Source organism: Pseudomonas sp. RIT-562 (assembly GCF_026241895.1).
In the GTDB taxonomy this organism is placed as follows: domain Bacteria; phylum Pseudomonadota; class Gammaproteobacteria; order Pseudomonadales; family Pseudomonadaceae; genus Aquipseudomonas; species Aquipseudomonas mandelii_F.
Window position 1 is genome coordinate 1 of the sequence record NZ_JAPJIV010000004.1, and the last position, 56,046, is coordinate 56,046.

Annotated in this window: 60 protein-coding genes and 4 tRNA genes (1 of these 64 only partly in view); 56 read left to right on the forward strand and 8 right to left on the reverse strand. The window is 56.9% G+C overall.

The features are described 5' to 3' along the window. Positions 1-75: 75 nt before the first annotated feature. From birA to bfr, 50 genes are all read left to right on the forward strand, one after another. Positions 76-1,035 carry a bifunctional biotin--[acetyl-CoA-carboxylase] ligase/biotin operon repressor BirA gene (birA, locus tag ORL50_RS06920; protein WP_266011480.1) on the forward strand — a complete coding sequence of 320 codons (960 nt, stop codon included), beginning with the start codon at positions 76-78 and terminating at the stop codon, positions 1,033-1,035. Continuing rightward, positions 1,025-1,774 carry a pantothenate kinase gene (locus ORL50_RS06925; RefSeq protein WP_266011482.1) on the forward strand — a complete coding sequence of 250 codons (750 nt, stop codon included), beginning with the start codon at positions 1,025-1,027 and terminating at the stop codon, positions 1,772-1,774. Before birA ends, ORL50_RS06925 begins: the two co-directional genes overlap by 11 nt. A gap of 7 nt (positions 1,775-1,781) precedes the next feature. After that, positions 1,782-2,222 (forward strand): hypothetical protein, encoded by a 441-nt coding sequence (locus ORL50_RS06930; protein ID WP_266011484.1) that lies wholly within the window; start codon positions 1,782-1,784, stop codon positions 2,220-2,222. Between the two features lie 142 nt (positions 2,223-2,364). After that, positions 2,365-2,449, forward strand: a tRNA-Tyr gene (locus tag ORL50_RS06935). 23 nt (positions 2,450-2,472) lie between these two features. Further along, positions 2,473-2,546: transfer RNA gene (locus ORL50_RS06940), tRNA-Gly, on the forward strand. Between the two features lie 26 nt (positions 2,547-2,572). Continuing rightward, a tRNA-Thr gene (locus tag ORL50_RS06945) sits at positions 2,573-2,648 on the forward strand. An 84-nt stretch (positions 2,649-2,732) separates the two neighbouring features. Further along, positions 2,733-3,926 (forward strand): elongation factor Tu, encoded by a 1,194-nt coding sequence (gene tuf / locus ORL50_RS06950; protein WP_007896619.1) that lies wholly within the window; start codon positions 2,733-2,735, stop codon positions 3,924-3,926. Between the two features lie 53 nt (positions 3,927-3,979). Beyond that, positions 3,980-4,055: transfer RNA gene (locus ORL50_RS06955), tRNA-Trp, on the forward strand. 45 nt (positions 4,056-4,100) lie between these two features. Then, complete coding sequence (gene secE / locus ORL50_RS06960; RefSeq protein ID WP_009045851.1) at positions 4,101-4,469, forward strand: preprotein translocase subunit SecE; 369 nt, start codon at positions 4,101-4,103, stop codon at positions 4,467-4,469. Positions 4,470-4,478: 9 nt separating this feature from the next. Then, positions 4,479-5,012 (forward strand): transcription termination/antitermination protein NusG, encoded by a 534-nt coding sequence (gene nusG, locus ORL50_RS06965; RefSeq protein ID WP_007896622.1) that lies wholly within the window; start codon positions 4,479-4,481, stop codon positions 5,010-5,012. A 117-nt stretch (positions 5,013-5,129) separates the two neighbouring features. Then, positions 5,130-5,561 (forward strand): 50S ribosomal protein L11, encoded by a 432-nt coding sequence (rplK, locus tag ORL50_RS06970; RefSeq protein ID WP_008008888.1) that lies wholly within the window; start codon positions 5,130-5,132, stop codon positions 5,559-5,561. After that, entirely contained in the window at positions 5,561-6,256 is a 696-nt protein-coding gene (rplA, locus tag ORL50_RS06975) for a 50S ribosomal protein L1 (protein ID WP_003444394.1), read from the forward strand. The genes rplK and rplA overlap by 1 nt, the downstream gene beginning before the upstream one ends. Before the next feature lie 198 nt (positions 6,257-6,454). Next, on the forward strand, positions 6,455-6,955 hold the full coding sequence (gene rplJ / locus ORL50_RS06980) for a 50S ribosomal protein L10 (RefSeq protein ID WP_150582441.1): 501 nt from the start codon (positions 6,455-6,457) through the stop codon (positions 6,953-6,955). An 80-nt stretch (positions 6,956-7,035) separates the two neighbouring features. Beyond that, on the forward strand, positions 7,036-7,401 hold the full coding sequence (gene rplL / locus ORL50_RS06985) for a 50S ribosomal protein L7/L12 (RefSeq protein ID WP_007896630.1): 366 nt from the start codon (positions 7,036-7,038) through the stop codon (positions 7,399-7,401). A gap of 220 nt (positions 7,402-7,621) precedes the next feature. Beyond that, positions 7,622-11,695: a DNA-directed RNA polymerase subunit beta gene (gene rpoB / locus ORL50_RS06990; protein WP_007946139.1), complete on the forward strand. Its 4,074-nt coding sequence runs from the start codon at positions 7,622-7,624 to the stop codon at positions 11,693-11,695. A gap of 64 nt (positions 11,696-11,759) precedes the next feature. After that, positions 11,760-15,959, forward strand: a complete 4,200-nt coding sequence (rpoC, locus tag ORL50_RS06995; protein ID WP_266011506.1) for a DNA-directed RNA polymerase subunit beta' — start codon at positions 11,760-11,762, stop codon at positions 15,957-15,959. 216 nt (positions 15,960-16,175) lie between these two features. After that, entirely contained in the window at positions 16,176-16,547 is a 372-nt protein-coding gene (rpsL, locus tag ORL50_RS07000; RefSeq protein WP_002555494.1) for a 30S ribosomal protein S12, read from the forward strand. Positions 16,548-16,664: 117 nt separating this feature from the next. Then, entirely contained in the window at positions 16,665-17,135 is a 471-nt protein-coding gene (gene rpsG, locus ORL50_RS07005; protein ID WP_002555493.1) for a 30S ribosomal protein S7, read from the forward strand. Positions 17,136-17,165: 30 nt separating this feature from the next. Next, positions 17,166-19,271 (forward strand): elongation factor G, encoded by a 2,106-nt coding sequence (gene fusA, locus ORL50_RS07010; RefSeq protein WP_150582440.1) that lies wholly within the window; start codon positions 17,166-17,168, stop codon positions 19,269-19,271. A 31-nt stretch (positions 19,272-19,302) separates the two neighbouring features. Next, entirely contained in the window at positions 19,303-20,496 is a 1,194-nt protein-coding gene (gene tuf, locus ORL50_RS07015; protein ID WP_150582439.1) for an elongation factor Tu, read from the forward strand. A gap of 141 nt (positions 20,497-20,637) precedes the next feature. Beyond that, positions 20,638-20,949: a 30S ribosomal protein S10 gene (rpsJ, locus tag ORL50_RS07020; RefSeq protein WP_003186070.1), complete on the forward strand. Its 312-nt coding sequence runs from the start codon at positions 20,638-20,640 to the stop codon at positions 20,947-20,949. A gap of 80 nt (positions 20,950-21,029) precedes the next feature. After that, on the forward strand, positions 21,030-21,665 hold the full coding sequence (gene rplC, locus ORL50_RS07025) for a 50S ribosomal protein L3 (protein WP_003186059.1): 636 nt from the start codon (positions 21,030-21,032) through the stop codon (positions 21,663-21,665). Between the two features lie 12 nt (positions 21,666-21,677). Next, positions 21,678-22,280 carry a 50S ribosomal protein L4 gene (gene rplD / locus ORL50_RS07030; protein WP_266011511.1) on the forward strand — a complete coding sequence of 201 codons (603 nt, stop codon included), beginning with the start codon at positions 21,678-21,680 and terminating at the stop codon, positions 22,278-22,280. Beyond that, positions 22,277-22,576: a 50S ribosomal protein L23 gene (gene rplW / locus ORL50_RS07035; RefSeq protein ID WP_002555488.1), complete on the forward strand. Its 300-nt coding sequence runs from the start codon at positions 22,277-22,279 to the stop codon at positions 22,574-22,576. Before rplD ends, rplW begins: the two co-directional genes overlap by 4 nt. Before the next feature lie 14 nt (positions 22,577-22,590). Then, positions 22,591-23,415 carry a 50S ribosomal protein L2 gene (rplB, locus tag ORL50_RS07040; protein WP_008030897.1) on the forward strand — a complete coding sequence of 275 codons (825 nt, stop codon included), beginning with the start codon at positions 22,591-22,593 and terminating at the stop codon, positions 23,413-23,415. 16 nt (positions 23,416-23,431) lie between these two features. Then, positions 23,432-23,707, forward strand: a complete 276-nt coding sequence (gene rpsS, locus ORL50_RS07045) for a 30S ribosomal protein S19 (RefSeq protein ID WP_002555486.1) — start codon at positions 23,432-23,434, stop codon at positions 23,705-23,707. A 13-nt stretch (positions 23,708-23,720) separates the two neighbouring features. Beyond that, positions 23,721-24,053, forward strand: coding sequence for a 50S ribosomal protein L22 (gene rplV, locus ORL50_RS07050; RefSeq protein WP_003103908.1), 333 nt, complete (start codon positions 23,721-23,723; stop codon positions 24,051-24,053). Between the two features lie 13 nt (positions 24,054-24,066). After that, a complete protein-coding gene (gene rpsC / locus ORL50_RS07055) occupies positions 24,067-24,753 on the forward strand; it encodes a 30S ribosomal protein S3 (protein ID WP_003176422.1) in 687 nt (228 codons plus the stop codon). A gap of 12 nt (positions 24,754-24,765) precedes the next feature. Continuing rightward, entirely contained in the window at positions 24,766-25,179 is a 414-nt protein-coding gene (rplP, locus tag ORL50_RS07060; RefSeq protein WP_007943783.1) for a 50S ribosomal protein L16, read from the forward strand. Next, positions 25,179-25,370, forward strand: a complete 192-nt coding sequence (gene rpmC, locus ORL50_RS07065; protein WP_008030901.1) for a 50S ribosomal protein L29 — start codon at positions 25,179-25,181, stop codon at positions 25,368-25,370. The genes rplP and rpmC overlap by 1 nt, the downstream gene beginning before the upstream one ends. Before the next feature lie 2 nt (positions 25,371-25,372). Next, on the forward strand, positions 25,373-25,639 hold the full coding sequence (gene rpsQ / locus ORL50_RS07070) for a 30S ribosomal protein S17 (RefSeq protein WP_003176419.1): 267 nt from the start codon (positions 25,373-25,375) through the stop codon (positions 25,637-25,639). Between the two features lie 23 nt (positions 25,640-25,662). After that, the gene (gene rplN / locus ORL50_RS07075) at positions 25,663-26,031 is read left to right on the forward strand and encodes a 50S ribosomal protein L14 (RefSeq protein WP_002555479.1); all 369 of its coding nucleotides are present in this window, start codon (positions 25,663-25,665) and stop codon (positions 26,029-26,031) included. An 11-nt stretch (positions 26,032-26,042) separates the two neighbouring features. After that, on the forward strand, positions 26,043-26,357 hold the full coding sequence (gene rplX / locus ORL50_RS07080; protein ID WP_186546713.1) for a 50S ribosomal protein L24: 315 nt from the start codon (positions 26,043-26,045) through the stop codon (positions 26,355-26,357). Positions 26,358-26,379: 22 nt separating this feature from the next. After that, complete coding sequence (gene rplE, locus ORL50_RS07085; protein ID WP_003176415.1) at positions 26,380-26,919, forward strand: 50S ribosomal protein L5; 540 nt, start codon at positions 26,380-26,382, stop codon at positions 26,917-26,919. Positions 26,920-26,932: 13 nt separating this feature from the next. Then, positions 26,933-27,238: a 30S ribosomal protein S14 gene (gene rpsN / locus ORL50_RS07090; RefSeq protein ID WP_003176414.1), complete on the forward strand. Its 306-nt coding sequence runs from the start codon at positions 26,933-26,935 to the stop codon at positions 27,236-27,238. A gap of 208 nt (positions 27,239-27,446) precedes the next feature. Continuing rightward, a complete protein-coding gene (gene rpsH / locus ORL50_RS07095) occupies positions 27,447-27,839 on the forward strand; it encodes a 30S ribosomal protein S8 (protein WP_008065722.1) in 393 nt (130 codons plus the stop codon). Between the two features lie 12 nt (positions 27,840-27,851). Further along, positions 27,852-28,385 (forward strand): 50S ribosomal protein L6, encoded by a 534-nt coding sequence (gene rplF / locus ORL50_RS07100; protein ID WP_003176412.1) that lies wholly within the window; start codon positions 27,852-27,854, stop codon positions 28,383-28,385. A gap of 10 nt (positions 28,386-28,395) precedes the next feature. Further along, positions 28,396-28,746: a 50S ribosomal protein L18 gene (gene rplR / locus ORL50_RS07105; protein ID WP_017341069.1), complete on the forward strand. Its 351-nt coding sequence runs from the start codon at positions 28,396-28,398 to the stop codon at positions 28,744-28,746. A 3-nt stretch (positions 28,747-28,749) separates the two neighbouring features. Next, positions 28,750-29,250, forward strand: coding sequence for a 30S ribosomal protein S5 (gene rpsE, locus ORL50_RS07110; protein ID WP_003186035.1), 501 nt, complete (start codon positions 28,750-28,752; stop codon positions 29,248-29,250). A 2-nt stretch (positions 29,251-29,252) separates the two neighbouring features. Further along, entirely contained in the window at positions 29,253-29,429 is a 177-nt protein-coding gene (gene rpmD / locus ORL50_RS07115; RefSeq protein WP_003186033.1) for a 50S ribosomal protein L30, read from the forward strand. 3 nt (positions 29,430-29,432) lie between these two features. Beyond that, the gene (gene rplO, locus ORL50_RS07120) at positions 29,433-29,870 is read left to right on the forward strand and encodes a 50S ribosomal protein L15 (RefSeq protein ID WP_266011531.1); all 438 of its coding nucleotides are present in this window, start codon (positions 29,433-29,435) and stop codon (positions 29,868-29,870) included. Continuing rightward, positions 29,871-31,199 carry a preprotein translocase subunit SecY gene (secY, locus tag ORL50_RS07125; RefSeq protein ID WP_008073883.1) on the forward strand — a complete coding sequence of 443 codons (1,329 nt, stop codon included), beginning with the start codon at positions 29,871-29,873 and terminating at the stop codon, positions 31,197-31,199. Positions 31,200-31,226: 27 nt separating this feature from the next. Continuing rightward, positions 31,227-31,343, forward strand: coding sequence for a 50S ribosomal protein L36 (rpmJ, locus tag ORL50_RS07130; RefSeq protein ID WP_002555468.1), 117 nt, complete (start codon positions 31,227-31,229; stop codon positions 31,341-31,343). A 130-nt stretch (positions 31,344-31,473) separates the two neighbouring features. Continuing rightward, positions 31,474-31,830, forward strand: a complete 357-nt coding sequence (gene rpsM, locus ORL50_RS07135) for a 30S ribosomal protein S13 (protein WP_024077676.1) — start codon at positions 31,474-31,476, stop codon at positions 31,828-31,830. A gap of 30 nt (positions 31,831-31,860) precedes the next feature. After that, complete coding sequence (rpsK, locus tag ORL50_RS07140) at positions 31,861-32,250, forward strand: 30S ribosomal protein S11 (protein WP_002555466.1); 390 nt, start codon at positions 31,861-31,863, stop codon at positions 32,248-32,250. An 18-nt stretch (positions 32,251-32,268) separates the two neighbouring features. Further along, positions 32,269-32,889, forward strand: coding sequence for a 30S ribosomal protein S4 (rpsD, locus tag ORL50_RS07145; protein ID WP_003210056.1), 621 nt, complete (start codon positions 32,269-32,271; stop codon positions 32,887-32,889). A 22-nt stretch (positions 32,890-32,911) separates the two neighbouring features. Beyond that, positions 32,912-33,913, forward strand: a complete 1,002-nt coding sequence (locus ORL50_RS07150) for a DNA-directed RNA polymerase subunit alpha (RefSeq protein WP_003186012.1) — start codon at positions 32,912-32,914, stop codon at positions 33,911-33,913. A gap of 42 nt (positions 33,914-33,955) precedes the next feature. Beyond that, complete coding sequence (gene rplQ, locus ORL50_RS07155; protein ID WP_007896790.1) at positions 33,956-34,342, forward strand: 50S ribosomal protein L17; 387 nt, start codon at positions 33,956-33,958, stop codon at positions 34,340-34,342. Positions 34,343-34,581: 239 nt separating this feature from the next. Beyond that, the gene (locus ORL50_RS07160; RefSeq protein ID WP_266011541.1) at positions 34,582-36,036 is read left to right on the forward strand and encodes a catalase; all 1,455 of its coding nucleotides are present in this window, start codon (positions 34,582-34,584) and stop codon (positions 36,034-36,036) included. 149 nt (positions 36,037-36,185) lie between these two features. Further along, positions 36,186-36,650: a bacterioferritin gene (bfr, locus tag ORL50_RS07165; protein ID WP_266011543.1), complete on the forward strand. Its 465-nt coding sequence runs from the start codon at positions 36,186-36,188 to the stop codon at positions 36,648-36,650. A 63-nt stretch (positions 36,651-36,713) separates the two neighbouring features. Here the strand turns inward: bfr and uvrA are convergent, their stop codons facing one another. Beyond that, complete coding sequence (uvrA, locus tag ORL50_RS07170; protein WP_266011545.1) at positions 36,714-39,548, reverse strand: excinuclease ABC subunit UvrA; 2,835 nt, start codon at positions 39,546-39,548, stop codon at positions 36,714-36,716. Between the two features lie 191 nt (positions 39,549-39,739). On the opposite strand from uvrA, the gene ORL50_RS07175 reads away from it, so the two are divergent. Both ORL50_RS07175 and ORL50_RS07180 read left to right on the forward strand, forming a co-directional pair. Beyond that, on the forward strand, positions 39,740-41,137 hold the full coding sequence (locus ORL50_RS07175; protein ID WP_266011547.1) for an MFS transporter: 1,398 nt from the start codon (positions 39,740-39,742) through the stop codon (positions 41,135-41,137). A gap of 9 nt (positions 41,138-41,146) precedes the next feature. Then, positions 41,147-41,680, forward strand: a complete 534-nt coding sequence (locus ORL50_RS07180; RefSeq protein WP_266011549.1) for a single-stranded DNA-binding protein — start codon at positions 41,147-41,149, stop codon at positions 41,678-41,680. A 76-nt stretch (positions 41,681-41,756) separates the two neighbouring features. Here the strand turns inward: ORL50_RS07180 and ORL50_RS07185 are convergent, their stop codons facing one another. After that, complete coding sequence (locus ORL50_RS07185; RefSeq protein ID WP_266011551.1) at positions 41,757-43,961, reverse strand: OsmC domain/YcaO domain-containing protein; 2,205 nt, start codon at positions 43,959-43,961, stop codon at positions 41,757-41,759. Between the two features lie 135 nt (positions 43,962-44,096). Further along, positions 44,097-44,651, reverse strand: a complete 555-nt coding sequence (locus tag ORL50_RS07190) for a cysteine hydrolase family protein (RefSeq protein ID WP_266011553.1) — start codon at positions 44,649-44,651, stop codon at positions 44,097-44,099. Between the two features lie 101 nt (positions 44,652-44,752). Here ORL50_RS07190 and ORL50_RS07195 point away from each other — a divergent pair, with 101 nt between their 5' ends. The 3 genes from ORL50_RS07195 to ORL50_RS07205 all read left to right on the forward strand — a co-directional run bounded on the left by ORL50_RS07195 (position 44,753) and on the right by ORL50_RS07205 (position 47,726). Then, the gene (locus ORL50_RS07195; RefSeq protein ID WP_266011555.1) at positions 44,753-45,739 is read left to right on the forward strand and encodes a GlxA family transcriptional regulator; all 987 of its coding nucleotides are present in this window, start codon (positions 44,753-44,755) and stop codon (positions 45,737-45,739) included. A gap of 129 nt (positions 45,740-45,868) precedes the next feature. Then, the gene (locus tag ORL50_RS07200; RefSeq protein WP_266011557.1) at positions 45,869-46,978 is read left to right on the forward strand and encodes a DUF3182 family protein; all 1,110 of its coding nucleotides are present in this window, start codon (positions 45,869-45,871) and stop codon (positions 46,976-46,978) included. Beyond that, positions 46,968-47,726 (forward strand): alpha/beta hydrolase family protein, encoded by a 759-nt coding sequence (locus ORL50_RS07205; protein ID WP_266011559.1) that lies wholly within the window; start codon positions 46,968-46,970, stop codon positions 47,724-47,726. The genes ORL50_RS07200 and ORL50_RS07205 overlap by 11 nt, the downstream gene beginning before the upstream one ends. A 60-nt stretch (positions 47,727-47,786) precedes the next feature. Here ORL50_RS07205 and ORL50_RS07210 read toward each other — a convergent pair whose 3' ends face one another. Genes ORL50_RS07210 through ORL50_RS07225 form a run of 4 tightly spaced genes read right to left on the reverse strand, consistent with a single transcriptional unit; the run spans position 47,787 to position 51,766 of the window. Then, complete coding sequence (locus ORL50_RS07210; RefSeq protein ID WP_266011561.1) at positions 47,787-48,773, reverse strand: lysylphosphatidylglycerol synthase domain-containing protein; 987 nt, start codon at positions 48,771-48,773, stop codon at positions 47,787-47,789. Beyond that, entirely contained in the window at positions 48,760-50,052 is a 1,293-nt protein-coding gene (clsB, locus tag ORL50_RS07215; RefSeq protein ID WP_266011563.1) for a cardiolipin synthase ClsB, read from the reverse strand. Before clsB ends, ORL50_RS07210 begins: the two co-directional genes overlap by 14 nt. Further along, the gene (locus tag ORL50_RS07220; protein WP_266011565.1) at positions 50,049-50,843 is read right to left on the reverse strand and encodes an endonuclease/exonuclease/phosphatase family protein; all 795 of its coding nucleotides are present in this window, start codon (positions 50,841-50,843) and stop codon (positions 50,049-50,051) included. Before ORL50_RS07220 ends, clsB begins: the two co-directional genes overlap by 4 nt. After that, the gene (locus ORL50_RS07225) at positions 50,840-51,766 is read right to left on the reverse strand and encodes a DUF72 domain-containing protein (RefSeq protein WP_266011567.1); all 927 of its coding nucleotides are present in this window, start codon (positions 51,764-51,766) and stop codon (positions 50,840-50,842) included. Before ORL50_RS07225 ends, ORL50_RS07220 begins: the two co-directional genes overlap by 4 nt. A gap of 220 nt (positions 51,767-51,986) precedes the next feature. On the opposite strand from ORL50_RS07225, the gene ORL50_RS07230 reads away from it, so the two are divergent. After that, positions 51,987-54,098, forward strand: a complete 2,112-nt coding sequence (locus ORL50_RS07230) for a mechanosensitive ion channel family protein (RefSeq protein ID WP_266011569.1) — start codon at positions 51,987-51,989, stop codon at positions 54,096-54,098. Positions 54,099-54,233: 135 nt separating this feature from the next. Here ORL50_RS07230 and ORL50_RS07235 read toward each other — a convergent pair whose 3' ends face one another. Next, positions 54,234-56,046: the 3' end of a DEAD/DEAH box helicase gene (locus ORL50_RS07235; protein ID WP_266011571.1), read on the reverse strand. The gene runs 2,492 nt beyond the window's last position; 1,813 of the gene's 4,305 nt are visible here — the last part of the coding sequence; its start codon lies beyond the right edge, outside the window; the stop codon is at positions 54,234-54,236.

The window sequence follows — 56,046 nt, forward strand, 5'->3', positions numbered from 1 at the left end:
GTTCGGTCCTGGTGTTTCTATGCAATCGCTCGGTGCATGGCTATCATGCGGGCCTCATTGTGAGGCGAGACTTGCATGCTGACGTTGTTGAATCTTCTTAAGGATGGCCGGTTCCATTCTGGCCAGGCCCTGGGCGCCGCCCTGGGTGTCAGTCGTAGTGCGGTTTGGAAGCAGCTCCAGCTCCTGGAAGCTGAGTTGGGCCTGTCTATCCACAAAGTGCGCGGTCGCGGCTATCAGCTGGCTGTACCTTTGACCCTGCTTGATCCTGTGAGCATTCGCGAGGCCGCTCCTTCCTGCGAATGGCCCATTCTGGTCTTTGACTCCATAGATTCTACAAATGCCGAAGCCTTGCGCGCGATCGAGCGCGGGCAGGCCGCTCCATTCCTGGTGGTTGCCGAAAGGCAGACTGCAGGGCGTGGGCGGCGTGGGCGCAAGTGGGCCAGTCCTTTTGCCGAAAACGTCTATTACAGCCTCGTGTTACGCATTGAGGGTGGAATGCGCCAGCTGGAGGGTCTCAGCCTGGTGGTCGGCCTCGCAGTGATGCAGGCCTTGCGCGAGCTTGGCGTTTCAACTGCGGGCCTTAAATGGCCCAACGATGTACTCGTCGGGCAGAAGAAAATCGCCGGTATCCTCCTGGAGCTGGTCGGCGACCCTGCTGACGTATGTCACGTGGTGCTAGGCGTCGGGATCAATGTGAACATGCAGATGACCGAAGAGGTTGATCAGCAATGGACTTCTATGCGCCTCGAGGCGGGCAAGGCTTTTGATCGTAACCATCTGGTCGCTGCGCTGGGTGAGAAGCTGCAGGCCTACTTGCACCGTCATCAAGCGCAAGGGTTTACTGCCATCCAGCCAGAGTGGGAGCAGAATCATCTATGGCAGGGGCGAGCCGTATCGCTGATTGCCGGGGTCAGCCAGATAGATGGCGAAGTGCTGGGTATCGATCAACAAGGTGCTTTGCGCTTGAAGGTGGGTGGTGTGGAAAAAGTCTTTAGCGGTGGTGAGCTCAGCCTGAGGTTGCGTGATGATTCTTGAGCTCGACTGCGGAAACAGTTTCATCAAATGGCGAGTGCTGGCTGCTAGCGCCGGTATGACGGTGGGAGAGGGTGTCGTTGACTCGGACCTGGCGTTGCTGGAGAGTCTGAATGCAATCGAGCGCCTGTCGTTGACCTATTGCCGATTGGTAAGCGTGAGGACTACGGAAGAGACCGGTGCTCTAACTTCCATGCTTGCGAACGCCTATGGCGTCTCTGTCGCCTGTGCTGCGCCTTCTCGCGAAATGTCCGGTGTGCGTAATGGCTATGAGGAATACGAGCGCTTGGGGCTTGATCGCTGGCTGGCGATGCTGGGTGGCTTCCATCTGGCGTCGGGCGCGTGTCTTGTGCTCGACTTCGGTACAGCCGTCACCGCTGACTTTATAGATCGCGATGGCGAGCACCTTGGTGGCTTCATCTGCCCCGGGATGCCGCTGATGCGCAATCAGCTGCGTACTCATACGCGTAAAATCCGTTACGGCGACATCGCGGCTGAGCGCGCCTTGGAAAGTCTCTCTCCGGGTCGGACCACCGTCGAGGCGGTTGAGCGTGGTTGTTCATTGATGCTCCAGGGGTTTGTTTTGACTCAGATGGCGATGGCGCGCAGTTATTGGGGTGAAGATTTTGTGGTCTTTCTCACCGGAGGGGATGCCGGTCTGGTCTCGGGCGTGGTGCCTGAAGCGCGTGTGGTTCCGGATCTGGTGTTCGTAGGCCTGGCGATGGCGTGCCCCTTGAGTTGAGGTTTTTATGCGTTGGTTGTTCCTGCTACTGCTAGTCCTCAATGTTTTCTATTACATCTGGCATCAACAAGAAGCGCCTTTGCGGGCGAAAGATGTGACGCCATTGAGCCTGTACCGCGGTTCGCAGCAGGACATCCGTTTGTTGAGCGAGTCCACGGATGCTGCGCGGGACAAGAAGAAGGCTGTCCAGCCTGATGCCGGATGTCTGTATATAGGGGGTTATGCGCGGCAGGAAGTGGCGCAGGCCATTGAGCGAAGGTTGACCGGCATGGAAATCAAGTTCCAGGCCCTGCCACGTGATCTGCCAGATACCTCTGGTTACTGGGTGCGTATCGCCCCTGAAAGCCGGCGCTGGCTGGATGATCTGCAGTTGCAAAACCTTTCCAGAGAATTCAATGAGTTAAAACATAAAATAATGCCGTGCGAGGGGGTTGCACAGGCAGATTAGTTTGAATAGAATGGCGCCCGCTTCGCAGTGAAGACCTTTACAGGCCAACGCGGTGAAGCGAGGTCAACGCAGCTAACCTCAGGTTTTTAATGAGAAAATGCTTGACAGAAGGGTAGCATGATATAGAATGCTGCCTCGCTTAGGAGGGGTTCCCGAGCGGCCAAAGGGATCAGACTGTAAATCTGACGTCTACGACTTCGAAGGTTCGAATCCTTCCCCCTCCACCATTTTTAGCGAGAGTTGTAAGCTCGCGGGTATAGTTTAGTGGTAGAACCTCAGCCTTCCAAGCTGATGATGCGGGTTCGATTCCCGCTACCCGCTCCACGTTTACGGATCTTGCACAGTGTTACGCTCTTGTAGCTCAGTTGGTAGAGCACACCCTTGGTAAGGGTGAGGTCAGCGGTTCAAATCCGCTCAAGAGCTCCATATAACAAGGCAGATATGAAAATATCTGCCTTTGTTTTAATGGCTTGTTTGACTTGTACAATTCTTCTCCTGAGGGTGATTTCGATGGCTAAGGAAAAGTTCGAACGTAATAAGCCGCACGTCAACGTAGGCACCATTGGTCACGTCGACCACGGCAAAACTACTCTGACTGCAGCCTTGACCCGTGTCTGCTCCGAAGTTTTCGGTTCGGCAAAGGTCGACTTCGACAAGATCGATAGCGCCCCAGAAGAAAAAGCTCGTGGTATTACCATCAACACCGCTCACGTTGAATACGATTCGGCCGTGCGTCACTACGCACATGTTGACTGCCCTGGTCACGCCGACTACGTAAAAAACATGATCACCGGTGCTGCACAGATGGATGGCGCGATTCTGGTTTGCTCGGCCGCTGATGGTCCGATGCCGCAAACCCGTGAGCACATTCTCCTGTCGCGCCAGGTAGGCGTTCCATACATCGTTGTCTTCCTGAACAAGGCTGACATGGTAGATGATGCGGAGCTGCTTGAGCTGGTTGAGATGGAAGTGCGCGACCTGTTGAGCACCTACGATTTCCCAGGTGATGACACTCCAATCATCATCGGTTCGGCGCTGATGGCGCTGAACGGTCAAGACGACAACGAGATGGGCACTACTGCCGTCAAGAAGCTGGTCGAGACCCTGGATAGTTATATTCCGCAGCCTGAGCGCGCCATTGATAAGCCGTTCCTGATGCCGATCGAGGATGTTTTCTCGATCTCCGGTCGCGGCACTGTTGTGACTGGTCGTGTTGAGCGTGGCATTGTCCGCATTCAGGAAGAAGTCGAGATCGTTGGTCTGCGTGACACGGTCAAGACCACCTGCACTGGTGTTGAGATGTTTCGCAAGCTGCTCGACGAAGGTCGTGCAGGTGAGAACTGCGGCGTGTTGCTGCGTGGTACCAAGCGTGACGATGTCGAGCGTGGCCAGGTATTGGTCAAGCCGGGCACGGTCAAGCCGCATACCAAGTTCACTGCTGAAGTCTATGTTCTGAGCAAGGAAGAAGGTGGTCGTCATACGCCATTCTTCAAGGGCTACCGTCCGCAGTTCTACTTCCGTACAACTGATGTGACTGGTAACTGCGAGCTGCCAGAAGGTGTTGAGATGGTTATGCCGGGTGATAACGTTCAAATGACCGTTACCCTGATCAAAACCATCGCGATGGAAGATGGTCTTCGTTTCGCAATTCGTGAGGGCGGTCGTACCGTCGGCGCGGGCGTCGTAGCGAAAGTCATCGAGTAAGTTGTTGTAATGTCTTTTTCGGGCCGGCATAATGGTCGGCCTGATTTTGTTTTAGGTCAGTAGCTCAATTGGCAGAGCGACGGTCTCCAAAACCGTAGGTTGGGGGTTCGATTCCCTCCTGACCTGCCAGATTCACTTGGTGGGTTTGGCTTTCTTTTCACAGGATCTTCATAGATGACTCCTAAAGCTGAAGCTCAAGGCTCTCGCTTCGATCTGCTCAAGTGGCTAGTAGTAGTCGCTTTGGTGGTTGTTGGCGTTGTTGGCAATCAGTATTACTCTGCTTCGCCGATCCTGTACCGCGTACTTGCATTGCTCGCCATTGCTGCTGTAGCTGCCTTTGTAGGCCTGCAGACAGCCAAGGGCAAGTCTTTCTTTGTACTGGTTAAGGAAGCTCGCACCGAGATTCGTAAAGTCGTATGGCCAACTCGCCAAGAAACCACGCAGACCACGTTGATTGTAGTGGCTGTTGTTCTGGTTATGGCGTTGCTGTTGTGGGGTCTTGATTCCCTGCTCGGCTGGCTTGTTTCCTTGATTGTCGGCTAAGGGTGTCCCGTGGCTAAGCGTTGGTACGTTGTGCATGCTTACTCCGGTTACGAGAAGCATGTCATGCGCTCGTTGGTAGAGCGCGTAAAGCTGGCTGGCATGGAAGATGGCTTCGGCGAAATTCTGGTTCCCACTGAAGAAGTGGTTGAAATGCGTAATGGCCAGAAACGCAAAAGCGAGCGTAAGTTCTTCCCAGGTTACGTGCTGGTCCAGATGGACATGAACGAGGGTACTTGGCACTTGGTCAAGGATACTCCTCGGGTGATGGGTTTCATTGGCGGTACTGCCGATAAGCCTGCACCGATCACAGATAAAGAGGCAGAAGCGATTCTGCGTCGCGTTGCTGATGGTAGCGACAAGCCGAAGCCGAAGACGTTGTTCGAGCCAGGTGAGTCGGTACGGGTCAACGACGGACCGTTTGCTGATTTTACCGGCACGGTTGAAGAAGTTAACTACGAAAAGAGCCGGATCCAAGTGGCGGTGCTCATTTTCGGTCGCTCTACTCCGGTAGAGCTAGAGTTCAGCCAGGTCGAAAAGGTCTAGCTGAGCAAGCATCCCAACCCCGCAGCCTTAGGCTGTGGGGTTTTGTCGTCACTGGGATAAACGCGCAAGTAACCGGGGAGCCTTTCGAGGCGTTTGAACCCGTAATTGGAGTGCCTCATGGCCAAGAAGATTACCGCTTACATCAAGCTGCAAGTGAAGGCCGCTCAGGCTAACCCAAGCCCACCTGTTGGTCCTGCTCTGGGTCAGCACGGCGTGAACATCATGGAATTCTGCAAAGCTTTCAACGCCCGTACCCAGGGTATTGAGCCAGGCCTGCCGACTCCAGTGATCATCACTGTCTACAGCGACCGTAGCTTCACTTTCGAAACCAAATCCACCCCTGCTTCGGTTCTGCTGAAGAAGGCGGCTGGTCTGACTAGCGGTTCTGCTCGTCCGAACACCGTTAAGGTTGGCACTGTTACCCGTGCTCAGCTGGAAGAAATCGCGAAAACCAAAAACGCGGATCTGACTGCAGCTGATATGGAAGCAGCCGTGCGTACTATCGCCGGTTCTGCTCGTAGCATGGGCCTTAACGTGGAGGGTGTGTAATGGCTAAGTTGACCAAGCGTCAAAAGGCTATCGCCGGCAAAATCGAAGCAGGCAAGTCCTACAACTTTGTAGACGCTGCTGCTCTGCTGGCTGAGCTGTCGACTGTCAAGTTCAGCGAGTCGTTCGACATTGCTGTGAACCTGGGCGTTGACCCGCGTAAATCTGACCAGGTTGTACGTAGCGCTACTGTGCTGCCACACGGCACTGGCAAGACTGTTCGCGTTGCCGTGTTCACCCAGGGTCCAGCTGCTGAGGCCGCTCTGGCTGCCGGCGCTGACCGTGTAGGTATGGACGACCTGGCTGCCGAAATGAAAGGCGGCGACCTGAACTATGACGTAGTTATCGCATCCCCGGATGCAATGCGCGTTGTGGGTCAGTTGGGTCAGATCCTCGGTCCACGTGGTCTGATGCCTAACCCTAAAGTCGGCACCGTAACTCCAGACGTAGCTACCGCGGTTAAAAACGCCAAGGCTGGTCAGGTTCGTTATCGCACCGACAAAAACGGCATCATCCACACTTCCGTTGGCAAGATCGGCTTCGATGCCGTCAAGCTGAAGGAAAACGTTGAAGCCCTGATCGCTGATCTGAAGCGTATCAAGCCAGCTTCCTCGAAAGGTATTTACGTCAAGCGCGTTACCCTGAGCACCACCATGGGTCCAGGTCTGGTCATCGACCAAGGCTCGCTCGACGCGTAAGACACAGGTTGGCGCAAGCGATTGCGCCAATTGAAAGATTGGGGTCCCTGCCTGGCGGGGGCTATCCAAGACCGTAGGCGACGCAAGTCTTAAACCTCAAGCCTACGCAGATGGTGCTCCCGGTTCCTTACCGAATCAGACACCAAAACGACATCCGGCCTCGGTTGGATGAAACGGTAACAAGCAGGAGTTTTACCCGTGGCAATTAAACTCGAAGACAAGAAGGCCATCGTCGCTGAAGTCAACGAGGCTGCCAATGTTGCCCTGTCTGCTGTTGTGGCTGATGCCCGCGGCGTGACAGTTGGCGCTATGACCGGACTCCGTAAAGAGGCTCGTGAAGCTGGCGTTTACGTACGTGTTGTACGTAACACCCTGCTCAAGCGCGCCGTTGCTGGCACTCAGTATGACGTGCTCAACGACGTGTTCACCGGCCCGACCTTGATTGCATTCTCCAAAGATCATCCGGGCGCTGCTGCTCGTATCTTCAAGGAATTCGCAAAAGGTCAGGACAAGTTCGAGATCAAGGCAGCTGCGTTCGAGGGCAAGTTCCTCGCAGCTAATCAGATCGACGTACTGGCAAGCCTGCCGACCCGTGACGAAGCAATTTCTCAGCTGATGAGCGTGATTCAAGGCGCAACCAGCAAATTGGCTCGTACTCTGGCGGCACTTCGCGACCAGAAAGAAGCAGCTGCAGCCTAAGGCTAAGCGACTCCTTTCAGCGTTTATTGTTTATTTCGATGGCCGCGTAGGCTGTCACCCCAATACAGGAATTTATAGTCATGTCTCTGACTAACGACCAAATCATCGAAGCAATCGGCGAAAAATCCGTTCTGGAAATCGTTGAGCTGATCAAAGCCATGGAAGAGAAGTTCGGCGTTTCCGCTGCCGCTGCTTCCGCTGGCCCAGCTGCTGTTGCTGCCGTTGTTGAAGAACAAACTGAATTCAACGTCATGCTGACCGAAGCTGGCGAGAAGAAAGTTAACGTGATCAAGGCAGTACGTGAACTGACCGGTCTGGGCCTGAAAGAAGCCAAGGCAGTAGTTGACGGCGCTCCTGGCATCGTTCTGGAAGCTGTTTCGAAAGACGCAGCTGACAAAGCAAAAGCCACTCTGGAAGAAGCAGGCGCTAAAGTCGAGCTGAAGTAAGCATCGACCTTGCGTCTCCAGCCCGAGCGTTAAGCGAAAGGCTGATGGCTGGTGGCTCTTGCCACCGGCCTTTTTCCGTTATTGGCAACCGACTGGGTCGGTGCTGATAACGAGCTGTAACCACCCGATGCGGTGGCGCAAACCATGGGGTTTGCACGATTTTCTGGCTGCTCCCGTCGGGAGGGGCCAAACAAGCAGGTGACCAAGCTGGGGAACGCTGATGGCTTACTCATATACTGAGAAAAAACGTATCCGCAAGGACTTTAGCAAGTTGCCGGACGTCATGGATGTGCCGTATCTCCTGGCAATCCAGCTGGATTCGTATCGTGAATTCTTGCAGGCGGGAGCGACTAAAGATCAGTTCCGCGACGTGGGCCTGCATGCGGCCTTCAAATCCGTTTTCCCGATCATCAGCTACTCCGGCAATGCTGCGCTGGAGTACGTCGGTTATCGCCTGGGCGAACCGGCATTTGATGTCAAAGAATGCGTATTGCGCGGTGTAACTTACGCCGTACCTTTGCGGGTAAAAGTGCGCCTGATCATTTTCGACAAAGAATCGTCGAACAAAGCGATCAAGGACATCAAAGAGCAAGAAGTCTACATGGGTGAAATCCCCCTGATGACTGAAAACGGTACCTTCGTAATCAACGGTACCGAGCGTGTAATCGTTTCCCAGCTGCACCGTTCCCCGGGCGTGTTCTTCGACCACGACCGCGGCAAGACGCATAGCTCCGGCAAACTGCTGTACTCCGCGCGCATCATTCCTTACCGCGGTTCGTGGTTGGACTTCGAGTTCGACCCGAAAGACTGCGTATTCGTGCGTATCGACCGTCGTCGCAAGCTGCCTGCATCGGTACTGCTGCGCGCGCTCGGCTATACCACTGAAGAAGTGCTCGACGCGTTCTACACCACCAACGTTTTCCACCTGAGCGGCGAAACCCTCAGTCTGGAACTGATTGCTTCGCGTCTGCGTGGTGAAATCGCTGTTCTTGATATTCAGGACGAGAAGGGCAAGGTCATCGTTGAGGCTGGTCGCCGTATTACTGCGCGCCACATCAACCAGATCGAAAAAGCCGGTCTCAAGACCCTGGAAGTGCCTCTGGACTACGTCCTGGGTCGCACTACCGCCAAGGCCATCGTGCATCCGGCAACCGGCGAAATCCTGGCAGAGTGCAACACCGAGCTGAACACCGAGATCCTGGCAAAAATTGCCAAGGCCCAGGTTGTTCGCATCGAAACTCTGTACACCAACGATATCGACTGCGGTCCGTTCGTCTCCGACACTCTGAAGATCGACTCCACCAGCAACCAATTGGAAGCGCTGGTCGAGATCTATCGCATGATGCGTCCAGGCGAGCCGCCAACCAAAGACGCTGCCGAGACTCTGTTCAACAACCTGTTCTTCAGCCCTGAGCGCTACGACCTGTCTGCGGTCGGCCGGATGAAGTTCAACCGTCGTATCGGTCGTACCGAGATCGAAGGTTCGGGCGTGTTGTGCAAGGAAGACATCGTCGCGGTACTGAAGACTCTGGTCGACATCCGTAACGGTAAAGGCATCGTCGATGACATCGACCACCTGGGTAACCGTCGTGTTCGCTGCGTAGGCGAGATGGCCGAGAACCAGTTCCGCGTTGGCCTGGTACGTGTTGAGCGTGCGGTCAAAGAGCGTCTGTCGATGGCTGAAAGCGAAGGCCTGATGCCGCAAGACCTGATCAACGCCAAGCCAGTGGCTGCGGCGGTGAAAGAGTTCTTTGGTTCCAGCCAGCTTTCCCAGTTCATGGACCAGAACAACCCGCTGTCCGAGATCACCCACAAGCGTCGTGTGTCTGCACTCGGCCCTGGCGGTCTGACTCGTGAGCGTGCTGGCTTTGAAGTTCGTGACGTACACCCGACTCACTACGGTCGTGTATGCCCGATTGAAACGCCGGAAGGTCCGAACATCGGTCTGATCAACTCCCTGGCTGCCTATGCGCGCACCAACCAGTACGGCTTCCTCGAGAGCCCGTACCGTGTGGTGAAAGACGCTCTGGTCACCGACGAGATCGTTTTCCTGTCCGCCATCGAAGAAGCTGATCACGTGATCGCTCAGGCCTCGGCCACGATGAACGACAAGAAAGTCCTGATCGACGAGCTGGTAGCTGTTCGTCACTTGAACGAGTTCACCGTCAAGGCGCCAGAAGACGTCACCTTGATGGACGTATCGCCGAAGCAGGTAGTTTCGGTCGCAGCGTCGCTGATCCCGTTCCTCGAGCACGATGACGCCAACCGTGCGTTGATGGGTTCGAACATGCAGCGTCAAGCTGTACCAACCCTGCGCGCTGACAAGCCGCTGGTCGGTACTGGCATGGAGCGTAACGTAGCTCGTGACTCCGGCGTTTGCGTCGTGGCTCGTCGTGGCGGCGTTATCGATTCCGTAGACGCCAGCCGTATCGTGGTTCGTGTTGCTGATGACGAAGTTGAAACCGGTGAAGCTGGTGTCGACATCTACAACCTGACCAAATACACCCGCTCCAACCAGAACACCTGCATCAACCAGCGTCCGCTGGTGCGTAAAGGTGATCGGGTTCAGCGTAGCGACATCATGGCCGACGGTCCGTCCACCGACATGGGTGAGCTGGCTCTGGGTCAGAACATGCGCATCGCGTTCATGGCATGGAACGGCTTCAACTTCGAAGACTCCATCTGCCTGTCCGAGCGTGTGGTTCAGGAAGACCGCTTCACCACGATCCACATCCAGGAACTGACCTGTGTGGCGCGTGACACCAAGCTTGGGCCTGAAGAGATCACTGCAGACATCCCGAACGTGGGTGAAGCTGCACTGAACAAGCTGGACGAAGCCGGTATCGTTTACGTAGGTGCTGAAGTAGGCGCAGGCGACATCCTGGTTGGTAAGGTCACTCCGAAAGGCGAGACCCAACTGACTCCGGAAGAAAAACTGCTGCGTGCCATCTTCGGTGAAAAAGCCAGCGACGTTAAAGATACCTCCCTGCGTGTGCCTACCGGCACCAAGGGTACCGTCATCGACGTACAGGTCTTCACTCGTGACGGCGTTGAGCGTGATGCTCGTGCACTGTCCATCGAGAAGACTCAACTCGACGAGATCCGCAAGGACCTGAACGAAGAGTTCCGTATCGTTGAAGGCGCGACTTTCGAACGTCTGCGCTCCGCACTGGTAGGCCACAAGGCTGAAGGCGGCGCGGGTCTGAAGAAAGGTCAGGACATCACCGACGAAGTACTCGACGGTCTTGAGCATGGTCAGTGGTTCAAACTGCGCATGGCTGAGGATGCTCTGAACGAGCAGCTCGAGAAGGCCCAGGCCTACATCGTCGATCGTCGCCGTCTGCTGGACGACAAGTTCGAAGACAAGAAGCGCAAACTGCAGCAGGGCGATGACCTGGCTCCAGGCGTGCTGAAAATCGTCAAGGTTTACCTGGCAATCCGTCGCCGCATCCAGCCGGGCGACAAGATGGCCGGTCGTCACGGTAACAAAGGTGTGGTCTCCGTGATCATGCCGGTTGAAGACATGCCGCACGATGCCAATGGCACCCCGGTCGACGTCGTCCTCAACCCGTTGGGCGTACCTTCGCGTATGAACGTTGGTCAGATCCTTGAAACCCACCTGGGCCTCGCGGCCAAAGGTCTGGGCGAGAAGATCAACCGGATGATCGAAGAGCAGCGTAAAGTTGCTGAACTTCGCACCTTCCTCGACGAGATCTACAACCAGATCGGCGGTCGTAACGAAGATCTGGACAGCTTCTCCGACCAGGAAATCCTGGATCTGGCGAAGAACCTGCGCGGCGGCGTTCCAATGGCCACTCCAGTGTTCGACGGCGCCAAGGAAAGCGAAATCAAGGCCATGCTGAAACTGGCAGACCTGCCAGAAAGCGGCCAGATGCAGCTGACCGACGGCCGTACCGGCAACAAGTTCGAGCGCCCGGTTACTGTTGGCTACATGTACATGCTGAAGCTGAACCACTTGGTAGACGACAAGATGCACGCTCGTTCTACCGGTTCGTACAGCCTGGTTACCCAGCAGCCGCTGGGTGGTAAGGCACAGTTCGGTGGTCAGCGTTTCGGGGAGATGGAGGTCTGGGCACTGGAAGCATACGGTGCTGCTTACACTCTGCAAGAAATGCTCACAGTGAAGTCGGACGATGTGAACGGCCGTACCAAGATGTACAAAAACATCGTGGATGGCGATCACCGTATGGAGCCGGGCATGCCCGAGTCCTTCAACGTGTTGATCAAGGAAATTCGTTCCCTCGGCATCGATATCGATCTGGAAACCGAATAACACGTGACGCGAATCGAGAGCGGGGCAGGATTGCCCGCTCTCTGCTCCGCCAGGAGGAAAGGCCTTGAAAGACCTACTGAATTTGCTGAAAAACCAGGGTCAAGTCGAAGAGTTCGACGCCATCCGTATTGGATTGGCATCGCCTGAGATGATCCGTTCGTGGTCGTTCGGTGAAGTTAAAAAGCCGGAAACCATTAACTACCGTACGTTCAAACCAGAACGTGACGGCCTGTTCTGCGCCAAGATCTTTGGCCCGGTAAAGGATTACGAGTGCCTGTGCGGTAAGTACAAGCGCTTGAAGCACCGTGGTGTGATCTGCGAGAAGTGCGGTGTTGAAGTCGCGCTGGCCAAGGTTCGTCGTGAGCGCATGGCGCACATCGAACTGGCTTCGCCAGTTGCCCACATCTGGTTCCTGAAATCGCTGCCGTCGCGTATCGGTTTGCTGATGGACATGACCCTGCGTGATATCGAACGCGTTCTCTACTTCGAGAGCTATGTCGTTATCGATCCAGGCATGACCACCCTTGAGAAAGGTCAGCTGCTGAACGACGAGCAGTACTTCGAAGCGCTGGAAGAGTTCGGCGACGATTTCGATGCCCGCATGGGTGCCGAAGCTGTCCGTGAACTGCTGCACGCTATCGACCTGGAACACGAGATTGGCCGTCTGCGTGAAGAAATTCCGCAAACCAACTCCGAAACCAAGATCAAGAAGCTGTCCAAGCGTCTGAAGTTGATGGAAGCCTTCCAGGGTTCCGGCAACCTTCCAGAATGGATGGTGCTGACCGTTCTGCCGGTTCTGCCGCCAGATCTGCGTCCACTGGTCCCGCTGGATGGCGGTCGCTTCGCGACTTCCGACCTCAACGACCTGTATCGTCGAGTGATCAACCGTAACAACCGCTTGAAGCGCCTGCTTGATCTGTCCGCTCCGGACATCATCGTGCGCAACGAAAAGCGTATGTTGCAGGAAGCCGTCGACGCACTGCTCGACAACGGTCGTCGTGGCCGCGCTATCACCGGTTCGAACAAGCGTCCTCTGAAATCCCTGGCTGACATGATCAAGGGTAAGCAAGGTCGTTTCCGTCAGAACTTGCTCGGTAAGCGTGTTGACTACTCCGGTCGTTCGGTAATTACCGTAGGTCCGACCCTGCGTCTGCACCAGTGCGGTCTGCCGAAGAAAATGGCTCTCGAGCTGTTCAAACCGTTCATTTTCGGCAAGCTGGAAATGCGTGGTCTCGCGACCACCATTAAAGCGGCCAAGAAAATGGTCGAGCGCGAACTGCCAGAGGTTTGGGACGTTCTCGCTGAAGTGATCCGTGAACACCCGGTTCTCCTCAACCGTGCACCGACCCTTCACCGTCTGGGCATCCAGGCGTTTGAACCAGTACTGATCGAAGGTAAGGCTATCCAGCTGCACCCGCTGGTCTGTGCTGCGTACAACGCCGACTTCGACGGCGACCAAATGGCCGTGCACGTACCGCTGACACTGGAAGCCCAGTTGGAAGCGCGTGCGTTGATGATGTCGACCAACAACATTCTGTCGCCAGCCAACGGTGAGCCAATCATCGTTCCGTCGCAGGACGTTGTATTGGGTCTGTACTACATGACTCGTGAAGCGATCAACGCCAAGGGCGAAGGTCGTGTGTTCGCGGATCTGCAGGAAGTTGACCGTGTGTTCCGTGCCGGCGAAGCCGCACTGCACGCCAAAGTCAAAGTCCGCATCCACGAAACCGTCAACGATCGTGATGGTGGCAGCGTCAAGAACACCCGTATCGTCGACACCACTGTCGGCCGTGCGCTGTTGTTCCAGGTTGTTCCACCAGGCCTGTCGTACGACGTCGTCAACCAGCCGATGAAGAAAAAGGCGATCTCCAAGCTGATCAACCAGTGCTACCGCGTGGTTGGTTTGAAAGAGACCGTGATCTTCGCTGACCAGTTGATGTACACCGGTTTTGCCTATTCGACCATTTCCGGCGTTTCCATCGGTGTTAACGACTTCGTTATCCCGGATGAAAAAGCCCGCATCATCGGTGCTGCTACCGACGAAGTGAAAGAGATCGAAAGTCAGTACGCCTCCGGCCTGGTAACCCAGGGCGAGAAGTACAACAAAGTGATCGACCTTTGGTCCAAGGCGAACGACGAAGTATCCAAGGCGATGATGGCCAACCTCTCGAAAGAGAAAGTCATCGACCGTCATGGCGTCGAAGTCGATCAAGAGTCCTTCAACTCGATGTACATGATGGCCGACTCGGGCGCACGGGGTTCTGCTGCGCAGATCCGTCAGCTCGCCGGTATGCGTGGCCTGATGGCCAAGCCGGACGGTTCCATCATTGAAACGCCGATTACTGCGAACTTCCGTGAAGGTTTGAGCGTACTCCAGTACTTCATCTCTACTCACGGTGCTCGTAAAGGTTTGGCGGATACCGCGTTGAAAACTGCGAACTCCGGTTACCTGACTCGTCGTCTGGTAGACGTGGCGCAGGATCTGGTTGTGACCGAGATCGATTGCGGCACCGAACATGGCCTGGTAATGACTCCGCACATTGAAGGCGGTGACGTTGTTGAGCCGTTGGGTGAGCGCGTATTGGGTCGTGTCATCGCTCGTGACGTATTCAAGCCAGGTACCGAGGAAGTTATCGTTCCTGCCGGCACCCTGGTAGATGAGAAGTGGGTCGAGTTCATCGAGCTGAACAGCATCGATGAAGTGATCGTGCGTTCGCCGATCAGCTGCGAAACCCGCTACGGCATTTGCGCCAAGTGCTACGGCCGTGACTTGGCTCGTGGTCACCAGGTGAACATCGGTGAAGCGGTCGGCGTTATCGCTGCCCAGTCCATCGGTGAGCCGGGTACCCAGCTGACCATGCGTACGTTCCACATCGGTGGTGCGGCGAGCCGGACCTCTGCTGCTGACAGCGTTCAGGTGAAGAATGGCGGTACCGTCCGTCTGCACAACCTGAAACACGTTGAGCGAGTGGATGGCTGCCTGGTAGCAGTGTCCCGTTCCGGTGAGCTGGCAATCGCTGATGACTTCGGTCGTGAGCGCGAGCGTTACAAGCTGCCGTACGGTGCTGTGATTTCGGTTAAAGAAGGTGACAAGGTCGACGCTGGCGCAATCGTGGCCAAGTGGGATCCGCACACTCACCCAATCGTTACCGAAATGAAAGGTACCGTGACCTACGTGGGCATGGAAGAAGGCATCACGATCAAGCGTCAGACTGACGAATTGACCGGTATGACCAACATTGAAGTACTCGACGCCAAAGATCGTCCAGCTGCCGGTAAAGACATCCGTCCTGCCGTTAAGATGGTCGATGACAACGGCAAGGATCTGTTGCTGCCAGGCACTGACGTAATCGCTCAGTATTTCCTGCCAGCCAACGCCCTGGTCGGTGTAGCGGATGGTGCGAAAATCGCGATCGGTGATGTTATCGCTCGTATTCCGCAAGAGACTTCGAAGACCCGTGACATCACCGGTGGTCTGCCGCGTGTTGCCGACTTGTTCGAAGCCCGTCGTCCGAAAGAAGCCTCGATTCTGGCTGAAGTCAGCGGCACCATCGCGTTCGGTAAAGAGACCAAAGGCAAGCGCCGTCTGGTTATCACCCCGAACGACGGTAGCGATCCGTACGAAGAGCTGATTCCGAAGTGGCGCCACCTGAACGTCTTCGAAGGCGAACAGGTAAACCGCGGCGAAGTTATCTCCGACGGCCCGAGCGATCCACACGACATCCTGCGTCTGCTGGGTGTGAGTGCGCTGGCCAAGTACATCGTGAACGAGATTCAGGACGTTTACCGTCTGCAAGGCGTGAAGATCAACGACAAGCACATCGAGACCATCTTGCGTCAGATGCTGCGTAAAGTTGAAATCGCTGAATCTGGCGATTCCAGTTTCATCAAGGGCGACCAGATGGAATTGACTCACGTTCTGGTAGAGAACGAGCGTCTGGCTGGCGACGAGAAATTCGTTTCCAAGTTCACTCGCGTGCTGTTGGGTATCACCAAGGCGTCGTTGTCCACCGAATCGTTCATCTCGGCGGCTTCCTTCCAGGAAACCACTCGCGTACTGACCGAAGCGGCGGTAACCGGCAAGCGCGATTACCTGCGCGGCCTGAAAGAAAACGTGGTCGTGGGTCGTCTGATCCCGGCTGGTACCGGTCTGGCTTACCACAGCGAGCGTAAACGTCGCCGTGATGCAGACAAACCGTTGCGCGTAAGCGCCAGTGAAGTGGAAGCTGCACTGACCGAAGCGCTGAACTCTAGCGGTAACTGAGTTCTGCGATAAATGAGCGTGAGGCCCTGGTCGCTCCGTTCGTCGAATCGAGACAAATTGTCGAGATTGGATGAGCGGGGAGGTCGGGGCCTTGCCTTGACTGGGGACAAGATCCTCTTTAGACTCTTGTACCCCTAAATTTGGCGGGAATTCGTTCCTGCCATTTTGCTTTTCTTGCAAGACAATAGCGTCGCAAGACAACAGTGGAGCTAGTAGATGGCAACTATCAACCAGCTGGTACGTCAGCCGCGTAAGCGTATCGTCGAGAAATCCGACGTGCCTGCGCTGCAGAACTGCCCGCAACGTCGTGGCGTATGCACCCGTGTGTATACCACCACGCCGAAAAAACCTAACTCGGCACTGCGTAAAGTATGCCGTGTGCGTCTGACCAACGGTTTCGAGGTTTCCTCGTACATCGGCGGTGAAGGCCACAACCTGCAAGAGCACAGCGTGGTACTGATCCGCGGCGGTCGTGTAAAAGACTTGCCAGGTGTTCGTTACCACACCGTACGCGGCTCTCTGGATACTTCCGGCGTTAAAGGTCGTAACCAGGGTCGTTCGAAGTACGGTACCAAGAAGCCTAAGTAGTAGCGGCTTTTTGTAAAACTGATTTTCTATTTTTCTGAGTCGATAAGAGTAAGGTCGGAGGCGTCCCGAAAGGGCACCGATTCCGAGCGAACCTGAAGACCGTTTGAGGGCTTATCCATGCCAAGAAGACGCGTAGCAGCCAAGCGCGAAGTGCTTGACGATCCAAAATACGGAAGCCAAATCCTGGCCAAGTTCATGAACCACGTTATGGAAAGCGGCAAGAAAGCCGTTGCCGAGCGTATCGTTTATGGCGCGCTGGAAAAGGTTAAAGAACGCAAGAACAGCGACCCCCTGGAAATCTTCGAGAAAGCTCTCGACGCCATCGCTCCGCTGGTCGAAGTGAAGTCGCGCCGTGTAGGCGGTGCTACTTACCAGGTTCCGGTTGAAGTTCGTCCGTCCCGTCGTAACGCCCTGGCAATGCGCTGGTTGGTAGACTTCGCCCGCAAGCGCGGCGAGAAGTCTATGGCTCTGCGTTTGGCTGGCGAACTGTTGGACGCTGCCGAAGGTAAAGGTGCTGCAGTTAAGAAGCGTGAAGACGTGCACCGTATGGCTGAAGCTAACAAAGCTTTCTCGCACTACCGCTTCTAATTTTAGCGTCACTAATTTTGCGAGGGCTTTATGGCTCGTACAACACCGATTAATCGCTACCGTAACATTGGTATCGTTGCTCACGTGGATGCTGGTAAGACCACCACCACCGAGCGCGTCCTTTTTTACACTGGCAAAAGTCACAAAATGGGCGAGGTGCATGACGGCGCCGCGACCACAGACTGGATGGTTCAGGAGCAGGAGCGTGGTATTACCATTACTTCTGCTGCCATTACCGCCTTCTGGCAGGGTTCCGAGAAGCAGCACAAGGACCAATACCGCTTCAACGTCATCGACACCCCGGGTCACGTGGACTTCACCATTGAAGTTGAACGTTCCCTGCGTGTTCTCGACGGCGCGGTCGTTGTGTTCTGCGGCACCTCGGGTGTTGAGCCTCAGTCGGAAACCGTATGGCGTCAAGCCAACAAATACGGCGTTCCACGTCTTGTTTACGTAAACAAGATGGACCGTGCTGGTGCGAACTTCCTGCGCGTGATCGGTCAGATCAAGCAGCGTCTGGGTCACACTCCGGTGCCAATCCAGTTGGCTATCGGTTCCGAAGACAACTTCCAGGGTCAGATCGATCTGATGGCTATGGAAGCTGTTTACTGGAATGACTCTGACAAAGGCATGGTTCCAGTTCGTAAGCCTATCCCTGCTGAACTGCAGGAACTGGCTGACGAGTGGCGCGGCAACATGGTTGAGGCTGCGGCCGAAGCCAGCGAAGAGCTGATGAACAAGTACCTCGAAGGTGAAGAACTCACCAACGCGGAAATCAAGGCCGCTCTGCGTCAGCGTACGATCGCTGGCGAAATCGTCCTGGCTGTTTGCGGTTCTTCCTTCAAGAACAAGGGCGTTCCCCTGGTTCTCGACGCCGTTATCGATTACCTGCCTGCTCCAACTGACATTCCTGCCATCAAGGGTACTGACCCTGATGACGAGGAAAAGCAGATGGAACGTCATGCAGATGACAGCGAGCCGTTCTCGGCTCTGGCTTTCAAAATCGCTACCGACCCATTCGTGGGTACCTTGACTTTCGTTCGAGTTTACTCGGGCGTGTTGGCCTCCGGCGACGGCGTGATCAACTCGGTCAAGGGCAAGAAAGAGCGCGTGGGCCGTATGGTGCAAATGCACGCAAACGCCCGTGAAGAAATCAAGGAAGTACGCGCTGGTGACATCGCGGCCTTGATCGGCATGAAGGACGTCACCACTGGCGAAACCTTGTGCAGCGCTGACAAGCCAATCATCCTGGTTCGCATGGACTTCCCGGAGCCGGTTATTTCGGTTGCCGTTGAGCCTAAGACCAAGGATGACCAGGAAAAAATGGGTATCGCTCTGGGCAAACTTGCTCAGGAAGATCCATCTTTCCGCGTCAAGACTGATGAAGAGACTGGTCAAACGATCATCTCCGGCATGGGCGAATTGCACTTGGACATCCTGGTTGACCGGATGCGCCGTGAGTTCAACGTCGAAGCCAACATCGGTAAGCCTCAGGTTTCGTATCGTGAGCGCATCACGAAGAACTGTGAGATTGAAGGCAAGTTCGTTCGTCAATCCGGCGGTCGTGGTCAGTTCGGCCACTGCTGGATCCGTTTTGCTCCTGCTGACGAAGGTCAGGAAGGTCTGCAATTCGTGAACGAAGTAGTGGGTGGTGTGGTTCCTAAGGAATACATCCCGGCTATCCAGAAGGGTATCGAAGAGCAGATGAAGAACGGCGTTGTTGCCGGCTATCCGCTGATCGGCCTGAAGGCTACTGTGTTTGATGGTTCCTACCACGACGTCGACTCCAACGAGATGGCGTTTAAGGTGGCTGCTTCCATGGCGACCAAGCAACTGGCCCAGAAGGGCGGTGGTGAGCTGCTTGAGCCGATCATGGCGGTAGAGGTTGTTACACCTGAAGACTATATGGGTGACGTGATGGGCGACCTTAACCGTCGTCGCGGCATGATCCTGGGTATGGAAGATACGGTTTCCGGCAAAGTAATTCGTGCCGAGGTTCCGTTGGGTGAGATGTTCGGTTACGCAACCGACGTTCGCTCCATGTCCCAAGGTCGCGCAAGCTACTCTATGGAATTCAAAAAATACAATACGGCTCCGTCGCACATCGTCGAAACCGTTACCAAAAAACAAGGCTGATTCAGCCCCTTTAGGCTAGGAGTTAATTGTCGTGGCTAAAGAAAAATTTGATCGTTCCCTTCCGCACGTCAACGTTGGCACCATCGGTCACGTCGACCACGGTAAAACCACGCTGACTGCTGCTCTGACTCGCGTCTGCTCCGAAGTTTTCGGTTCGGCCGTTGTTGCTTTCGACAAGATCGACAGCGCTCCGGAAGAAAAGGCTCGTGGTATCACCATCAACACCGCGCACGTTGAATACAACTCGCTGATCCGTCACTACGCTCACGTTGACTGCCCAGGTCACGCTGACTACGTGAAGAACATGATCACCGGTGCTGCTCAAATGGACGGCGCTATCCTGGTTTGCTCGGCCGCTGATGGTCCGATGCCACAAACCCGTGAGCACATCCTGCTGTCCCGTCAGGTTGGCGTTCCGTACATCGTTGTCTTCCTGAACAAGGCTGACATGGTAGACGACGCTGAGCTGCTGGAACTGGTTGAGATGGAAGTGCGCGATCTGCTGAGCACTTACGACTTCCCAGGTGACGACACTCCGATCATCATCGGTTCGGCTCTGATGGCTCTGAACGGCCAAGACGACAACGAAATGGGCACCACTGCCGTTCGTAAACTGGTTGAGACTCTGGACAGCTACATCCCAGATCCAGTTCGTGTTATCGACAAGCCGTTCCTGATGCCAATCGAAGACGTATTCTCGATCTCCGGTCGCGGTACTGTTGTAACTGGCCGTATCGAGCGCGGTATCGTCAAGGTTCAGGATCCACTGGAAATCGTTGGTCTGCGTGACACTACCGTCACCACCTGCACCGGTGTTGAAATGTTCCGTAAGCTGCTCGACGAAGGTCGTGCTGGCGAGAACTGCGGCGTGCTGCTGCGCGGCACCAAGCGTGACGACGTTGAGCGTGGCCAGGTTCTGGTCAAGCCAGGTTCGGTTAAGCCGCACACTACCTTCGAAGCTGAAGTGTACGTGTTGAGCAAAGAAGAAGGCGGTCGTCACACTCCGTTCTTCAAAGGCTACCGTCCACAGTTCTACTTCCGGACCACTGACGTGACCGGTAACTGCGAACTGCCGGAAGGCGTTGAAATGGTAATGCCAGGCGACAACATCAAAATGGTTGTCACCCTGATCAAAACCATCGCAATGGAAGATGGTCTGCGTTTCGCTATTCGTGAAGGCGGTCGTACCGTCGGCGCTGGCGTCGTAGCCAAAATCATCGCTTAATAAGTGATGACTTGAAAAAGCCCCCGCCTAGCGGGGGCTTTTTTATTGGGTTGACACTGTGGTAGCCCGTCTATAGAATTGCGCCTCCTTTTAACGGGCGTATTGCGCTCGGTGGGAATAGCAGCCGGAGTCTGAAATCCAATGCAAAATCAGCAAATCCGTATCAGGTTGAAGGCTTTTGACCATCGCCTGATCGACCAATCCACCCAGGAAATCGTGGAAACCGCGAAACGTACTGGTGCTCAAGTGCGTGGTCCAATTCCACTGCCTACCCGTAAAGAGCGGTTCACCGTTCTGGTCTCCCCGCACGTCAACAAAGACGCGCGTGACCAGTACGAGATCCGTACTCATAAACGCGTTCTGGACATCGTCCAGCCAACGGATAAAACCGTTGATGCGCTTATGAAGCTTGATCTTGCGGCCGGTGTGGAAGTACAGATCAGCCTCGGCTAAGACTCGGTCTTAGTCGTGTAACGCTCTGAAATGGGCGGCCATAGCGGGTGAAAGCCCCGTACACTCATGAGGTTTACAACATGACTATTGGTGTAGTCGGTCGTAAATGCGGTATGACCCGTATTTTCACCGAAGAAGGTGTCTCCATTCCGGTCACGGTCATTGAGATCGAGCCGAATCGCGTCACCCAGTTCAAAACTGAAGAGACCGATGGCTATCGTGCAGTGCAAGTCACTGTAGGCGAGCGTCGTGCTTCGCGTGTTACAGCTGCTCAGGCTGGCCACTTCGCTAAAGCGAACGTCGCCGCTGGTCGTACCGTAATGGAATTCCGCCTTGAAGAAGGCGAGTACCAGGCCGGCGATCTGATCAACGCTGAAATCTTCGCTGCTGGTCAACTGGTTGATGTAACCGGTCAGTCCAAAGGTAAAGGCTTCCAGGGTACGATCAAGCGTTGGAACTTCCGCGGGCAAGATAATACCCACGGTAACTCCGTGTCCCACCGCGTTCCAGGCTCTATCGGCCAGTGCCAGACTCCTGGTCGTGTATTCAAGGGCAAAAAAATGTCCGGTCATATGGGCGCTGAGCGCGTGACCGTGCAGTCCCTCGAAGTAGTGCGCGTGGACGCTGAACGCAATCTGTTGTTGGTCAAGGGCGCTGTTCCTGGCGCTACTGGCGGCAACTTGGTTGTACGTCCAGCAGCCAAGGCTCGCGGTTAAGGGGAAGCTGACATGCAATTAAATGTAAATGACGCTCAAGCGATCGAAGTTTCCGAACTGACATTTGGCGGCGAATTCAACGAGACGCTGGTTCACCAAGCAGTCGTGGCCTACATGGCCGGCGGCCGTCAAGGTACCAAGCAGCAAAAGACCCGTTCCGACGTTCGTGGTGGCGGTAAGCGCCCATGGCGTCAGAAAGGTACTGGCCGTGCGCGTGCCGGTACTATCCGTAGCCCAATCTGGCGTGGCGGCGGTACCACTTTCGCAGCTCGTCCTCAGGATCACTCGCAGAAGCTGAACAAGAAGATGTATCGCGCAGCAATGCGTTCCATCCTTGCTGAGCTGGTGCGTACTGATCGTCTGGTCGTGGTTCAGGATTTCGCCGTTGATTCGCCGAAAACCAAAGACCTGCTGGGCAAACTGAACAACATGAGCCTGACCGACGTTCTGATCGTGTCGGACGCTGTTGATCAGAACCTGTACCTGGCTGCTCGCAACCTGCCACACGTAGATGTACGTGACGTGCAAGGTTCCGATCCAGTTAGTCTGATCGCATACGACAAGGTGTTGATCACCGTGTCGGCCGTGAAGAAATTCGAGGAGCTGCTGGGATGAACCAGGAACGCGTATTTAAAGTTCTGCTTGGCCCGCACGTTTCCGAGAAGGCTACGGTTCTGGCAGACAAGAAAGGCCAGTTCGTTTTCAAGGTTGCTACTGATGCAACCAAGCTGGAAATCAAGAAGGCCGTCGAAAGCCTGTTCAGCGTGAAAGTAGAGCGTGTTACTACCCTGAATGTTCTGGGTAAGAGCAAGCGCACTGCTCGCGGTCTGGGCAAGCGTAATGACTGGAAGAAGGCAGTTATCTCCCTTCAGCCAGGCCAAGATCTCGATTTCAGCAGCAGTGCTGAGTAAGGAAGGGGTGCATCATGGCAATCGTTAAATGCAAACCGACTTCCCCTGGCCGCCGTCATGTGGTCAAGGTGGTCAACCAGGAGCTGCATAAAGGCGCTCCTCACGCACCGCTGCTCGAGAAGAAATCGAAGTCTGGTGGTCGTAACAACAATGGTCGTATTACCACTCGTCACATCGGTGGTGGCCATAAGCAGCATTATCGTCTGGTCGATTTCCGTCGCAACGACAAAGATGGCATTCCAGCCACTGTCGAGCGTATCGAATACGATCCAAACCGTACTGCTCACATTGCTCTTATGCTGTACGCAGACGGCGAACGCCGTTACATCATCGCCCCTAAAGGCGTGAACGCTGGCGACCAGCTGATTTCGGGTGCTTTGGCTCCGATCAAGCCGGGCAACCAGTTGCAACTGCGCAGCATTCCAGTTGGTAGCACCGTACACGGCATCGAATTGAAGCCAGGTAAAGGCGCGCAAATCGCTCGTTCCGCTGGTGCTTCGGCTCAGCTGATCGCTCGTGAAGGTGTCTACGTGACCCTGCGTCTGCGCTCCGGTGAAATGCGTAAAGTCCTGGCTGAATGCCGTGCGACCCTGGGCGAAGTCTCGAACTCCGAGCACAGCCTGCGTTCGCTGGGTAAAGCTGGTGCCAAACGCTGGCGTGGCGTTCGCCCAACCGTTCGTGGTGTTGCCATGAACCCGGTTGACCACCCACATGGTGGTGGTGAAGGTCGTACCTCTGGTGGTCGTCATCCGGTATCGCCATGGGGCTTCCCGACTAAGGGCGCGAAGACTCGTGGTAATAAGCGTACCGACAAAATGATCGTCCGTCGTCGCAAGTAAATAGAGGGATACGACAGTGCCACGTTCTCTGAAAAAAGGTCCTTTTATTGATCTTCACCTACTGAAGAAGATCGAAGTGGCGGCGGAAAAGAACGATCGCAAACCAGTTAAAACCTGGTCGCGTCGTTCGATGATCCTGCCACAAATGGTCGGTCTGACCATTGCAGTGCATAACGGTCGTCAACATGTTCCAGTTCTCGTGAACGAAGACATGGTCGGCCACAAACTAGGCGAGTTTGCCGGTACCCGCACATATCGTGGGCACGTGGCAGACAAGAAAGCCAAGCGTTAAGGGGTAAGGAACGATGGAAGTAGCCGCTAAGTTGTCGGGCGCTCGAATCTCCGCCCAGAAAGCCCGCTTGGTCGCCGACCAGATCCGCGGGAAGAAGGTGGGCGAAGCGCTCAACCTGTTGGCTTTCAGCAGTAAGAAAGCCGCCGAGATCATGAAGAAAGTGCTGGAGTCGGCCGTAGCCAACGCCGAGCATAACGAAGGCGCAGACGTTGATGACCTTAAAGTCAGCACCGTTTTCGTCAACGAAGGGCGTTCGCTGAAGCGAATCATGCCACGTGCCAAAGGCCGTGCTGATCGCATCGTCAAGCGGTCTTGCCATATCACTGTCAAGGTTGCTGACAAGTAACGGAGTCGAAGAGATGGGTCAGAAAGTACATCCCATTGGCATTCGCCTGGGAATCGTCAAGGAGCACACCTCCGTCTGGTACGCAGACGGTCGGACTTATGCGGACTATTTGTTCGCTGATCTGAAGGTGCGTGAGTATCTCCAAGACAAACTAAAAAGCGCGTCCGTAAGCCGTATCGATATCCATCGTCCGGCTCAAACAGCACGTATCACCATCCACACCGCTCGTCCAGGTATCGTTATCGGGAAGAAAGGTGAAGATGTTGAGAAACTGCGTCAGGACCTGACCAAGCAAATGGGTGTGCCTGTGCACATCAATATCGAAGAAATCCGCAAGCCGGAACTCGACGGTATGTTGGTTGCGCAGAGCGTAGCTCAGCAGCTGGAGCGTCGCGTAATGTTCCGTCGCGCTATGAAGCGCGCTGTACAGAACGCCATGCGCATTGGTGCCAAAGGCATCAAAATCCAAGTGAGCGGTCGTCTCGGCGGTGCTGAAATCGCACGTACTGAATGGTATCGCGAAGGTCGTGTGCCACTGCACACCCTGCGTGCCGACATCGACTATGCCAACTACGAAGCTCACACCACTTATGGTGTGATCGGTGTAAAGGTTTGGATCTTCAAAGGCGAAGTAATTGGTGGTCGCCAAGAAGAACTGAAACCACAAGCACCAGCGCCTCGTAAAAAAGCTGCTAAGTAAGGGGTACGCCAAATGTTGCAACCAAAGCGTACGAAGTTCCGCAAGCAGATGACTGGCCACAACCGTGGCTTGGCTCAGCGCGGTAGCAAAGTCAGCTTCGGCGAATATGCGCTGAAGTCTGTAGCTCGTGGTCGTCTCACCGCTCGTCAGATCGAGTCAGCGCGTCGTGCACTGACCCGTCACGTGAAACGTGGCGGCAAGATCTGGATCCGTGTATTCCCGGACAAGCCTATCTCCAAAAAGCCCCTCGAAGTTCGGATGGGTAAAGGTAAGGGTAGCGTCGAGTACTGGGTTGCCCAGATTCAGCCAGGCAAAGTCCTGTATGAAATCGAGGGTGTTTCTGAAGAGCTGGCGCGTGAGGCTTTTGCCCTGGCTGCTGCAAAGCTGCCGCTCGCCACCGCTTTTGTTAAACGGACGGTGATGTGATGAAAGCGAACGAACTTCGTGAAAAAGACGCGCCGCAGCTTAACGAGCAACTGCTCGGCCTGCTGCGCGACCAGTTCAATCTGCGCATGCAGAAAGCAACTGGCCAGTTGGGGCAGTCTCACCTGCTCCGGCAAGTTAAGCGTGACATCGCTCGCGTGAAGACTGTGCTCAAACAGCAGGCAGGTAAGTAATCATGGCTGAAGCCGAAAAAACCGTCCGTACGCTGACTGGCCGTGTTGTCAGCGACAAAATGGACAAGACCATCACCGTTCTGATCGAGCGTCGCGTAAAGCACCCGATCTACGGTAAATACGTTAAGCGTTCGACTAAGCTGCACGCGCACGACGAAACCAATCAGTGCCACATCGGCGACAAAGTCACTATTCGTGAAACTCGTCCTTTGGCCAAGACTAAGTCTTGGGCGCTGGTTGATGTTCTCGAACGCGCTGTGGAAGTCTAAGGACTAGGGGTCGGAGAAATTATATGATTCAGACTCAATCCATGCTCGATGTGGCCGATAACAGCGGCGCACGCCGCGTTATGTGCATCAAGGTGCTGGGTGGCTCCCATCGTCGTTACGCTGGTATCGGTGACATCATCAAAGTTACCGTTAAGGAAGCAATTCCTCGCGGTAAAGTGAAAAAAGGCCAAGTGATGACTGCTGTTGTAGTCCGCACTCGTCACGGCGTACGTCGTGCTGATGGCTCCATTATCCGCTTTGATGGCAACGCTGCTGTTCTTCTGAACAACAAGCAAGAGCCGATCGGCACCCGTATCTTTGGGCCAGTGACCCGTGAACTTCGTACTGAGAAGTTCATGAAGATCGTCTCGCTCGCCCCAGAAGTGCTGTAAGGAGATCCGACATGCAAAAGATTCGTCGTGACGACGAGATCATCGTGATCGCCGGCAAAGACAAAGGTAAGCGCGGTAAGGTGCTTAAGGTTCTCGCTAACAACCGTCTGGTTGTTGGTGGTCTGAACCTGGTCAAGCGTCATACCAAGCCTAACCCTATGTCGGGCGTGCAAGGCGGTATCGTCGAAAAAGAAGCTCCACTGGACGCTTCTAACGTCGCCATTTTCAACGGCGAAACCAACAAGGCTGATCGCGTTGGTTTCAAAGTAGAAGACGGCAAGAAAATTCGTGTCTTCAAGTCGACCCAAAAAGCGGTTGATGCTTGAACACTGCTAGGTAGATGAGACCATGGCACGACTAAAAGAGATTTACTGGAAAGAAATCGCACCGAAGCTTAAGGAAGAACTTAAGCTTTCGAACGTGATGGAAGTTCCACGCGTTACAAAAATCACCCTGAACATGGGTCTGGGCGAAGCAGTAGGTGACAAAAAAGTCATCGAGCACGCTGTTGCCGACCTGGAAAAGATCACCGGTCAGAAAGTCGTTGTGACTTACGCTCGGAAATCCATCGCTGGCTTTAAAGTCCGTGAAGGTTGGCCGATCGGCGTCAAAGTGACCCTGCGCCGTGAGCGTATGTACGAATTCCTGGATCGTCTGCTGTCGATCTCCCTGCCTCGGGTTCGCGACTTCCGCGGCCTGAATGCCAAGTCCTTCGATGGTCGTGGTAACTACAGCATGGGCGTTAAAGAGCAGATCATCTTCCCGGAAATCGACTACGACAAGATCGATGCTCTCCGCGGTCTGGACATTACCCTGACCACCACTGCCAAGAACGATGATGAAGGTCGCGCCCTGTTGCGTGCTTTCAAATTCCCGTTCCGCAACTGATTGGAGTAGGAAAATGGCCAAGATGAGCATGAAAAACCGCGAGCTGAAACGTCAGCTCACGGTTGCCAAGTACGCCAAAAAGCGTGCAGCACTGAAAGCTATCATCGTTGATCTGAACGCAAGTCCAGAAGCACGTTGGGAAGCTACAGTAGCTCTGCAGAAGCAGCCACGTGACGCAAGCGCTTCGCGCATGCGTAACCGCTGCCGCCTGACCGGTCGTCCACACGGCGTTTACCGCAAGTTCGGCCTCGGCCGTAACAAACTGCGTGAAGCGGCAATGCGTGGTGACGTACCAGGTCTGGTTAAAGCCAGCTGGTAAGCACTTTCAAAGTCCAGGTGGCCAGAATCGCAAGATACTGACCGCCGGTGACCTTGAATCTGGAACAAGCCCCTTTTGGGGCTTGTTTCATTTCCGGAGTATGTCTAAAATACGCGGCTCGCCTGAGCCCGTGTGTTTTAGGCCCGGAGATTCTCGGCGACATATGTAGCCGCAAGGCTAATTTTTTTGTATTAGGAGCGTCTAGCCCATGAGTATGCAGGACCCGTTAGCGGACATGCTAACTCGAATCCGTAATGCCCAGATGGCTGAAAAGTCCGTCGTAAGCATGCCTTCTTCCACGTTGAAGGTGGCTGTAGCTAAAGTCCTGAAGGACGAAGGTTACATCGCGGGTTATCAGATCAGCAGCGAAACAAAACCACTGCTGTCTATCGAGCTGAAATATTTCGAAGGCCGTCCGGTCATCGAAGAAGTGAAGCGCGTTAGCCGTCCAGGCCTGCGTCAGTACAAGTCCGTCGATGATCTGCCGAAAGTTCGTGGCGGTCTCGGTGTGTCTATCGTCTCCACCAACAAAGGTGTGATGACGGATCGTGCTGCGCGCGCTGCCGGTGTCGGCGGCGAAGTTCTTTGCACTGTGTTCTAAGGGGGGATAAGCATGTCACGCGTCGCTAAGAACCCCGTTAAGCTGCCAGCCGGTGTCGAAGTCAAATTCGCAGGCCAACAGCTTTCGGTGAAGGGTGCCAAGGGCACTCTCGAACTGAACATCCATTCGTCCGTTGAGATCGTTGAAGAAGCTGGTGAGCTGCGTTTCGCTGCTCGCAATGGCGATCAACAAACTCGCGCAATGGCTGGTACCACTCGTGCGTTGGTAAACAACATGGTCCAAGGCGTAAGCCAAGGCTTCGAGCGCAAGCTCCAGCTGGTCGGTGTTGGTTACAAAGCGCAAGCAAAAGGCACAGTGCTGAATCTGGCTCTTGGCTTCTCGCACCCAGTGGATTATGAACTGCCGGAAGGCATCACCGCTGAGACTCCTAGCCAGACCGATATCCTGATCAAGGGCATCGACAAGCAGCTGGTAGGTCAAGTGGCCGCCGAGATCCGCGACTTCCGTCCACCAGAGCCGTACAAAGGCAAAGGTGTGCGCTACGCGGACGAAGTCGTCCGTCGTAAAGAAGCCAAGAAGAAGTAGGGCATAGCAAATGACCGACAAAAAAGTTACTCGACTGCGTCGCGCTCGCAAAGCACGCCTGAAAATGCACGAACTCGAAGTCGTGCGTCTCTGCGTGTTCCGCTCGTCGCAGCACATCTACGCCCAGGTCATTTCGGCCGACGGCGCCAAAGTTCTGGCATCTGCCTCGACTTTGGATAAAGAACTGCGTGATGGTGCCACTGGCAACATCGACGCGGCCACTAAGGTTGGCCAGCTGGTCGCTACGCGTGCTAAGGCCGCTGGCGTCTCGCAAGTGGCTTTCGACCGCTCTGGCTTCAAGTACCACGGCCGCGTTAAAGCGCTGGCTGATGCTGCTCGTGAAGCTGGGCTGGAGTTCTAAGTTATGTCAAATAACGACCAAAAGCGCGACGAAGGCTACATCGAGAAGCTGGTTCAAGTTAACCGCGTAGCCAAAACCGTTAAAGGCGGCCGTATCTTCACTTTCACCGCGTTGACCGTGGTTGGTGATGGTAAAGGGCGCGTTGGCTTCGGCCGTGGCAAGTCGCGTGAAGTGCCTGCTGCGATCCAGAAGGCAATGGAAGCTGCTCGCCGCAACATGATCCAAGTTGATCTGAACGGCACCACTCTGCAGTACGCAATGAAGTCCGCTCACGGCGCTTCGAAGGTGTACATGCAGCCTGCCTCTGAAGGTACCGGTATCATCGCTGGCGGCGCTATGCGTGCTGTCCTCGAGGTTGCTGGCGTTCAGAACGTTCTGGCCAAGTGCTACGGCTCGACTAACCCGGTAAACGTGGTTCACGCCACTTTCAAAGGTTTGAAAGCTATGCAATCTCCTGAATCCATTGCCGCCAAGCGTGGCAAAAGCGTCAAGGAGATCTTCTGATCATGGCTACCGTTAAAGTAACGCTGATCAAAAGCATGACCGGCCGCATCCCTAACCACAAACTGTGCGTTAAGGGTCTGGGTCTGCGTCGCATCGGTCACACTGTAGAAGTACTTGATACTCCCGAGAATCGCGGGATGATCAACAAGGCTTACTACATGCTGCGTGTCGAGGGTTAATCGATGAAACTCAATGATCTGAGTCCAGCGCCGGGTTCCCGTCGCGAAAAGCATCGTCCGGGCCGTGGTATCGGTAGTGGTTTGGGCAAGACCGGTGGCCGTGGCCACAAAGGTCAGTCCTCCCGCTCCGGTGGCACCATTGCTCCAGGCTTTGAAGGCGGTCAACAGCCGCTGCATCGTCGCCTGCCGAAGTTCGGTTTCGTTTCCCTGAAGGCCATGGACCGCGCAGAAGTGCGTCTGTCCGAGCTGGCTAAAGTGGAAGGCGACATCGTCACCGTGCAGTCCCTGAAAGATGCCAACGTGATCAACGTCAACGTTCAGCGTGTGAAAATTATGCTGTCCGGCGAAGTTAGTCGCGCTGTCACCATCGGAAAGGGAATCGGCGCCACCAAAGGTGCGCGTGCGGCTATCGAAGCAGCTGGCGGCAAGTTCGAGGAATAAATGGCTAAGCAAGGTGCTCTCTCTGCGCTCGGCAAAGGCGGTATGTCTGAACTCTGGGCTCGTCTGCGTTTTCTGTTCCTGGCGATTATCGTCTACCGAATAGGCGCACACATCCCGGTTCCAGGTATCAACCCGGACCGACTCGCGGACCTGTTTCGACAGAATGAGGGGACCATTCTTAGCTTGTTCAACATGTTTTCCGGCGGCGCGCTGGAACGGATGAGCATCTTTGCACTGGGGATCATGCCGTACATTTCGGCATCGATCATCATGCAATTGATGACCGCCGTCAGCCCGCAGCTGGAGCAGTTGAAGAAGGAAGGTGAAGCTGGGCGTCGCAAGATTGCTCAGTACACCCGCTACGGCACTGTCGTCCTCGCTCTCGTTCAGGCTATTGGCATGTCCATTGGTCTGGCAGGGCAGGGCGTATCGTTCACTGGTGACTTTGGCTTCCATTTCGTCGCGGTATCCACTTTTGTGGCTGGTGCGATGTTCATGATGTGGCTGGGTGAGCAGATTACTGAGCGTGGTGTTGGCAACGGTATCTCGATGTTGATTTTCGCAGGTATCGTCGCCGGTCTTCCGAGAGCGATCGGGCAGTCTTTCGAGTCTGCACGTCAGGGTGATATCAATATTTTCGCCCTGGTTGCCATCGGTTTGCTGGCAGTAGCGATTATCGGTTTTGTGGTGTTCATTGAGCGTGGCCAGCGTCGTATTGCTGTTCACTACGCCAAGCGTCAGCAGGGCCGCAAGGTCTTCGCTGCGCAGACTAGCCACTTGCCGCTGAAGGTGAACATGGCCGGCGTTATTCCGGCTATTTTCGCGAGCAGCATTTTGCTGTTCCCGGCTTCGTTGGGTACCTGGTTCGGTCAGTCTGAAGGTATGGGCTGGTTGCAGGACATCTCGCAGTCGATCGCTCCTGGTCAGCCGTTGAATATTCTGCTGTTTAGTGCAGGGATTATTTTCTTCTGCTTCTTCTATACGGCGTTGATGTTCAATCCGAAAGACGTAGCGGAAAACCTGAAGAAGTCCGGTGCCTTTATTCCGGGCATCCGTCCAGGAGAGCAGTCAGCGCGCTACATTGATGGCGTTCTGACTCGTTTGACCCTGTTCGGTGCTCTATATATGACGGCCGTGTGCTTGCTGCCCCAGTTCCTGGTGGTTGCAGCAAACGTTCCGTTCTACCTTGGCGGGACCTCGTTGCTGATCGTCGTCGTGGTTGTGATGGACTTCATGTCCCAAGTACAATCGCACCTCGTTTCGCACCAGTACGAATCCCTGATGAAGAAAGCCAACCTGAAGGGTTACGGCAGCGGAATGTTGCGCTGAGTACCCATAAGGTTCGAGGAGTTGGTGATGAAAGTTCGTGCATCGGTGAAAAAGCTGTGCCGTAACTGCAAGATTATTCGCCGCGAAGGTGTTGTTCGAGTAATTTGCAGCGCGGAACCGCGTCACAAACAGCGCCAAGGCTGAGTGTGATTGTGCTTCAAGCCCGGTAGCTAGTGCGCTACCGGGTTGATTATTTGTTATTACAGCGATATTATCTCGCGCCCTATTTCTTGGCTTCCGGGGCGTAGGTAGCTGTCAATTGGAGTCCCACTGAATGGCCCGTATTGCAGGCGTTAACATTCCAGATAACAAGCATACTGTTATCTCGCTGACCTACATCTATGGTGTTGGTCGCACTACTGCGCAGAAAATTTGCGCAGTTGCTGGGGTAAACCCAGCCGCTAAGATCAAGGATCTGAGCGACGAGCAGATTGAATTGCTGCGTGGCGAAGTGGCGAAGTTCACCACTGAAGGTGACCTGCGTCGCGAAATCAACATGAAAATCAAGCGTTTGATGGACCTCGGTTGCTATCGCGGTCTGCGTCATCGTCGTGGTCTTCCAGTGCGCGGTCAGCGTACCAAGACTAACGCGCGTACCCGTAAAGGTCCGCGTAAGCCGATCCGCAAGTAATCGCCCCAGCGAATCGACAGGAAAATTATCATGGCAAAACCTGCTGCTCGTCCTCGTAAAAAAGTTAAAAAGACAGTGGTTGATGGCATCGCCCACATCCATGCTTCTTTTAACAACACAATCGTGACCATCACCGACCGTCAAGGTAACGCGCTTTCTTGGGCTACCTCCGGTGGTTCGGGTTTCCGCGGTTCCCGCAAGTCCACCCCGTTTGCTGCTCAAGTAGCTGCTGAACGTGCTGGTCAAGCTGCGCTGGAATATGGCCTGAAAAACCTCGACGTTAACGTCAAAGGTCCAGGTCCAGGTCGTGAGTCTGCTGTCCGTGCTTTGAACGGCTGTGGCTATAAGATCGCCAGCATCACCGACGTGACGCCAATCCCGCACAACGGGTGCCGTCCGCCGAAGAAGCGCCGCGTGTAATCCAGGAGATTGTAAAGAATGGCTCGTTACATTGGTCCAAAATGCAAACTCGCTCGTCGCGAAGGCACCGATCTCTTCCTGAAGAGCGGCGTGCGCGCGATCGAATCGAAGTGCAACATTGAAGCAGCACCTGGTATCCACGGCCAACGCCGCGGTCGCCAGTCCGATTACGGCACCCAACTGCGTGAAAAGCAGAAGGTCCGTCGTATCTACGGCGTTCTCGAGCGTCAATTCAGCGGCTACTACAAAGAAGCTGCTGGCAAGAAAGGTGCAACCGGTGAAAACCTGCTGCAACTGCTCGAATGCCGTCTGGACAACGTTGTATACCGTATGGGCTTTGGTTCGACTCGTGCCGAATCCCGTCAGCTGGTATCGCACAAATCCGTAAGCGTTAACGGTCAAACCGTAAACGTGCCGTCGTACCAGGTTCGTGCTGGTGACGTGGTCGCGATTCGCGAGAAAGCAAAGAACCAACTTCGCATTGTCCAAGCTCTCGATCTGTGTGCCCAACGTGGCCGCGTAGAATGGGTAGAAGTAGACACTGAGAAGAAGTCGGGCGTTTTCAAGAACGTTCCAGCTCGCAGTGATCTGTCCGCCGACATCAACGAAAGCCTGATTGTCGAGCTCTACTCCAAGTAAGGGCTAGAAAATAGGTGCATCCATGCAGATTTCGGTAAATGAGTTCCTGACACCCCGCCATATTGATGTGCAGGTTGTCAGTCCAACCCGCGCCAAGATCACTCTCGAGCCTCTCGAGCGTGGTTTCGGCCACACCCTGGGCAACGCGCTGCGCCGCATCCTGTTGTCCTCAATGCCCGGCTGTGCAGTAGTCGAGGCCGAGATTGACGGTGTACTCCATGAGTACAGCGCCATCGAAGGCGTACAGGAAGACGTAATTGAAATCCTGTTGAACCTTAAAGGTCTGGCTATCAAGCTGCACGGTCGTGACGAAGTTACGCTGACCTTGTCGAAGAAGGGTTCGGGGGTGGTTACCGCTGCCGATATTCAGCTGGATCATGATGTCGAGATCGTTAACCCCGATCACGTAATCGCTAACCTGGCGTCTAACGGCGCCCTGAACATGAAGCTCACCGTAGCTCGTGGTCGTGGTTATGAACCGGCAGACTCGCGTCAGAGCGATGAAGACGAAAGCCGCAGCATTGGTCGCTTGCAGCTTGACTCTTCGTTCAGCCCGGTTCGCCGTATCGCATACGTGGTGGAAAACGCCCGTGTCGAGCAGCGTACTAACCTGGACAAGCTGGTTATTGATCTGGAAACCAACGGTACCCTGGATCCTGAAGAGGCTATCCGCCGTGCTGCAACCATCCTGCAACAGCAGTTGGCTGCGTTCGTCGATCTCAAAGGTGACAGTGAGCCAGTGGTTGTCGAGCAGGAAGACGAGATCGATCCGATCCTGCTTCGCCCGGTTGACGATCTGGAACTGACTGTACGTTCGGCTAACTGCCTTAAGGCGGAAAACATCTACTACATCGGTGACCTGATTCAGCGTACCGAAGTAGAGCTGTTGAAGACTCCGAACCTTGGCAAGAAATCCTTGACTGAAATCAAGGACGTTCTGGCCTCCCGCGGTCTGTCCCTCGGCATGCGCCTCGACAACTGGCCGCCTGCAAGTCTTAAGAAGGACGACAAGGCGACTGCCTGATCGTCGTAATCACCGAACGTTGTGTTTGGTAAGGAATGAACCATGCGTCATCGTAAAAGTGGTCGTCACCTGAGCCGCACCAGCTCGCACCGCAAGGCCATGTTTCAAAACATGGCGGTGTCGCTGTTCGAGCACGAGCTGATCAAAACTACACTGCCAAAAGCTAAAGAACTGCGTCGCGTTGCTGAGCCGCTGATCACTTTGGCCAAGACAGACAGCCTGGCTAACCGCCGTCTGGCTTTCGACCGTACTCGTTCGAAAGCTATCGTTGGTAAGCTGTTCAACGACCTGGGCAAGCGTTACGCTACCCGTGAGGGTGGCTACCTGCGCATCCTCAAGTGCGGCTTCCGCACTGGTGACAACGCGCCTATGGCGTACGTTGAGCTGGTTGATCGTCCAGTTGGCGGTGAAGCTGTATCCGCTGAGTAAGACGTCAGTCTGAAACAAAAAACCGGGCCTAGTGCCCGGTTTTTTGTGCCTGCTGTAAATGCGCTGTTCGTACAAGCTTCCTTGCGCCTATAGCGGTCATTATTTGATCGGGACCGTTGTTAGTATTTTTCTATTGATCCGCGCAAATTAATGAATTTGTGAATAAGCCGATCAGTGGCGATACTCGTCCCAAGCCGATTAGCCGGCAAGATCCAGACCTGACAGAGGAAGAACACCGCATGAGCCAAAACAAGACGTTAACCACCGCCAGTGGCGCTCCTGTCGCCGATAACCAGAATTCCCGTTCCGCCGGATCTCGCGGCCCGCTGCTGCTCGACGATTTTCACCTGCTCGAAAAGCTCGCCCACTTCAACCGTGAAAACATTCCTGAGCGTCGCGTCCACGCCAAGGGTTCGGGTGCCTACGGCACCTTCACCGTGACTCGCGATATCACCGAATACACCAGCGCCAAGCTGTTTGAAACGGTCGGCAAGCAAACCCCGACTTTCCTGCGATTTTCTACCGTAGGTGGTGAGCGCGGTTCGGCCGACACCGAACGCGACCCTCGTGGCTTTGCCCTCAAGTTTTACACCGAGGAAGGTAACTGGGACATCGTCGGCAACAACACTCCGGTGTTCTTCATTCGTGATCCGCTGAAATTCCCGGACTTTATCCACACGCAAAAACGTCTACCGCAGAGCAACCTCAAAAGTGCACAAATGATGTGGGACTTCTGGTCGCACTCGCCTGAGGCGTTGCACCAGGTCACCATCCTATTCTCGGACCGGGGCATCCCTGACGGCTACCGTCACATGCACGGCTTCGGCAGCCACACCTACAGCTTGCTCAATGCCAAAGGCGAACGTCACTGGGTGAAATGGCATTACAAGACCCAGCAAGGGATCAAGAACCTGGCACCGGCAGAGGCTGCACGCCTGGCCGGTACCGACCCGGATTATGCCCAGCGCGACCTGTTCGAAGCGATCGAGCGCGGTGACTTCCCGAAATGGCGCGTGTGCATTCAGATCATGAGTGAGGCCCAGGCTGCCGCTCATTACGAAAATCCGTTCGACGTGACCAAGACCTGGTCGCAGAAGGAGTTCCCGCTGATCGAAGTGGGCCAGCTTGAGCTCAACCGTAATCCGCTGAACTACTTCGCCGAAGTCGAGCAAGCGGCGTTCGGTCCAAGCAACATGGTGCCCGGCGTTGGCCTGTCGCCCGATCGTATGCTCCAAGGCCGGGTGTTCGCCTACGCTGATGCTCACCGCTACCGCATCGGCACCAACCATCAGCAGTTGCCGGTAAATGCCCCTCGCAGCCCAGTGAACACCTACCAGCGCGATGGCTCTATGGCGTTTGGCAACAATGGTGGTGCGGCACCCAATTACGAACCGAACAGTTACGTGGAGTCGCCCAAGCAGGCGCCTCGTTACGCCGAGCCAGCTCTGCAGTTGAGCGGTGCAGCAGACCGCTACGATCATCGCGAAGACACTGACTACTACAGCCACGCCGGTGCGCTGTTCCGGTTGATGAGCGATCAGCAAAAGCAATTGCTGGTGAGCAACATTGCTGGAGCTATGTCGGGAGTTTCCAGCGATGTAGTTGATCGCCAGTTGCAGCATTTCTTCAAAGCCGATCCGGCGTATGGAGAAGCAATCGCAAGGGCACTCAACGTACAGATTAACGAAGTCTAAACGAGAAGCAGAACCGCCCTCATTTGGGCGGTTTTTGCGTCATTTAAGCTGGTTTTCTCTGAATATCTTCGCTTTTATTGCGTGTGGCGAGTGACGTTCCGGTCATGTTGGTTCAAACTACAGACTTTCAAGCAGGGAGATGTAGGGCGATGCAAGGCCACCCAGACGTTATCGATTACCTCAACACGTTGCTGACCGGCGAACTAGCCGCCCGTGACCAATATTTTGTTCACTCGCGGATGTATGAGGACTGGGGTTTCACCAAGCTCTACGAACGTATCAACCACGAGATGGAAGAGGAAGCCGGGCACGCTGATGCCTTGATGCGCCGAATTCTGATGCTCGAAGGCACCCCGCGCATGCGTCCTGACGACCTCGATGTCGGCACTACCGTGCCGGACATGTTGGCTGCCGACTTGCGCCTTGAATACAAGGTCCGGGCAGCACTGTGCAAGGGCATTGAACTGTGCGAACTGCACAAGGACTACGTCAGCCGAGAAATCCTGCGAATTCAGCTGAACGATACTGAAGAAGATCACACCTATTGGCTGGAGAAGCAGTTGGGTCTGATCAAGTTGATTGGCCTGGAGAATTACCTGCAGTCTCACGCCTGATTCATCTGCAACAAAAAGCCCCTGTCACCGACCAAGTGACAGGGGCTTTTTCATGGGGCCGAATCAGTCCCGGTCGCGAGCCAGCAGCGGCTTGAGATAAAAACCGGTGTGAGACTGCTTCATCTCCGACACTTCTTCAGGTGTACCGACGGCAATGATCTGCCCACCTTTGGAACCACCTTCAGGACCTAGATCTACCAGCCAGTCCGCAGTCTTGATCACATCCAGGTTGTGCTCGATCACCACCACGGTATTTCCGTGGTCGCGCAGACGGTGCAACACATCAAGCAGTTGCTGGATATCCGCGAAGTGCAGGCCGGTGGTCGGCTCATCGAGGATATACAGAGTCTTGCCGGTGTCGCGTTTCGAGAGTTCACGGGACAGCTTGACCCGCTGGGCCTCGCCTCCGGACAAGGTCGTCGCCGACTGTCCGAGCTTGATATAGGACAGGCCCACGTCCATCAATGTCTGCAGCTTGCGCGCCAGCGCTGGCACCGCATCGAAGAACACCCGGGCTTCCTCGATGGTCATCTCGAGGGTTTCGTGAATGCTCTTGCCCTTGTATTTGATCTCCAGGGTTTCGCGGTTGTAGCGTTTGCTCTTGCAGACGTCGCACGGGACGTAGATGTCCGGCAGGAAGTGCATCTCCACCTTGATCAGGCCATCACCCTGGCACGCTTCGCAGCGACCGCCCTTGACGTTGAAGGAGAAACGTCCCGGACCGTAACCGCGGGAACGGGATTCCGGCACGCCAGCAAACAGTTCGCGGATCGGCGTGAACAGTCCGGTATAGGTCGCCGGATTGGAGCGCGGGGTCCTGCCGATCGGGCTCTGATCGATGTCGACGACCTTGTCCAGATGCTCCAGGCCCTTGATGCTGTCGTGGGCGGCAGCTTCGAGGGTGGTGGCGCCGTTCAGCGCAGTGGCGCTCAGGGGGAACAGCGTGTTGTTGATCAGCGTCGACTTGCCTGAGCCGGATACGCCGGTCACACAGGTCAGCAGGCCGATCGGAATGTCCAGGTCGACATTACGCAGGTTGTTGCCTCGAGCGCCCTTGAGCGACAACGATAGCTTCTTGTTGCGCGGAGTGCGCTTGGCTGGCACGGCGATCTTCACGCGGCCGGACAAATACTTGCCGGTCAATGAATCCGGGTGCGCCATAACCTCGGCCGGCGTGCCTTCGGCAACGATATGTCCGCCGTGAACGCCTGCGCCTGGCCCAATATCGACCACATAATCGGCGAGGCGAATGGCATCTTCGTCATGCTCGACCACGATCACCGTATTGCCGATGTCGCGCAGGTGCTTGAGCGTGCCGAGCAACCGATCGTTATCGCGTTGATGCAGACCGATCGACGGCTCATCGAGGATGTACAACACGCCCACCAGGCCGGCGCCAATCTGACTGGCCAAGCGAATTCGCTGAGCTTCACCGCCAGACAACGTGTCGGCGCTGCGGTCCAGGGAAAGATAATCGAGACCCACGTTGACCAGGAACTGCAGGCGCTCGCGGATTTCCTTGAGGATCTTGTCGGCAATTTCACCGCGACGACCGGTGAGCTTCAGCCCGCCGAAATACTCACAGGCATCGCCGATCGGCAAGTTGGTTACAGCCGGCAAAGTTTTCTCGCCGACCCAGACGTGCCGTGCTTCGCGACGCAGGCGGGTGCCACGGCAATCCGGGCAAGGCTGGGTGCTGAGGAACTTGGCCAGTTCTTCGCGCACCGAGGCGGACTCGGTTTCGCGATAGCGACGCTCCAGGTTCGGCACGATGCCTTCGAACGGGTGCGAACGTTTGACGATATCGCCACGGTCGTTCAGGTATTTGAAGTCGACATTTTGCGAGCCACTGCCATGCAGGATGAATTTCTGCTGGTCGGCGGGTAAATCGTTGAACGGCACTTCAAGGCTGAACTTGTAGTGCGAGGCCAACGAGCCGAGCATCTGGAAGTAGTACACATTGCGCCGGTCCCAGCCGCGTATCGCGCCTTCTGCAAGCGTCAGCTCGCCATTGACCAGGCGCTTGATGTCGAAAAACTGCTTAACCCCCAGGCCGTCGCAGGTCGGGCATGCGCCAGCCGGGTTGTTGAAGGAAAACAGCTTGGGCTCCAGCTCGCTGATCGCATGTCCGCAGATCGGACAGGCGAAGCGCGCGGAGAAGATGATTTCTTCACCGGGTTCGTCGTCCATCGGTGCGACCAGTGCGATGCCGTCGGCCAGCTTCAGCGCGGTCTCGAATGATTCGGCCAGGCGCTGTTGCAGATCGGCGCGGACCTTGAAGCGGTCCACCACGACGTCGATCGAATGTTTTTTCTGTTTATCCAGCTTCGGCAGTTCATCCAGCTCGCACAGCCGGCCGTTGACCCGGGCGCGCACGAAACCCTGGGCGCGCAGTTCTTCGAAGACCGAAAGATGTTCACCTTTACGCTCGCGGATCACCGGTGCCAGCAACATCAACTTGCTGCCTTCCGGCTGTGCGAGGACCAGGTCGACCATCTGGCTGACGGTTTGCGCTTCCAGCGGGATATCGTGGTCCGGGCAGCGCGGGATACCGACGCGGGCGTACAGCAGGCGCAGGTAGTCGTAGATTTCGGTGATGGTGCCGACTGTCGAACGCGGGTTGTGCGAGGTCGACTTCTGCTCGATGGAAATGGCCGGCGACAAACCTTCGATGGTGTCGACGTCCGGTTTTTCCATCATCGACAGGAACTGCCGGGCATAGGCAGACAGCGATTCGACGTAGCGGCGCTGACCCTCGGCGTACAGGGTGTCGAAAGCCAGGGAAGACTTGCCGGATCCGGACAGGCCGGTGATGACGATCAGTTTGTCCCGTGGCAGGGTCAGGTCGATGTTCTTCAGGTTGTGGGTTCGGGCCCCACGAATCAGGATCTTGTCCAAAGTGGCCTCGCTTGGCGGGCGTCGAAAACGTAGGAGTATACGGCCAAATACTGGATGGATGCACACTATCAAACGAGCGGGTTATTCTCTTACATGAAGAGTCTGTCAGGTGAGCGCGGCAAAGCGTCGCGATATACCCTGTCAATCGATGGGACTGGTAGAATCGCCGCCGGTTCACATGAGGTTTTTCCATGCACGATCCCCACAGCGAACGCATGAGTGGCAGTGAGACCCGCGCAGCAAGCGGTCTGGCCCTGGTGTTCGCCTTCCGTATGCTTGGCATGTTCATGGTGTTGCCGGTGTTGGCGACCTACGGCATGGACCTGGCTGGAGCGACCCCGGCCCTCATCGGCCTGGCGATTGGCGCTTACGGCCTGACCCAGGCGCTGTTCCAGATTCCCTTTGGCTTCATTTCCGACCGCATCGGACGGCGCCCGGTTATCTACCTGGGGCTGATCATCTTCGCCCTGGGTAGCGTCTTGGCCGCCAATGCCGATTCGATCTGGGGCGTGATTGCCGGTCGCATCCTGCAGGGCGCAGGCGCGATTTCCGCGGCGGTGATGGCGCTGTTGTCCGACCTGACCCGCGAGCAGCACCGCACCAAAGCCATGGCCATGATCGGCATGACCATCGGCTTGTCATTCGCCGTTGCCATGGTCGTGGGCCCGCTGCTGACGCGTGCCTTTGGCCTTTCCGGGCTGTTCCTCGCCACGGGTGGTATGGCCCTGCTCGGCATTGTCATCGTGATGTTCATGGTGCCCCGTGCCACCGGGCCGCTGCAGCATCGCGAATCCGGCGTGGCGCGGCAGGCGCTGTTGCCGACGCTCAAGCATCCGGATCTGTTGCGCCTGGACCTGGGCATTTTTGTGTTGCACGCCATGTTGATGTCGAGCTTCGTTGCCTTGCCCCTGGCCCTGGTCGAAAAAGCCGGCCTGCCCAAGGAGCAACACTGGTGGGTCTACCTGACCGCGCTGCTGATTTCTTTCTTCGCCATGATCCCGTTCATTATCTACGGCGAGAAGAAACGCAAAATGAAACGAGTTTTATTGGGCGCGGTGCTGACGCTGATGCTCACTGAGCTATTCTTCTGGCAGTTCGGCGATAGCTTGCGGGCTCTGGTCATTGGCACGGTGGTGTTCTTCACCGCGTTCAACTTGCTGGAAGCTTCGTTGCCATCGCTGATCAGCAAGGTTTCACCGGCAGGCGGCAAGGGCACGGCCATGGGGGTTTACTCCACCAGTCAGTTCCTCGGTTCGGCGTTGGGCGGGATCATGGGCGGGTGGATGTTCCAGCATGGCGGTTTGTCGGCTGTGTTCCTTGGATGCGCCGGGCTGGCTGCCCTCTGGTTGGCCTTTGCTGTTACCATGCGCGAACCACCCTACGTGACGAGCCTGCGCTTGCCGCTGTCGCCCGAGGCGATCCGCGAAGCGGGTCTGGTCGAGCGCCTGATGGCCGTCGTAGGGGTAACAGATGCAGTCGTGGTTGCTGATGAAGCAGCCATTTACATCAAATTGGACACCGAACTATTGGATCGCACCACCCTCGAGCGCCTGGTGAACAACCCGGCCCCGACAGCGTGCGAAGCCTAGGAGAACGTTATGGCCCGTGGGGTTAACAAAGTCATATTGGTCGGCACTTGCGGCCAGGATCCCGAAGTTCGCTACCTGCCTAACGGTAACGCCGTGACCAACCTGAGTCTGGCGACCAGCGAACAGTGGACTGACAAGCAAACCGGTCAGAAGGTCGAGAAGACCGAATGGCACCGTGTTTCGATGTTCGGCAAGGTTGCCGAGATCGCCGGCGAATACCTGCGTAAAGGTTCGCAGGTGTACATCGAAGGCAAGCTGCAGACCCGTGAGTGGGAAAAAGACGGTATCAAGCGTTACACCACTGAAATTGTGGTCGACATGCAAGGCACCATGCAACTGCTGGGCGGCCGTCCACAACAGGGCGATCAGCAAGGCGGGGGCAACAACTACCAGCAGTCCGCCCCGGCTCCACGCCAGCAGGCTCCGCGCCCGCAATCGGCACCGCAACAATCGGCACCGCAGCAGTCGCGCCCGGCACCTCAGCAGGCCGCACCGCAGCCAGCTCCGGATTTCGACAGCTTTGATGACGATATCCCGTTCTGATCCGCAGCTTCTTCAGAACCGTAAACAAAAAAAGCGAAGCCACATGGCTTCGCTTTTTTGTGGGCGACGTTAAAGGTTAACGGGAAATAGCCCCCACACTGGCCCGCGCCGAGTGCAGTTTCTTGTAGCTGTCGATCAGCCGCAGATGTCGGTCCAGCCCTTCCAGCTTCATGCTGGTCGGCGTCAAGCCGAAGAAGCGCACAGTGCCATCCACCGAGCCTATCGCCGCGTCCGTGCGCTCGTTGCCAAACATCCGGCGGAAGTTGGCCTCGTAGTCTTCCAGCTCCAGGTCTTCATCCAACTTCATTTCCAGCACTACGTTGACCGCCTGGTAGAACAGGCCGCGTTCAACCGTGTTGTCGTTGTACTGCAGGAACATCTCCACCGCCTCTTTCGCCTCCTCATACTGCTGCAAGGCGAGATAGATCAGCAGCTTCAACTCCAGGATCGTCAACTGACCCCAAGCGGTGTTGTCATCAAATTCGATGCCGATCAACGAAGTGATGTCGGTGTAGTCGTCCAGCTCACTTTCCACCAGGCGCTCAACCAGGGCTTGCAGTTCCTCTTCGTCCAGGCGATGCAGGTTGAGGATGTCGGCGCGGAAGAACAGCGCTTTGTTGGTGTTGTCCCAGATCAGGTCGTCTGCGGGATAGATTTCCGAGTAGTCCGGCACCAGGATGCGGCACGCCTTGGCGCCGATATGCTCGTAGACCGCCATGTACATCTGCTTGCCCATGCCATCGAGAATGCCGAACAAGGTTTCGGCTTCTTGGGCATTCGAGTTTTCGCCCTGGCCGGAGAAGTCCCACTCGACGAACTCGTAATCCGATTTCGAGCTGAAGAAGCGCCACGACACCACGCCGCTCGAGTCGATGAAGTGCTCGACGAAGTTGTTCGGCTCGGTCACCGCATGTCCTTCGAAAGTTGGCTGAGGCAGATCGTTGAGACCTTCGAAGCTGCGACCCTGAAGCAATTCGGTCAGGCTGCGTTCCAGTGCGACTTCCAGGCTCGGGTGCGCACCGAAGGAGGCAAATACGCCGCCAGTACGCGGGTTCATCAGGGTGACGCACATCACCGGGAATTCACCACCCAGGGATGCATCCTTGACCAGCACGGGGAACCCTTGTTCTTCCAGGGCCTGAATACCGGCCAGGATGCTCGGGTATTTCGCCAGCACGTCAGCCGGAACATCCGGCAAGGCAAATTCGCCCTCGATGATTTCGCGTTTGACCGCGCGTTCGAAGATCTCCGACAGGCATTGCACCTGGGCTTCGGCCAGCGTGTTGCCAGCGCTCATGCCGTTGCTCAGGAACAGGTTTTCAATCAGGTTTGAAGGGAAGTACACCACTTCACCGTCAGAACGACGCACATACGGCAGCGAGCAGATGCCACGCTCTTCGTTACCCGAATTGGTATCGATCAGGTGGGAGCCGCGCAGCTCGCCGTCGCGGTTGTAGATCTTCAGGCAGTGCTCGTCGAGAATCTCCGGCGGCAGCGCGTCTTTGCGACCGGGCTTGAACCAGCGCTCGTCCGGATAGTGCACAAACGCGGCGTTGGCGATGTCTTCGCCCCAGAACTGGTCGTTGTAGAAGAAGTTGCAGTTGAGGCGCTCGATAAATTCGCCCAGCGCCGACGCCAGGGCGGCTTCCTTGGTCGCGCCCTTGCCGTTGGTGAAGCACATTGGCGAGTGCGCATCGCGGATATGCAGCGACCACACGTTGGGCACGATATTGCGCCACGAGGCGATTTCGATCTTCATGCCCAGGTCCGCCAGGATCGCCGACATGTTGGCGATCGTTTGTTCCAGCGGCAGGTCCTTGCCGGCAATATAAGTGCTGGCCTGCGAGCTGGAAGCCGGCATCAGCAATGCCTGGGCATCGGCGTCGAGGTTGTCGACTTCTTCGATTACAAACTCAGGGCCGGCCTGCACCACTTTTTTCACGGTGCAACGGTCGATGGAGCGCAGGATGCCCTGGCGGTCCTTGTCGGAAATGTCCGCTGGCAACTCGACCTGGATCTTGAAGATCTGGTTGTAGCGGTTTTCCGGGTCGACAATATTGTTCTGAGACAGGCGGATGTTGTCGGTGGGGATATTGCGGGTGCTGCAGTACAACTTTACAAAGTACGCCGCACACAACGCCGACGAAGCCAGGAAGTAGTCGAACGGGCCTGGCGCCGAGCCATCGCCCTTGTAGCGGATAGGTTGATCGGCCACCACCGTGAAGTCATCGAACTTGGCTTCAAGTCGAAGGTTGTCGAGAAAGTTGACCTTGATTTCCATGGGGGGTACCAGAGTAGCGGGCTAGTCGATTTGGCCGCCATTATCCGGCATTTCAACGGTAAGTCTCCCCCGTCGGGCTGTTTTAGCCGGTAACGCATGGGCCAGTCGAACAAGTCCGCCTGGCCCATTTCAAGCTTAGCGGTGGGCGGCGAGGAATTCGTCAGTGGAGATCACACTCGCATAGGCAAAACCCAATGCCGACATGAACGCTGCATGTACCTGGGCGGCGGGCACGGTGATGCCATTAAATTCCAGGTCGCGGCTGGCGCACGCGTCGTGAATCACCGTGACGGTGTAACCGAGGTCGGCAGCGGCGCGGGTAATGCCGTCGACGCACATGTGGCTCATGCTGCCGACCACGACCAGCTCCCTGATGTCTTGCTCGTCAAGGATCGATTGCAGTTCGGTTTCACGGAACGAGTTGACGAAGTGCTTGAGCACCACCGGTTCATCAGCTCGGTTGAGGACTTTGGGGTGCAGTTTTGCGCCTTCGGAGCCCGGGGTGAAGAAGGGCGCTTCGTCGGAAGTGAACTCATGACGAATATGCACCACCGAGTCACCGGCATCGCGAAAGGCCTGGAGCAGACGTACGGCATTGTCGGCTGCAGCGTCGGCGCCCACCAGTGGCCACTTGCCTTGGGGGAAGTAGTCGTTTTGGATATCGACTACGATGAGTGCTTGCTTGGCCATGGTCATTTCCTCGAACAGTGTGTTGGTGTGGAATGGAGTATCGGGGGTGGCAGGCATGCCGAGGATTGGCCGCACCGACAATAGAAGGGGGAAAACTGACAATGAGTCTGCAAAGGACCGTCGCAGAGCTGGGTGTGCTGATTTACCCCGGCGCGCAGATGGCGGCGGTGCACGGGTTGACGGATTTGTTCGGGGTGGCCAACCGGATTGCTGCCGAACATCAGGCTGCACAATTGCCGCTGTTGCGTGTCAGTCACTGGCAGGTCAGCGATGACCTGCCACCGACCCGGGTATACGACAGCCATCCAGCCCCCGAGAATTCCCTGGTGGCGGTGTTGATTCCGCCGTCGATTGCCGGTTTCACCGAGGGGCAGGCTCCGCCGTCATTGTTCCAATGGCTGCGCGAGCAACATGCCAGCGGTGCGACCCTGGGTGGAGTCTGCGTGGGTTCGATTTTGCTGGCCGAAAGCGGTTTGCTCGACGGCCGCAGTGCCACCACGCACTGGACTTCGGCCAAGGGTTTCGCCGAACGATATCCTGCGATCAAGCTCAAGGCCGACACGCCGATTGTCGATGATGGTGACTTGATCACCACGGCCGGGTTGATGGCATGGTCAGAGCTGGGCTTGCGCCTGGTCGACCGCCTGCTTGGGCCGAGCATCGCTACCGGCACCGCGCGATTCCTGGTGGTCGAGCACAGCGACAGTGCCAGCGAGTGCGGCAGTAACTTCTCACCTATTCTCAATCATGGTGACTCGGCGATTCTCAAGGTCCAGCACTGGCTGCAAGGCACCGGCGCGACCGAGGTGTCCCTGGCGGCGATGGCTGCGCGCGCAGGGCTGGAAGAGCGCACGTTCCTGCGTCGGTTTCGCGCCGCCACCGGGCTTAAACCGACCGAGTACTGCCAGCATCTGCGAGTCGGAAAGGCCCGGGAAATGCTTGAGTTCACCAATGGCACGATCGATCACATTGCCTGGACGGTGGGGTATCAAGACCCAAGTGCGTTCCGCGCCACCTTCAGGAAAATCACCGGGCTAGCGCCGAGCGATTATCGTAATCGCTTTGGCGTGGGCGCTGGCCAGAGTTGAACGCTCGATCATGGGAAATGTCGGAGTGATTAACCGCAAGCTTCACTGACGGTATCCAGCAGGTGGCATTTGGCTTGATCCGCAGCCCTGGCCTGCGACACCCACCAAGCGCAGATTGAAGGGGGATGCATGACCCCAACAAACCGCAAGAAACTGGTCGTCGCGCACTCCGTGCGAGCCCAGGCACCTCAGCATGAGGTGGAAACCAACCGCGCGCTGGCTCGTTGGCTGGCGCAGATTCTCGGGCTGAAATTCGGCGGCAGTTACGATGCGAGCATGCATGGCGGTCGCGAACTGTATCTGTTGCCGACCCAGACCCTGGTGGGCGTGGCGGCCGCTCGTGAATTGGGCGTAAAGGGTCCGGAAGATTTGTGGGGCGGGTACGTCGACTATGATTTCATCTGCACCAAGGCCATCAGCCATGGTTTGTTCAGTCGCGATGCGTATGCGCCGCAAGGCTGGTCGCCGTTGTTTTCCGAGCGGGTGCGCAAAGTGGTGCTCGACGGCCTGAGCGTGTTTTCCCTGGAAGACGCCCGCCCCGCAGCGGAGCATCTGCTGCAAGATGGTCCGATCCGGCTCAAGCCGGTGCACGCCTGCGCCGGTCGTGGCCAGGAGGTAATCAAAAGCCTGCGGCAATTCGACGCCATTCTCGCCAGACCCGATGCCCAGGCCCTGTTCAGCGAGGGTGTGGTGCTGGAGCAGGATCTGCAAAACGTCATCACCCACAGCGTCGGCCAGAGCTTTATTGGCGGTAAGGTCCTCAGCTATTGCGGCGATCAGTACCTGACCGAGGACGGTCACGGCGAGCAGGTCTACGGCGGTTCAAACTTGCTGGTGGTGCAGGGTTATTACGAAGACCTGCTCGACTTGCCGCTGGCCGAGGACGTACGGCTGGCTATTCGCCAGGCCCAGGTCTTCGATAGCGCGGCCGACGAGGCCTACCCTGGTTTCTACGCTTCGCGGCGTAATTACGACATCGCTCAAGGCCTGGACAGTACCGGGCAGATGCGCAGCGGCGTGCTGGAGCAGTCCTGGCGCATGGGCGGCGCCAGCAGCGCCGAAGTGGCCGCCTTGCAGTCTTTCGTCAACGACCCGGGGATGCGCGCGATTCGAGTGTCGTCGGTGGAAACCTATATCGATCAGCCGCTGCCTGCGGACGCCATTGAGGTGTACCGCGGACCTGCGGAAAACAGTGACTTTCTTCTCAAGTACGTGACGGTCAAATCCTATGACGGCTAGAAGCGAAACCATTCAGATCGACATCGACGATGAACAAATGAGCGGAACCTTCCTCAGCCCGAAATCCAAAGTGCCGGGCGTACTCTTCGTGCACGGCTGGGGCGGTAGCCAGGAGCGCGACCTGGAACGGGCCAAGGGCATTGCCGGATTGGGTTGCGTGTGCCTGACCTTCGATTTGCGCGGGCATACCGGTGGCACCGGGATTCCCCTGACTCGGGTAACCCGCGAGGATAATTTGCGCGACTTGCTGGCTGCCTATGATCGGCTGCTGGCCCATCCGGCCCTGGATACTTCGGCGATCGCTGTGGTCGGCACCAGTTACGGTGGTTACCTGGCCTCGATCCTGACTTCATTGCGCCCGGTGCGCTGGCTGGCGCTACGCGTGCCAGCGCTGTACCGCGATGAGCAATGGCACACGCCCAAGCGTGAACTGGACAAGACTGATCTGCGCGACTATCGCAGTACGCTGATCCGCGCCGATAGCAATCGGGCGCTGCACGCGTGTTCGCAGTTCACCGGGGATGTGTTGCTGGTGGAGTCGGAGACTGACGACTTCGTCCCCCATGCGACCATCATGAGCTACCGCGCCGCCTGCCAGCAGACTCACTCCTTGACTCACCGGATCATCGATGGCGCTGATCACGCCTTGAGTGAGCCGGTGTCGCAGCAGGCCTATACCTCGATCCTGGTGGACTGGATTACCGAGATGGTGGTGGGTGAGCGGTTGAGTATTATTCAGTCGAAGTGAGATTTTTGCTGTTCTCAACGGCGTCATCGCGAGCAGGCTCACTCCTACAGGGTGCCGCCATCAACCCGGCTTTTTGGCAATCCGCAACGACTTGGCCTTCGCCTCCACCACCAGGTACATCACCACCGTAATCAGCAGCGGCAAAATAAAGTAAATCGCCCGATATGCCAGCAATCCTGCCACCAGGCTCCCCCGCGAAGCTTCATGTTGCAGCAGCGCGACAAACACCGCTTCCAGCACCCCGAGCCCCGCAGGAATGTGCGTGATCACCCCGGCGATGGCGCTGATCAGCAGCACACCCAACACCAGTGGATAATCCAGCTTGCTCGGCAGCAGGGTGAAAATCACCGCCGCCATCAGCGACCAGTTCAACGCGCCCAATGCCAGTTGCAGGACCGCCATGCGCAACGACGGCAGGTTGATTTCCACCCCGCGGATCGACCACTCGCGACGTTTGGAAAACTGACACGCCGCCAGATACCCTGCGCTCACCAGCAACAGCAGTACCCCGACGCCCTGCAGCGCTGTGCTGCTCAACTTCCAACCCGGTGGCATGCGCACCAGTCCACTGCTGAATACCGCGCCGGCAATCACCATGTAGCCGAACCAGTTGGTCGCCAGGCTGAGGCCGAGGATCTTGGCGATGTTCGCCTTGCTCACGCCCAGACGCGAATACAGGCGATAACGCATGGCGATACCGCCGACCCAGGCGCTGAGATTGAGGTTGAAGGCGTAGCTGATAATGCCCACCGGGAGGATCTGCTTCCAGGTCAGGTCCTGGCGTATATACGTGCGCCCGATCAGGTCGAAGCAGGCGTACACCAGAAAACTCACCAAGGTCAGCCCCGAGGCGATGATCAAGGTTCGCACCTTGAAGTCCGCCAGGGTGTCGAACACTTCATTCCATTCAATGCGTCGGGCGAGCATGGTAAACAGCACGATCAGCGCCAGGAAGAACAGCATCGTCAGCGGCCGCTTCCAACGACTCCAGCGGGACTTGCCCGGGGTTTCGGCGTGGGGCGCCGACTGTGTTTCAGCGCTGCTCATGGCGATCACTCCCGGTCGAATGGGTAAACAGTTTCAGGCGCGGTTTATGAGCCGGTAACCACCCGGCCCAAGCTGGAAAGTGGCGCAGGAAGTGGAACACCAGAAAGCCCACAGTCATGTGCCAGACCCGTCCGCGCGGAGACTTTTCGGCAGACATGGCCTTGCAATGATTGGTACTCAGGTCTTCCAGGCGCTCGTACAGTTCGCGATTGAAGGCGCGGTCGCGAATCAGCACATTGGCCTCAAGATTCATCGACAGGCTCAGCGGATCGAGGTTGCTCGAGCCAACGGTGCTCCAGTCTTCATCCACCAGGGCCACTTTGCCGTGCAGTGGACGTTGGCAATACTCGTGAATCTGCACGCCGGATTTGAGCAGATAATCGTAGGTCATACGTGCCGCCAGCTTGGCTACCAGCATGTCCGGCTGGCCTTGCAGGATCAGCTTAACTTCCACTCCACGGCGAGCCGCGTTGCGGATCTCGCGCAGCAGGCGATAGCCTGGGAAGAAATAGGCGTTGGCGATCACCACGCGGCGCTGGGCACTGCGCAGCACCTGCCGATAGACCTCTTCGATATCGGTGCGGTGGTCCCCGTTGTCGCGATACACCAGGCGCACCTGGCCGTCGTGATCAGTGAACGCCAGCTCCGAGCGGCGCTGCCGGCGCCGTTGCCACCAATACTTGGCACGGCCCGGACGGCCACTTTGCAGCAGGGCGAAGTGATGAATGTCCGCCACTGCCGGCCCTTGGATCTCCACGGAATAATCCTGCTTGGCTTCAGGGCCGAAATCGAGCAGGTGGTCACCGGAAAAATTAATGCCGCCGATGAATGCGATCGTGCCATCGACCACCACAATCTTGCGGTGCAACCGGCGAAACCAGTTGGTGCGAATGCCCAGGCGCTTGGGCGCCGGATCAAACATCTGCAAGTGCACGCCCGCTTCGCTCAGCGCAGTGAGATAGCCGGTGGTGAGCTCGCCGCAGCCGAAACCATCGAGGCTGGCGGTAACGCGCACCCCCCGTTTGGCGGCGTCGATCAGCACTTCCTGCAGCTCGTTGCCGACTTTGTCTTCAAAAACGATGAAGGTCTCCAGGAGGATTTCCGTCTTGGCCTGGCGCATCGCCTCGAACACCCTGGGGAAATACTCTTCGCCGTTCTCCAGCAATTGCACCCGATTATTGCCTTGCCAGCCGTACTCGACATCAACGGCTGCGGGCTCGCGCACCGGCGGTACAGAAACGCTATCCAATGTGGTTTTCTCCATCGACGGAATGCTCATAGCTCGATCTCCACCGATAGCGGTGCGTGGTCGGACAAGTGGGACCAGGGCCGAGCCGCCAATACCTGCGGACGGCTGGCCTTGAGGTTGCGTACATAAATGCGGTCCAGGCGCAGTACCGGCAGGCGCGCCGGAAAGCTGCGCGCAGGCTTGCCATGGTGTTCAGCGAACACTTCGCGCAAGCCGCAGGGCTTGAGCAGGGCATCGGCGCGCTGGCGCCAGTCATTGAAGTCGCCGGCGACTATCACCGGCGCATCCTTGGGCAGTTCTTCGAGGCGCCGGGCCAGCAGGCGCAGTTGTTCGTTGCGATGGGTTTCGTGCAAGCCCAGGTGCACGCAGATCGCATGCACCTCCGGACCGTCACCCGGCAGGCGCAATACGCAGTGCAGGATCCCGCGGTTTTCATGGCCGCTGATGGACACGTCGAGATTGTCATGGCGGATGATCTGGAATTTCGACAGCAGCGCATTGCCGTGGTCACCCGCCGGGTAGACCGCGTTGCGACCATAGGCGAATTGTGGCCACAGGCTGTCGGCGAGGAACTCGTACTGCGGCATCGTCGGCCAATTGTCGTAACGCTGGGGATGCTGCTCATGGGTGCCGTGGACTTCCTGCAGAAACACCACGTCGGCTGACACTGCACGCACCGCTTCGCGCAGCTCGGGCAGGATGAAACGCCGATTGAGCGCGGTGAAACCCTTGTGCGTATTAACCGTCAGTACGGTGAAGCGCCGTACCGCTGCGAGGGTTTGCGGTTGCTCGGGCGAGTCGGGCTGTTCAGACATGCTCATGACAGCACTCCTTCGGCCGCAGGTTCGCCGGGGGTTGTGGCCAGACTGTCTTCCAGGTGGAAGCGCTCCAGCAGCCGCCGTGCATCGAAGGGCGCACGGACCTTAATGTCGTTATCGAAATAGCAAAACACTTCGCGGGACTTGCGCGCCTGGGGCTTGAGTCGGGGGGCGATCAGCTGCGGGTCCGACGGTTGTTGCCCATGGTTCCACGCATCGATCCGGTCACCCCAGCGTTGCAGTGCTTGCGCGGTGTAGCCGCTGGCGTACAGCTCTTCGGCGCCGTGCAGGCGCAAGTAAACAAAATTGCTGGTGATGTCTTCGCGATAGGGCCACTTGCCGGCTGTGTCGGCGATCACCAGTGCCACGTTGTAGCGCTTGAGCAGGCGCACGAACGCCGGGTCGACGAAGCTCTCATTGCGGATTTCCACGGCATGGCGCAGCGCGCGCTTCTTGTAGGCCTTGATGCTGGCATGCCCGGGCACATGGGAATCATGCTGGCGGGCGAGGGCAGCAGCTTGTTGAGTGTTTTGCGGAAGCTGTTCGAGAAAGCGCTCGAACAGCTCGGCATCGAATTTGAAGTTGGGCGGAAACTGCCAGAGGATCGGCCCCAGCTTTTCCTTGAGTTCCAGCACCCCGGAGGCAAAGAAATTGGCCAGCGGTGCATGCACGTCCCGCAAGCGTTTGACGTGGGTGATGAACCTTGGTGCCTTGACGCTGAAAACGAAGTCCTCCGGCGTTTCGGCGTACCACTCGGCATACCGTTCCGGACGTTGCAGGGCGTAGAACGATCCATTGATTTCGATACTGTTGACCGCCCTCGACGCGAATTGCAATTCGCGCTTCTGGGTCAAACCCTTTGGGTAGAAATCCCCCCTCCAGGGCAAGTAACGCCAGCCTGAAATACCGATGTGAATCGCCGCCATGTCGCCTCCCGTCTAATGGTCCTCGGATTGCCCCGTTCTTTTGCTGACTGCGCGGCGATAGAGAAAGTTTCGAGCGGGCTACGGACGGTATCGGCCCTGGATAAACGGCCAGGATGGAGTTTTGTTGGTGGACACGGCGGCTATCTCGCGGCCAAAACCGAACTTGCACGGGATTTGTCGATCAGTTCCTCACAGAGGCGTTTTCGAGGAGCTCCGCGTTTTGCTCAAGTTCAAGACCGCGATATTACTGGGGGCGTTGCTGATTTTTTCCAGCAACGCGTTGCAAGCCGCCGCACTGCCAGGCGTTCCAGCCGCTGCCGAAGAGCCGGCCGCGCCTGAACCGCTGGTCCAGGGAGGCCTGCTCGGCGCCATCAGTTCCAGCATCGACGATGTGCAGGACAAACTCGACCTCAACGAAGACCTGGTGGACGCCTGGCGCCTGCGGGCTGATCGGGCGGCGGATGAAGTGGACAAGCTGGTGAACCGGCCTTCGACCCGGTCACCCATGAGTGTGGTGGGTGACTTCCTGCTGCTGTCCGGAGTCTGGTTGGGCGCTTTTGCCTTGCTCACGGTACTCGGTGGCCTGTTGGCCAAGCGGTTGAATCAGGGGCGCTGGTTGAGCACCCGGCAGCGCAGCCAGGATCTGCTCGGTTACGTGTTGCCCTACACCTTGCCTGCGATTATCTGTCTGCCGCTGACACTCTCGGTCAGTCATTTCCTCCCGGCTTCGGTAGGGCGGGCGCTGGCGCTGTGTTTTGCCTACGCCACCAGCAGCGGGATATTTTCCACTTCAATGTTGCTGTGTGTGATCGTCATGTTCAACACCGGGCACAAGCGGCCGGCGGTGCAGATCATCCGCGACTACTGTCCCAAACCACTGTTCCTGATCGGCTTCCTCGCCGCGTTGAGTGATGCCCTGACCAGCCCGCAGATCGCCCGCCAACTGGGTGGCAATATCACCAGCAGCATTGCGGTATTCACCGGTCTTTTCGCTTCGATCATCTTTGGCTTGCTGGTGATCCGCCTGCGCCGCCCGGTGGCGCACCTGATCCGCAACCGGCCGCTGGCGCAACGCTTGAAACAACCGTCGCTGCAGGAATCCCTGCGGATTTTCTCCGGGCTCTGGTACTGGCCGATCCTGCTGATGGTCATGGTCTCGGCGATCAATCTGATCGGGGTGGGGGAAGACAATCAAAAGGCTCTGCGCTGCGCCTTGTTCACCACCATCCTGCTAATCGCCACGGTGTTCCTCAGCACAGTATTCCAGCACCTGTTCAAGTCGCGTAAAGCTGAGGCAGTGCAGCGCAGCAGCGCTTACAAGGAGCGCTTTGTCAGCCTGCTGCACGCACTGGTGCGGATCGTGATGGCGGTGGCGTTCATCGAAATTCTCGGACGGATCTGGGGTGTCTCGCTATTCGAATTCGCCGTGCAGAACTCCATCGGGCGGGCGATCAGTGACTCGCTGAGCCGCATCGGCCTGATCTTCCTGGTGACCTGGCTGTTCTGGGTAGTGCTCGACACGGCGATTCAGGAAGCCCTGAAGCCGCCCGTCAACAAGCGCTCGGCGCGGCAGCCCAGCACGCGGGTGAAAACCATCCTGCCGCTGCTGCGCAATGCGATGAAAATCATCCTGGTGGTGATCTGCGCAATCACCACCATGGCCAATCTGGGGATCAACGTGGCGCCGCTGCTTGCCGGTGCCGGGGTGGTCGGGCTGGCGATCGGTTTTGGTTCCCAGCAGCTGGTGCAGGATGTGATCACCGGCCTGTTCATCATCATTGAAGACACGCTATCGATCGGCGACTGGGTAGTGCTCGACTCGGGTCACGCCGGCACGGTCGAGGGCCTGACCATCCGCACCCTGCGCCTGCGGGACGGCAAAGGTTTTGTGCATTCGGTGCCGTTCGGCCAGATCAAGGCCGTGACCAACCAATCACGGCAGTTTGCCTATGCGTTTTTCTCGGTGCAGTTCACTTACGACACCGACGTCGACAAGGCCATCGAGCTGATCCGCGAAGCGGGAGAGTCGATCCGCGAAGATGCGTTTCTCAAGTACAACCTGCAGGGGCCGCTGGATGTGTTTGGCGTCGACAAGATGGACCTCAACGGCGTGGTACTGACCGCACAGTTCCGCACGGTGTCGGGTGGGCAATATGCGGTGAGTCGGGCATTCAATCAGCGCTTGAAAAAGCTTGTGGATAACAGCCCGTGGGTGCATTTCGCGCAGACTTATCCACAGCAGGTTTTGTTGCCCAAGCGTCAGGCTGAGGAGGAGGGGCAGGCGCCGGAGCATGCTGCGGTGCTGTTGCCGGAGCAACCGCGTTCGCAGTGACAGGCGCTGTGACTCAGGCCCTCATCGCGAGCAGGCTCACTCCTACATTGGATCGTTGATCAGAGAACCTCATTTCAACTCGATCCCCTGTAGGAGTGAGCCTGCTCGCGATGGGGCCAGTCCAGACAACCTCAATCAATGCTGAATCAACCTGCTCCGCACCTCAGCACCCGCCTGTGGATCCAGCTCCAGCCAGATCTGCTGTTTGCCCGCAATCACCGCCGCCGCCGGGACGCCATCGCGATACACCAGCCGATTACTCGCCAGTGCCGGCACCTTCGCGCCGGGTAACAGCGTGCCTGCCAGGTTCAGCGGATCCACCCCGCAGACCGCCACCAGGCTCCCGTCGTGAGGCCGTCGCCGCACCTCGCGCAGCAACGGGATCGCCTCGGGCAAGGCAAATTGTTCACCGGCCAGACCGCTGACAAAGCGCCCGCCACGAATCTCCCCGCGGGCCTCCAGCCGATGAAAAGTGCGCAGCAACTCACGCCAGCTCGGCAACCAGTCCGCCTCACGTTCCAGTAAGCGCCAGAACACCACGCCATAGCGTCGCAGCAAGGTCATGGCGATGTGTTCCAGTGTCTCTGCAGGCGTTGGCGCCGGGCGTTTGTTGTCCACAGCCGGCGCAGCCGGCCCACGCTTCAACAACGCCCAACGCCCGGCATCGTCCATCCCGCCGATAAAAGCCCCGCGCCCTCGTCGGCTGCTGCGGGCCTGGCGTTTGCTGGCCGGGGTGATGAGCGCGCGCAGGCCGGCAAAACTGTCAGCATTCACCAGGCCCGCGCCCACCAGTTCCTGCAGGGCGATTTCCAGCTCGGCGCGCAGCAGGTGGGCCTCATGAATCAGCTCGTCAAAAAACAACGCGCCATGCTGGCTGAGAGCTTCGTAGACCTTGCGCGTCTTGGCTGAAAGCTCTTCGACCGGAGTCTGCTCGGTCAGGCTGCTCCACAAACCGACCTGATTACGCGGCAGCAACAGGATCGGCGTGCTGCGCAATGCGGTGCTGGCGCCTTTGCCGTGAGTCGTCAGGCGCGTCCACACCAGCTTGCCACTGCGACAGAGATCGTCCAGCCAGCTCGCCGAATAGCCCTTGATACGCGCGGGCAGGATGTCGCTGTCCCAGGCGGAAGCGGCGGCGGGGTAGCCTTCGAACTGCGCGACAATCGCCGGCAACACCGCGCTGCCCTGACCCTGAGCAGCGCTGGACAAGTGCTGCCAGTCGAACAGGAAGCGCATGAAATCCTGCAAGGCCACGGGCTCGATTTCCCGGCGTAGACGCTTGACCGTGTAGCGATGGATGCGCGCCAGAAGATGGCGTTCGCACCATTCTTCTGCGCTGGCGCCGAGGGAAAAACGCCCGCGCAGTACGTAACCTTCGCGCTCCAGGTGCGCCAGCGCCTGAGTGACGTCAGCGGCAGGGAGACCCAGTGGGCCGGCAATTGCTGGCAAGGGCAGCGGGCCGAACGCCCCCAGGCGTGCGCGCACCACTTCCAGCACGGCCTCCTCCCGCTCCCAGGCTTCATCGAACCCGGGCAAAGCGGTCATCGGCGGCTGCACTGGCGCCTGTGGATAAATCGCTTGCAGGCAGGTCAGACGCTCCAGGGCGAACCACCGCGAGTTGTCAATCCGGCTGGCCCGGCCGCCCTCGGCCAGCGCATCCAGCCAGTCTGGCCATTGAGGGTTGGCCTGGGCTTCCTCCTCGGTGATACAGGCAAGACTCATCAGCGCCTCATGCATCTCATCGATGCTGGTCGGCGCTGGCCAGGCTTCCTCGCGCACCGCCTGAATCGCCTCGGCGTCGAGGGCGCCAAGGTCGTCAGTGGATTGCGGATCTGTCCAGCGCCGATTGAGCACCGCCTGGGTGCGACGCTCTTCCAGTGGCGCATCGTCGAGAAAACTGTAGGGCCGGGCGCTGAGGATTTCCGCCGCCAACGGCGAGGGCGCGGGC

Coding starts and splice junctions, on each gene's coding strand:
- rpsQ (WP_003176419.1), top strand. CDS start 25,373: ATGGCTGAAGCCGAAAAAACCGTCCGTACGCTGACTGGCCGTGTTGTC.
- rplO (WP_266011531.1), top strand. CDS start 29,433: ATGAAACTCAATGATCTGAGTCCAGCGCCGGGTTCCCGTCGCGAAAAG.
- tuf (WP_007896619.1), top strand. CDS start 2,733: ATGGCTAAGGAAAAGTTCGAACGTAATAAGCCGCACGTCAACGTAGGC.
- rpsK (WP_002555466.1), top strand. CDS start 31,861: ATGGCAAAACCTGCTGCTCGTCCTCGTAAAAAAGTTAAAAAGACAGTG.
- rplX (WP_186546713.1), top strand. CDS start 26,043: ATGCAAAAGATTCGTCGTGACGACGAGATCATCGTGATCGCCGGCAAA.
- ORL50_RS07225 (WP_266011567.1), bottom strand. CDS start 51,766: ATGGCGGCGATTCACATCGGTATTTCAGGCTGGCGTTACTTGCCCTGG.
- ORL50_RS07175 (WP_266011547.1), top strand. CDS start 39,740: ATGCACGATCCCCACAGCGAACGCATGAGTGGCAGTGAGACCCGCGCA.
- rpsC (WP_003176422.1), top strand. CDS start 24,067: ATGGGTCAGAAAGTACATCCCATTGGCATTCGCCTGGGAATCGTCAAG.
- rplA (WP_003444394.1), top strand. CDS start 5,561: ATGGCTAAGTTGACCAAGCGTCAAAAGGCTATCGCCGGCAAAATCGAA.
- rplR (WP_017341069.1), top strand. CDS start 28,396: ATGACCGACAAAAAAGTTACTCGACTGCGTCGCGCTCGCAAAGCACGC.
- ORL50_RS07190 (WP_266011553.1), bottom strand. CDS start 44,651: ATGGCCAAGCAAGCACTCATCGTAGTCGATATCCAAAACGACTACTTC.
- ORL50_RS07195 (WP_266011555.1), top strand. CDS start 44,753: ATGAGTCTGCAAAGGACCGTCGCAGAGCTGGGTGTGCTGATTTACCCC.
- rpsH (WP_008065722.1), top strand. CDS start 27,447: ATGAGTATGCAGGACCCGTTAGCGGACATGCTAACTCGAATCCGTAAT.
- rpmC (WP_008030901.1), top strand. CDS start 25,179: ATGAAAGCGAACGAACTTCGTGAAAAAGACGCGCCGCAGCTTAACGAG.
- ORL50_RS06930 (WP_266011484.1), top strand. CDS start 1,782: ATGCGTTGGTTGTTCCTGCTACTGCTAGTCCTCAATGTTTTCTATTAC.
- rpsE (WP_003186035.1), top strand. CDS start 28,750: ATGTCAAATAACGACCAAAAGCGCGACGAAGGCTACATCGAGAAGCTG.
- rplV (WP_003103908.1), top strand. CDS start 23,721: ATGGAAGTAGCCGCTAAGTTGTCGGGCGCTCGAATCTCCGCCCAGAAA.
- ORL50_RS07150 (WP_003186012.1), top strand. CDS start 32,912: ATGCAGATTTCGGTAAATGAGTTCCTGACACCCCGCCATATTGATGTG.
- secY (WP_008073883.1), top strand. CDS start 29,871: ATGGCTAAGCAAGGTGCTCTCTCTGCGCTCGGCAAAGGCGGTATGTCT.
- ORL50_RS07200 (WP_266011557.1), top strand. CDS start 45,869: ATGACCCCAACAAACCGCAAGAAACTGGTCGTCGCGCACTCCGTGCGA.
- rpsL (WP_002555494.1), top strand. CDS start 16,176: ATGGCAACTATCAACCAGCTGGTACGTCAGCCGCGTAAGCGTATCGTC.
- ORL50_RS06925 (WP_266011482.1), top strand. CDS start 1,025: ATGATTCTTGAGCTCGACTGCGGAAACAGTTTCATCAAATGGCGAGTG.
- ORL50_RS07160 (WP_266011541.1), top strand. CDS start 34,582: ATGAGCCAAAACAAGACGTTAACCACCGCCAGTGGCGCTCCTGTCGCC.
- rplD (WP_266011511.1), top strand. CDS start 21,678: ATGCAATTAAATGTAAATGACGCTCAAGCGATCGAAGTTTCCGAACTG.
- secE (WP_009045851.1), top strand. CDS start 4,101: ATGACTCCTAAAGCTGAAGCTCAAGGCTCTCGCTTCGATCTGCTCAAG.
- rpsD (WP_003210056.1), top strand. CDS start 32,269: ATGGCTCGTTACATTGGTCCAAAATGCAAACTCGCTCGTCGCGAAGGC.
- ORL50_RS07210 (WP_266011561.1), bottom strand. CDS start 48,773: ATGAGCAGCGCTGAAACACAGTCGGCGCCCCACGCCGAAACCCCGGGC.
- rplF (WP_003176412.1), top strand. CDS start 27,852: ATGTCACGCGTCGCTAAGAACCCCGTTAAGCTGCCAGCCGGTGTCGAA.
- clsB (WP_266011563.1), bottom strand. CDS start 50,052: ATGAGCATTCCGTCGATGGAGAAAACCACATTGGATAGCGTTTCTGTA.
- rplN (WP_002555479.1), top strand. CDS start 25,663: ATGATTCAGACTCAATCCATGCTCGATGTGGCCGATAACAGCGGCGCA.
- rpmD (WP_003186033.1), top strand. CDS start 29,253: ATGGCTACCGTTAAAGTAACGCTGATCAAAAGCATGACCGGCCGCATC.
- rpsN (WP_003176414.1), top strand. CDS start 26,933: ATGGCCAAGATGAGCATGAAAAACCGCGAGCTGAAACGTCAGCTCACG.
- rplL (WP_007896630.1), top strand. CDS start 7,036: ATGTCTCTGACTAACGACCAAATCATCGAAGCAATCGGCGAAAAATCC.
- bfr (WP_266011543.1), top strand. CDS start 36,186: ATGCAAGGCCACCCAGACGTTATCGATTACCTCAACACGTTGCTGACC.
- rplB (WP_008030897.1), top strand. CDS start 22,591: ATGGCAATCGTTAAATGCAAACCGACTTCCCCTGGCCGCCGTCATGTG.
- rplK (WP_008008888.1), top strand. CDS start 5,130: ATGGCCAAGAAGATTACCGCTTACATCAAGCTGCAAGTGAAGGCCGCT.
- rplE (WP_003176415.1), top strand. CDS start 26,380: ATGGCACGACTAAAAGAGATTTACTGGAAAGAAATCGCACCGAAGCTT.
- ORL50_RS07220 (WP_266011565.1), bottom strand. CDS start 50,843: ATGAGCATGTCTGAACAGCCCGACTCGCCCGAGCAACCGCAAACCCTC.
- rpsJ (WP_003186070.1), top strand. CDS start 20,638: ATGCAAAATCAGCAAATCCGTATCAGGTTGAAGGCTTTTGACCATCGC.
- fusA (WP_150582440.1), top strand. CDS start 17,166: ATGGCTCGTACAACACCGATTAATCGCTACCGTAACATTGGTATCGTT.
- ORL50_RS07205 (WP_266011559.1), top strand. CDS start 46,968: ATGACGGCTAGAAGCGAAACCATTCAGATCGACATCGACGATGAACAA.
- rpmJ (WP_002555468.1), top strand. CDS start 31,227: ATGAAAGTTCGTGCATCGGTGAAAAAGCTGTGCCGTAACTGCAAGATT.
- ORL50_RS07180 (WP_266011549.1), top strand. CDS start 41,147: ATGGCCCGTGGGGTTAACAAAGTCATATTGGTCGGCACTTGCGGCCAG.
- rpsG (WP_002555493.1), top strand. CDS start 16,665: ATGCCAAGAAGACGCGTAGCAGCCAAGCGCGAAGTGCTTGACGATCCA.
- rplP (WP_007943783.1), top strand. CDS start 24,766: ATGTTGCAACCAAAGCGTACGAAGTTCCGCAAGCAGATGACTGGCCAC.
- ORL50_RS07185 (WP_266011551.1), bottom strand. CDS start 43,961: ATGGAAATCAAGGTCAACTTTCTCGACAACCTTCGACTTGAAGCCAAG.
- rplC (WP_003186059.1), top strand. CDS start 21,030: ATGACTATTGGTGTAGTCGGTCGTAAATGCGGTATGACCCGTATTTTC.
- rpoB (WP_007946139.1), top strand. CDS start 7,622: ATGGCTTACTCATATACTGAGAAAAAACGTATCCGCAAGGACTTTAGC.
- rplW (WP_002555488.1), top strand. CDS start 22,277: ATGAACCAGGAACGCGTATTTAAAGTTCTGCTTGGCCCGCACGTTTCC.
- birA (WP_266011480.1), top strand. CDS start 76: ATGCTGACGTTGTTGAATCTTCTTAAGGATGGCCGGTTCCATTCTGGC.
- rplQ (WP_007896790.1), top strand. CDS start 33,956: ATGCGTCATCGTAAAAGTGGTCGTCACCTGAGCCGCACCAGCTCGCAC.
- rpsM (WP_024077676.1), top strand. CDS start 31,474: ATGGCCCGTATTGCAGGCGTTAACATTCCAGATAACAAGCATACTGTT.